Below are 57,671 nucleotides of genomic sequence, written 5' to 3' on the forward strand. Positions count from 1 at the left end.
AAACAAGACTCAGCTTCAGGTTGAAACACTAATGATACGACTGTTATGATGCTCATTTATACTCAACATAAAGGTAGCGTCATTTATATTGATTTTTATGAAATAAATTAACCCTCAGCTTGACTGGGGATCTTAAAAACAAATAGACCAATGCTTTAAAATTCCCACCTGCATGGGAATGACGAATTACTAAAGCTTTACATCAATGAAGGCTTTAGAATGTAAATCCATCTTATATCTGATCCCAGACTTATAACTTAAAACGTACAACTTATAACCTATTTCACAAAACCAGACTTATAACGTACAACTTATAACCTGTTTCACAAACCCAGACCTACAACTTAAAACGTACAACTTATAACCTACAACGTCCAACTTATAACCCTAATTCCTAAACCGTCTATTCAACAATTCATAAAACTGGTCAACCGTGGCTTGTTTACTTGCCCAATCATTTTTAACGGCATAATTACTTTGTAAAAAGCTATCCGCAGCCTCGAAATTATTCATTCTATTAACGATGTCGATTGCTTCTGAATAGGCCAGATTATAGCCTTTGAATAAGTCTTTGATGAATAAAAGTTTTTCATTTAAACTGATTCCCTGTTTGAGATCAGCAATTGGTGCTTTAATCTCTTCGTCGCTATTTGCATGCGTTTTCGCCAATAAATCATTTAAACTTGGCGTTTGCGTTGCTGCTACAGGCTGAACTGGTGGCCTAACCGGAACAGCTTCCGGAATGAACATTGGTTTTTCTTCTATTACAGGAGGAGAAATAATAGGCTCATCCATTTCTACATCCCTCAAAGCCTCGATAGGTTTAGCATGTTCAGCCTCAATTCTATCCTCAGTCGCAATCTTAACCTCATCCTCTTCATCCCTTAATTCCCCTTCATCTTCATGAGGAATTAAAAACGGCTCCGGACCAATTTCATCTTCTTCTGTTGCTACCATCCCTTCATCTACTCGGCTGGGCTGCTCCTCTTTCTCCTGAATCATTTTCTTTTGAGCAAGCACCTGCTCTTCATCTTTACTCAAAGGGCGATCAAAAATCTCTTGTACCGATTTTTCTTCGTAATCAAATTTATCATCAGTACTGTGGTTGCCTAAAACAAATTCAAAAGAATGATCGTCTTGATCAGGCTTAAAGAAATCCTTTTCTAAAATTTGTGCTGCCTTATCTTCCTGAATTTTTTCGTTATCCCGTACCTCTTGCTCTGGCTTTAAATCTATTCTTTCTTCCTCCTCTTCAGCAGTAGCTATTTCATCCAGCTCAGCGGTTTCAAAACGCTCATCCTCCACCTCTTCATGTTTATTCGTCCACATTTCATCGGCTAAAGTTTCAGGCTGCGCTACGAAAGGTATTTCTTGCTTGGGTGCTTCTTTTTGCTGGGGAGTAACGCTTAACTTTTGTACAATGCGAACATGATCAGCTAAAAAATCGGCATTGGCTAAAAACAGTTCTAATTCTAAATCATTTAACTGTTCAGGATTTTGAGCCAGGAATTGATATTGCTCATTTAATTCTGTTAAAATATGGCCTACTTTTTTGAAGATATCTAGTTGGTTCATCATGAAGGTATAACGATTTTTTGGTCGATTTATGTTGGTAACTATGTATTCAAAAATAACACTTAATTATGATATTTGTTCGGTTTAAAAATTAAAGAAAGTACATCAGCGGATAAAAAATAGGGCATGTTATTTAGCGAACAAAATTTTAGAAGAAGGGGCGAATTTTCGGGAAGTATTGAAGTAGTTTGTGGTTCAATGTTTTCGGGTAAAACGGAAGAACTGATCCGCAGACTAAAAAGAGCCCAAATTGCTAAGCTGAATGTAGAGATTTTTAAACCCCGTACCGATACGCGTTATCATGAAAGCGCTGTAGTTTCTCACGATTTAAATTCCATTAATTCTACCCCCGTTGATAGTGCCTCAGCCATTTTGCTTCTTGGAACCAATACCCAAGTAGTAGGTATAGATGAAGCACAGTTTTTCGATGATGAACTGCCCGATGTTTGCAATAAACTAGCGATGAAGGGTATCCGCGTTATTGTTGCCGGACTTGATATGGATTTTACCGGCAAACCATTTGGCCCCATGCCTGCTTTAATGGCCATTGCCGAACATGTTACCAAAGTGAATGCAGTTTGTGTTTGCTGTGGCAACCCGGCATTGTACAGCTACCGAACCGTTGCCGATGAGGCTACAGTTTTACTTGGCGAAAAAGAGAGTTACGAGCCTCGTTGCAGGGCATGTTATAACATTGGCAAAGGATAATTTTTTGTTTAGTCGGTTAATTGTTTAAACTGTTTAATTACTCAATTGTTAAATACAAGATGAAAACAATATCCATTTTAGGTTGTGGCTGGTTTGGTTTTGCCCTCGCAAAGAAGTTGATTGAAACAGGCTATGAAGTCAACGGATCGACCACCTCTCCTGAAAAATTAAGCTTATTGGCCGAAGAAAAAATAAATCCATTTTTAATCAATTTTACTGCTGATCAAATTATTGCAGACGATGAATTTTTTGAAGCTGATGTGCTTTTTATCTGCATCCCTCCAAAAAGAAATTCTCCCGAACTGCATCATTATCCAGCAAAGATTGAGGCAATTTTAGCGGCTGCAAAAGATAAAATTGCTCAGGTGGTAATGATTAGCTCAACAAGTGTTTACGGAGATGATGATACTACAGTAAACGAAAATAGTGAAACACATCCTGATACGGATTCAGGAAAAGTTGTTTTAGCCGCCGAAAATATTTTAAAATCAGTTCGACCAGAACATTTTACCATTATCCGCTTCGCGGGATTAATTGGTCCGGATAGAAACCCAGGCAGGTTTTTCGCAGGAAAAACAAATGTACCAAACGGATTGGCGCCAGTTAATTTAATTCATCAAACCGATGCTGTTGGCATTGCTTTAAACATTTTATCAAAACAAGCTTTTGGGCGGACTTACAATGCCTGTTCTCCAGAGCACCCTACAAAGATGGAGTTTTACACCGCAGCTGCACAATCTGCTAACTTAGTTGAACCAAATTTTATTGCAGAAAAGAAAGATTGGAAAATAGTAGAGAGCCTGAATGTGCCAACTTTTCTGGACTATGAATTTCAGGTGAAAATTTAGTTAATCAAATCAACTTGCGAAGTCTCAAAAGCCAGAAGCGCAGGAAGACTTCGACAGTTTAATCAAAAGACTGACGAAGATTCCCCACTACAAAGCCCTCCAAAACTTCGTAAGTCAGATCAACTGCAAAGTCTCAAAAGTCAGGAGCACAGGAAGACTTCGACAGTTTAATCGAAAGACTGACGAAGTTCATCCACGACAAAGCCCTCCAAAACTTCGTAAGTCAGATCAACTTGCGAAGTCTCAAAGCCAGGAGAGCAGGAAGACTTCGACAGTTTAATCGAAAGACTGACGAAGTTTCCCCACTACAAAGCCCTCCAAAACTTCATCAGTCAAACTTAACTTAACAGCCCCAACAATTCCTTTTTACTTAATCCCTTAAAAAAGCTCCCATCCGTTTGAATCAGATTTTTAACCAAATCCTTTTTGGTTGCCTGCAACTTCATTATTTTTTCTTCGATCGAATCCGGACAAATTAACCTGACAGCCATCACATTTTTGTGCTGACCAATGCGATAAGCCCGATCAATTGCCTGATTTTCAACTGCTGGATTCCACCAGGGATCAACGAGATAAACATAATCTGCCTGAGTTAAATTTAATCCGGTTCCGCCAGCCTTTAAACTGATTAGAAAGACTGGAATATCATCATTCTGCTGGAATGATTGAACCACTTCTTCTCTGTTTCTGGTTTGCCCGGTAAGGTATTCGAACTTAATTTTTCGCTTTTCAAGTTGCTTCTTAATTAAATCGAGCATGGTTACAAATTGAGAAAAAACCAAAATCTTGTGGTTTAATGCTTTGTTTTCGATTTGCTCCAAAAGCACATCAATTTTTGATGAAGCCTGTAAATAAGATTTTCCATCGGCCAGCAGCGCAGCAGAATTGCAAATTTGTCTTAATTGCGTAATGCTTTTTAAAACGTGCATCGAACTTTTGGGCAGTTCATCTTCAGATTTATTTAAAATATAATCCTGAATTTCCTTTTTATTTGCTTCGTAAACTTCACGCTGCTCCTCTCCCATTTCGCAATATAAAATGATTTCCGTTTTATCAGGCAGTTCTGTAGCCACCTGCTCTTTAGTTCTTCGAAGAATAAAAGGCCTTATTTTATGCTGAAGCTCTTCTGCCCTCCGCTTATCCTTAAACTGATCAATCGGGGTAGAATATAAATCGGCAAATTGCTGTTTGCTACCAAATAAACCCGGACAAGCGAAAGACAATTGTCCGTACAAATCGAATGTATTGTTTTCAATAGGTGTACCCGTCATCACCACCTTATTTCGCGATTGCAACATTCGAACTGTTTTATAACGCTGTGATTCAGGATTTTTGATGTTTTGCGATTCATCTAAAAAGACATAATTAAAGCGATAATCCTTTAAAAAACGAATATCAGAAAGTAGCGTTCCATAAGAAGTTAAAATAATTTCGAACTGATCAAAGCGGTCAGTAGTTTTGCTTCTTTCATTACCATAAATTGTTTTCACTTTTATGGATGGCGCAAATTTTACTACTTCAGCCTTCCAATTAAAAATTAATGAAGCTGGCACCACAACCAGATTCGTATTGTGCTTCACTTTGTTTCGTTGGGAAAGAATAAAAGCCAGAATCTGGATGGTTTTACCCAAACCCATATCATCGGCCAAACAAGATCCAAAATTAAAATCATCCAAAAAGTTGAGCCAGTTCAGTCCATCTTTTTGATAATGCCGTAATGTTGCTTTTAAAGTTTCTGGCACTTCAACCTCACGCACCGAATCGGTATTTTCAAATTTTTGCCGATACGAAGCCAATTCATTTTTAACATCGCCATCAAGTAAAGCATCTTCATAAAGCTCGTTAATGGTGGCAAATTTTATTTTTGGTGTTAAAATAGCGTCTTCAGTAATTTCGCCGGCACTAAAATAATCAGTAAACTTTTGTAACCAACTTTCAGGCAAAATACCATGCGTGCCATCATCAAGGGTTACAAATTTACTCTTGTTCCTTATCGATTTATGCAAATGTTTTAAAGCTACTTTTTGCTTTCCAAATTTAACTTCTACCTTAGTTTCAAACCAATCGGTACCGCTTAAAACCTCAATATTAATGTTTGCTTTGTGTTGATTAAGTTTATTGTTCTTGAGTGCATTGAATCCCAAAATGTGGATTCCTTTATTTCGCCAGGTTTCAAACGCATCTAAAAACCAAGCTTCTTCCATAAACCTTTTTCGATGAAGATAAAATGAATCATTGCTTTCCTGATCGTAGAAAAAAGGATGCTGCTTAAGCACATTTCCAATAAATTGTAATTCTGCTTTTTCATCGCGGTAAATGGTAAAAACATTACCCAATTTGTCTTGCGCCTGAATTTGCCTTTTGGAAAGTACTGGAATTTCCTGGTTGCCATAACGCATTACCGGTGTAATGAGAATAAAATCTTCCGATTCGGATAAATATATCAGTTGCTCGTTTTCCAAATCAAAACCCTTCTCTTCAATCTGGCTTTTTGTTGCAGGTTTTAGGTATGAATAATCTACGTGGATGCTTCCTTCCAACTGAACCAAAATTGATTTTTGAAATTCGGAGTATTTCGACTTATGAAGTATTAAACGGTTACTCTGCTTTTTAAAAAACCCAATTACCCGAAGCAAATCCATTCTTGTAATGAGATAAAGTTGATTTTTGAGTTGAATAAAATATTGGTGAATGAGCATCAATTGATCAAGCTCATAAGATTTTCCTTCTATGTTTAGCCTTCCGGTAATTTCGTAAAAATCATCCTTTTGGTTAACAGTTAAGTGTAAATCGACATCTAAAACTTTCACTTCAACAGCAGATATGGTAGCTGCCTGTATTGCTGAAGATTGCTTATTCGCTTGTAGGTAAAAGGGCAGGTTTAAGGGATTTTTAACTACAGCCTTTAATGCATTTATTTCAGCTTCACTTTGTTCGCTATTGTAATTTTGTTGAAAAGCAGCCACGCCACTATAAAACTTCAATACTTCGCTCTCTGTCGCATTAAATATTAGCTCGTTTGGGTTTATATTTGTTAAAGGATTTTTCACTTTCCCACTTTTAGTGGTTTGCGCTTCAAAAAGTTCTATTGTTAAATTGTTGTAGTATCGGTGTTGCCCCAATACCAAAATTAAATTGTCCCTTTCTACTTTAACTTTTTTACTTTGCTCTTTTGGCGATAACAATTGCTGCAAATTTTCTTTTGCTTCTGCATTAAATGGCTGTAATGCATCAATTTTTGGCTTAATTTCCAGCCCGCCATCATCTAAAATTAAGTTGAAGATCGAATCTAAATCTTCTTCTTTTTCAAGGCCATAATCCAGTGCCACTTTAGCCAATCGCTGTTTGCGGAGATTTTTATCAAAAAATATTAATAAATCTTGCCGCTGCAAAATGTTATACAAAACCTGCGCCTGATGCGCACACATCTTATGCTTTGGTGTATCGCATCTGCAGAAAAGTTTTACATTTTTATCGTCTTGCTGAATTTGAACAATAGGAAAAACAGTTGAAGAATCGTAATGGCTAAATGCGGCAAAATCAATTTCAATCTGCTCTGGAACAATGCTGTAAAAACCTTTTACATCGGTATATATTTGCTGATTTAAATGCTTCAGAATTACGATTGCACTCAGGTTTTTAAGATTAAAATCCTTTAAAATATAGTCGTAGGGATTTATTTCGGCCACCAGATCGTTTCGTTTTTCTTCACTCATGTAATTGCAACAATAATGGATAAAAATACATTTACCGCTGCATATAGGTATGATTAAAAATTAAGTTTTTACCAACAACCAAATCAAATGTTAATTTAATATAAACACATTGAAAGGTAATTAAACTAAATATAATTTTGAATCATCCGATTTTAAATTATGTTTGTCGCATATTTTTGTAAATTAAGCTCCAAACCAGATATTTTTCTATGAAAAACATTACAGATAGACACGAATTTATCCTCAAAAAACTAAAGGAGGACGGAAAAGTAAGCATCATAGAGCTTACAGATTTGATGGAAGTTTCTGGTGTTACCATTAGAAAAGATTTGAAACTTTTAGAAGATAAAAATCTGCTATTCAGAACCCGCGGCGGTGGATCAATTAATAATCCATACGCCAACGAGCGCACCATCAATGAAAAAGCATTCATCAATTCTGATGAGAAGCAAAAAATTGCAAAGGCAGCACTTTCTTTAATTGAAAAAAGCGATTCCATCAGCATTGGTTCGGGCACTACTGTATTCGAATTGGCCAGGTTTTTATACCCAAACCAACACTTAACGGTGATTACACCTGCGCTAAAAGTGGGCCTGGAGTTGAGTACACGGCCCAATGTGGAAGTTTTACAGCTTGGCGGTTTAATTCGTTCTAACTCTTCATCGGTTGCTGGTTCTTATGCCGAACGTGTTTTAAGTGAAATATCTTGTGGCGTACTATTTTTAGGTGTCGACGGCATTGACCTGGATTTCGGCTTTTCGATAACCAATTTAGCAGAAGCCACACTTAACCAAAAAATGATAGACACCGCTCAAACCGTTGTAATTATGGCTGATAGCAGCAAATTCGACAAGCGGGGCCTTGGTAAAGTTTGCGGTTTTGAGCAGGTTCATTATATCGTAACCGATAGTGGCGTATCCGAATTTGTAGTTAATCAAATCGAAGAAAAGGGCGTAAAAGTTATCATTGCAGAATAGTTAGGTGAGGCTGATGTCGGCACTTACAAAATAATGATCACTCGGATAAATACCGTTAATTTGATCTTTAATGATATTGGCTGATGACGTTTTGATCATTCCTTTGGTGAATATAAAATCTATTTTGCCGGTGTTTTTTGTTTTCGCATATTCAGGACCGATAAAATTGTGGGCTGTTAAGCCAGGTTCGGCATTGCCATGAATTGTTAAATAAGTTTCAGACCAGCCTCCACCAGTAATGATTTTGAAAACTGGATTTTTAGCATCTACATTAAAATCGCCAATGAGCAGCTGCGGAAAATCTGGCTGATATTGATTACTTTCTTTCACAATCATTGCTCCTTGCTTGTTTCTTGCCTCTTGCGATTTGTGATCCAAGTGGGTTGATATGACGCGAAACTCTTTACCTGATGATTTATCCTGCAACCGCACCCAATTTACATGCCTTGCCCGAGCAGTTCCCCAAGCCAAGCTTCCGCCAATTTCAGGGGTTTCTGATAGCCAGTAACAACCAGCAGAAACCATGGCATATCTTTTCTTTGAAAAAACAATCAAATTTTTGGCAATTCCGTTGTAGGTTTCTTTATTGATATCCATTTCTGGTCCATCGAAACCAAAAGCAAAATAATCAGGCATTGCCTTTTGGATATCTTCTGCCTGCACCCTCAACACTTCTTGCAAACCAATAATATCGGGCTTTTGTGCTTTAATTATTTTAATGCAAATATCTTTTCTGGCTTTCCAACCTCTGCCTAAGACATCGTCTTCTGGTAAAGCCACCCGGATATTACAACCTAAAATGCGGTGGCTATCTTTTAAGTTTTGAGCTGAAGAAAATCCTGCAATTGCTTGCGCATTGCTTCCAACTATTGATGCAGAAAATGCAAGTCCTAGACTTTTAACAAAATTTCTTCGGGAAAATTCAGACATATATTTAAGATTGAGCCAATTCCATCGAATTTAAATAAGCACCCTTTTCAACCAGTTCTTTACGCAATAAATCAACATCCAAATGAGATGGCAATACCTGGTGACGAACGGCCAATTTCGCTGCCCTACCCGCAGCCTCGCCCATGGCCATGCAAGGCGCCATTACCCGGATGGCCGACATGGCTTCGTGAGTGGTAGAAATACACCTTCCAGCCACAATTAGATTCTCTATTTCCGTTGGAATTAACGAGCGATATGGAATGTCGTAGCAATCGCCACACCATTCTAAAGTACAGCCGCCACCTTGCGGATGATGTAAATCCAAAGGATAACTCGCTACCGCAATGGCATCATCAAATCTTCCGCAACTTAAAACATCTTGTGCTGTCATCACATACTTTCCCACAATTCTTCTGGTTTCCCTGATGCCGATGAATGGTGCCATTTTTGTAAAATACGCGTTCTCAAAGCCTGGAACATAGTTAATCAGGTATTTCTGAATGTTGTGTATCTGCCTACGACCTTCTGCCTCTCCAAATGAGAGACTGGCAGGATCAGTTCCATCTACACCATTTACCCGGGTCATATTAACCCAAACTTCACCTTCTCTCAATCCTGTGATAACGATGGTTCGTTCCGTTGGTAATTTTAAGCCATCTTCCTGTGCCTTTTGTATTAAAGAACGCAGGCCTACCACAATAAACTGATTGTTTTGTCCGAAATATTCGTTGGGAATGAAATCGGTTAAATAGGTTCTTGGTTCCTCTGATATACTGAGTCGCAATTTTTCAGTATCTACGCCTCCTAGTGCAAACATTAGTGTTGGTGGTTGAACGCCGCCTTGCTCATTTCCCTGTTCGCATGCTACCCCAGCCCTAAAAGCTACATCTGCATCTCCGGTACAATCTATAATGGTTTTGGCCAAAATTACTTCACGACCTGATTTGCTTTCGATAATAATTCCCTTGAGGTGGTTTTCCTCTTTGATTACGTCAACACAGAAAGCGTAAAGTAAAACATCCACCCCACTTTCTAAGAGCATTTCCAAGCCCACATTTTTGACTGCTTCGGGCTCAACCAAAGTTAAACTCATGTGTAATGGGCACGGGCGATGCTCGCTCGAAGCATTTTTTTCTTTAAGCCTATCGATAAATTTCTGTGGAAGACCTTTAATAATTTGATTTCCCTTTTGACCCAAAAAACCTAAAATAGGCAAACCGATAGTCATGTTGCCACCAACAAAACTTCTGCTTTCAATGAGCATTACTTTCAAGCCATCGTCGGCGGCAGCTTGTGCCGCAATAAGCCCCGATGGGCCTCCACCTACCACCAAAACATCAACACTAGCTCTAACTGGAAGTTCTTTTGCTGGTTCTGTAACCGTTAAAATTTTATTATCCATATCAATAAATACTAAATCTTTTCTAAAATTAATTTCGGTTTTTCTGGCTTTATCATTGTCCAGAGGATGATTACGCCAATGGGATGTAGAAACGCCATGACTATAAATATTTGTTCAGCACCAATTTTACCCATGAGCTGGCCAACAAAATAATTGAACAGTACAGCACCACAGGCACCAAAACCACCTGCAATACCCAAAACACTGGCTACATTCCGAGTGGGAAAAGCCTCCGCAACAACCACACTAATGGTAAATAACCAGCTTAAACAAGCGATGGCCACTGTGCTGAATATCAATAATGTTGAAAATGCGCTGGGCAAATAGGGCGTTAGGATGCAGAATGGCGAAAGGGCTGCTACACAGCTTAACATAATTTTTCGTGCTTTTAACGGTTTCTTTCCTTTTCTAACCATGTAATCAGACCAGGCAGATGTTCCGATTGCACCTAAATCAGCCACTAAAAAAGGAATCCATCCGTATAAGCCCATTTCTTTCAGGCTTAATCCAGATTGTTCTTGAAGATATCCCGGCAACCAGAAGAGACAGAAATACCACACTGGATCAGTAACAAATCTTATCAAGAGAACGCCCCAAAGGCTTTTAGTGCCCCAAAGTTGTGTCCATTTAAAACCCGCATCCTCTGTTGCCGATATACTTCCTGTAGATTCTGCCAAAATATGAGCAGGTGGTTCGCGGTAAACAAAAAACCAGAGTGCGGCAATGATTAATCCCACCACACCAGCTACAATAAATACAGTATGCCAATTGTAGGTAATGGCTAGCCATGCAACTAAAGGTGGTGCAATGATGGCTCCGATAGAACTCCCTGCCACACATAAGCTATTGGCTGTTGCCCTGAGTTTACCAGGAAACCAAATGGTAACTACGCGTAACTGGGCTGGAAAATTGGTGGGTTCTGCCATTCCGAGCATACCTCTAAAAAATGTAAATTGACCAACTGTTCTGGAAATCCCACCACCTAAACAAGCTACAGACCATCCAATAATACCGAAAAACATGGTAAGTTTAGCACCAAAACGATCAACCAACCATCCGGTTACCGGATACATCAATGCGTAACAAATGGTAAAAATATTAAGAATAAAAGCATAACCATCATCAGCCAATCGAAATTCCTTTTTGATAACCGGCTTTAATATGGATACAATTTGCCTATCAAAATAGTTAAAAACAATGGCCAGAAATATCACTGAAATGATAAACCATCGTCTGCGTTCAGGTTTGGCTAATGCTTGAACCATGTGATCCTTACTCTATTTCTTTAGATTCAATTTGCCCATAAATTTTGCTTTTGGATTGTTTTTTGGAAGAAGCTTTTGAATGGCTTCAGCCACTTCGATAGGCAAATCCGACTCAAGAATATCTGCACCCTGCTCAAAAGTTTCTCTATAGTTTTTTGCTCTCTCTTCCATGGCTGTCAGTTTATCATAGGTTGGTGCAGCAGATATCATACACATTACGCCACGGGCATGCAGCATATCAAAAAGTTCCTTATTTTCAGGCTTATTTGTCGGACCAATATAAGCGATCATGCTTCTCCAGGGAATACCAGCAGCTTCATATTCAAGAAGTGCCTTTTTGGTTTTTACAAAAGCTGAAAACATGCGATTAGGATTTTGATCATAATAAAACTTAGCATGTTTGGCATCGTGAACAGTAATCATGATTACCTTATTTGGATTCTCCTTTAAAATGCGTTCTTGCATTTCTAAAGGCACATCTTTACGATCCAAATTCACAACAGTTTTACCAGCGCTCCAATCAATCACTTCCTTTAAGGTTGGAATTTTATAGTCAGTTACATTTCCTTCCGGATCTTTCAACCTAAATTTTTGAAGCGCTGCAAATGTATAGTCAGCAACTTTTCCAGTGCCATTCGTTGTACGATCAAGTGTTACATCATGCATTAAAACCAGTACGCTATCTTTGGTTAGCCGTGGGTCGATCTCAAAAAAGGCAGGGGTAAATTTTAGGGTATTTTCAAAAGTGGCGATGCAATTTTCGGGAAAACCCTTAACCGTTCCACCCCTGTGACCACTAATAATGGGTGTGTTTTTTCCTGTGTACTTAAAAAATTCACGCAGCTCATTCACATTTTTGATCTTTAAAGTATTGATGCTATTTTGAGCAAATACGCCTACAGAACAAGCAAAAAGAAGCTTGGTGAACACAATAGCTTTTAAGGTAGTTTTCATTTTTGGATTATATTTTACTGTTTAAAAGTTTAAGCGTCATTACACCATCTTCATCAAACTCTATTTCGGTTATTGATGAATTTTGCTGTGCCAGCTGGCGATAATTTTTTAAAGGCATGCCAAGTTTGCTTGCCATAAATAGCCGGTTGATGCCATTGTGCCCAACCACCATTATGGTTTTATTTTGATGTTTGGCAATCATTTCATCAAAAAAAGCAGTTACGCGTTCTACTATTTCTGTAGCCGACTCTCCAGTGCCACCCGCCTTGTTCGATTCGGGAGCATCCATCCAATCGGTCCACAATGAGGCGTTTTCTGCAATAAATTCTTCTTTCGTTTTACCTTCCCAATCACCAAAATCAACCTCAATTAATCGCTCATCTATAAAAACATCTCTTTCGCCCGAGGCGATTTCGGCAGTGCGCTTTGCCCTAAGTAGTGGAGAAGAATAAACTGCATCAATTTTAATATCGCTCAATTGATCGAACACAAATTTCGCCTGCCTTAATCCCTTAGTGGTTAATTCTATATCAGTTCTTCCGCAATAACGGTTTCCATCAGCATTGTAGGCGGTTTCTCCGTGCCTTAATAAATATACTTTAAGCATAAATTTCTTCTTGTTTAATAAAATCTCTCTTCACCAATTCCGCCGTAAATTCTCGGTAATAAACATCGTATTGATCTGCCAGTGCCAATTCTGGAAAAAACTCCTTATCAATAACCGTAAGCTTTTTTGCAGCATCCATAATTCCATCAAAATATACTGCCGAAGCCGCTAAAATAGCTGCACCAACCGCTCCTGAAACATATTTCATTTTAACAATTGGGCAACGCATTACATTGGCTCTAATTTTTAGCCAAACATCACTTTTACTTCCACCACCTGCGGTGTAAATGGTTTTAATTTCCTCTCCTGAAAGATGGCTGATTAATTCGAAAGCATATCTTTCCAGGTAAGCAACTCCCTCCATATTGGCGGTAAATTTCTCGTCTTCTGACAAATTTTCATCCTCAAAACCATAAGCCTGTGGCGCCATGATGGGAAAACGTTCTCCCTTTTGGATCAATGGATAAGAAATTTTACCTGTCGGGATAAGTTTTGCAGCTGCTTCATTCAGTGATTTTAAATCATTTCCAAATTTGGCCGAAACCCAGTCAGCCCCCGTATTACTGGCACCACCCGGCATCCAATACCCTGCGGGATGGCGATGGCTGTAAATTCTTCCCTGCTGATCGGTAATCTCGTTTTTGGTTACGCCTTTAATGACCATCGTTGTACCAATCGTAGTGTTCCAATCTCCTGGCTCCATTGCACCCGAGGCAATTTGCGATGCACAACCATCCGTAATACCTGCGGTAACTGCAACATTTTGAGATAATCCCCATTCGGAAGCCAATTGTGGAATTAATTTTCCAATGATGGTACCTGATGAAACAACTTGTGGTAACCACTCTTTTTTTATTCCCAATTCGTCCGAAACATAATTTGGCCAATAATAATCACCAACATCATATCCCGATTTGAAAGCATTTGTATAATCTGTTATACCAAATTCGTTACTTAATTTTCCTGTAATGTAATCGGCTGCGTGAACCCATTTTGCAATTTGATTTGCTTTTTCTGGATAATTTTGAATAAACCAAAGCATTTTAGCTAAACCACTCGATGAATTAAAGGAAGTGAAACCTTTATTGTGAAATTTTAGCGCTGCCGCGGTGCAAATTTCACCCTGCAAGGCCGATCGTTTATCGCTATACATGATCGCATCATGCAACGGTTCATTGTTAACATCCAAAGGAATAACCGTACCGGATGTGGAGGTTACTGAAATGGCCAAAATCTTTAATTTATCTACCTTTACTTGCGCCAGAAGCTTTTGCAAAGAAGTTCGGCAAGAAATCCACCAGGCTTTAGGTGATTGTTCCGCCCTCGAAGATTCGCTGATTGGAAACACCTCTTCCACTTCTCCTAATAGCTCTCCCAAATGAGAGAGCAAAACAACTCTTGCACCTTGTGTACCGACATCAACGCCTAAAAAGTATGCTTCCATTATTGGCTCAATAAATCTCTAAACGAAGTGCGTGTTTTTTTCCATTCGGCGAAATTCTTTTCGTCGGCAGCTGATTTTTCTGGATAGATAGTCTCCATAATTTTTCTTTGCGGTTGTGGTTTTCCCAAAGCATCATTACATATAAAAACCCCACCAACAACTGATGATTGACGATAACTATCGCAAATGATGATTTTTTTCCCTAATAAATTGGCAATAAATTGTCTCAGGGTTTTGCTTTGCACACCGCCACCACAAGCCCAAATATAATCTTGTTGATGTTCACTTACTTCACAAAGGCTATCGTAATTTCCTTTAATGCTACAGGCAATATCCCAAAGGGTTGCCCATACAAAGCTACCTCTACTTAACTGGTGGGATACAGGCGCATCGAATAAAAATCCGCCACGGGTTAGCGGCGTTTTTTCATCAGCTAAAAGCGAACCTAATGATGCCACGCACTGATAACAATCCAAAGCATTTAGCTCCTCTTCAATCACATCATAATCTTCATTTGGATAAAAAACTTCTTTTAACCGCTGATAATTTAACCCTGTAACACCGGCATTGGCTTCCAGCATAAAGCTATTTTCATCGATATGCCTACCAGTCCAGGTGCGTTCCTGTTCATCCAATTGGTATTCGTTCGTAACTTTGATAATTGGCGTAGTTGTTCCTGAAACAATTACCACGTCATCAGCAGCAGGTTGCGTACTTTGTACAGCCAATTGGGTATCTGCACCACCAACTACCACTACTGCCGTATTCGAGATATTAAAAAAATCTGCAACCTCTGTTTTAACCTTTCCCAGCACTGTTCCAGAATCGGTTAACGGTGGCAGGGTTTCTGTTTTCAAATCAAAAATTCGACATAATTCTGGCGACCAATTTTTTGCCGCTACATCATAAAGTAACGTTTCAGAAGCTTGAGAATGTTCGTAATGCAATACACCAGAGAACATAAATTCTACCCAATCGCTAATGCTCATAAAGGTATTGTAGGCATTCCAAATTTCGGGTCTTTTATTCCTAATTCCCACCACTTTTAGTGCCGAGAATAATGATGTAGGATATCGACCAGTTAACTTATAAACTGCAGATTTATCTGCAATTAAATTTTCCCATTCGCGTCCCCGGTGATCGATATTTGGAAGACCAATCAATGCTTTTCCTGCTTGATCAACCAATACAATTCCTTCGCGTTGACTGGTTGCCGTTACCGCTATTACTTGATAAGTTACGGCATGCAACAAAACTTTTTGGGCCAAACGATGAACCTGCTGCCATAAAATGTGTGGCTCAAAATATAAGGCTTCCGGATATTGATTATCCTTATGGTAGATTAAATTTTCCCTTTCAATATCGATTATTTCTCCGGAAATTTTGGCTAAGGCAACGCGAACGTTGCCCGTGCCGATATCAACAACCAAGTAAACTTCTTCTTTTCTAGCCATTTGTTTTAACTTTTAACCTTATTATCTGCCAAATTATGCTCCTTTAACCAGTTCAATAGTTTCGCATTAAGGATATTTACATGATGGTCTTCAACCTCATGTGTAGCCCCAGCAGTATGAGGAGTAGCCAAAACTTTTGGAGAATGAATCAATTGATAATCTTTTTCATCAGGCGGTTCATGATCGAAAACATCAAGAACAGCACCTCTTATTTTATCATTTTTTATCGCATGTAGCAACGCATCTCTATCTACCACACTCGCTCGGGCAGTATTTACAAAAATAGCGTCTGGTTTCATTCTGGATATTAAGTTACTGTTAATCATTCCAACGGTATGGCTATTAACAGGTAAATGTATTGATACAATGTCGCTGGTTTCAAAAATATCCTCCAAAGATGTTTTGCGATAATCTGAATTAAATTCTTCCAAAAAAGGATCGTAAAATTGAATGTTGCAGGGAAAGCATTTCAAGATTTCAGCAATACGTTGTCCCACTGCACCAAAGCCTACCATACCAATGGTTTTATTTGCCAGTTCATTCCCCTTAAACTGAAGGTATGAAGTATGAGCGCCCTCTTCCCAATTTTCTCCAGTAAGCCATTGCCAGCTTGGAATGGTCATCCGTAAAATATTTATCACATTGGCCACAAACATTTCGGCAACTGCCTGCGCATTTCTTGCTGGGGTATGAAACACCGGAATACCAAATTTTTCTGCTGCCTCTACCGCAACATTTGATGGCGTACCTCTACAAACGCCAATAAACCGCAGGTGAGGAAATTTATTGATCACCCTTTCAGTTACATGATCGTGTTCGGTAATTAACGCGTTAGCATGGGTTTCAGTTAATAAACTGATGAGTTCCTCTTCATTAAACGATCTACCTTGATCTTTCCATGTTCTATAAATAACTTCTCCAAAATTTTTCTCCAATAAGGCTCGTCCTTGATCATTATATGGAGCGGTAACTAAAATCCTCATCTATAATTACGTATTATTTTACAATTAATTTGCAGGTATAGCCTGCATTTCTGGCTCACTTAGATGTGCAATTTTAGCATTATCAGGCAAGGTGATAAACCTGGTTAAAACCGCACTTAAAAAGTATAATCCTGCCAAAATCCATACAACACCCTCATTGCCAATGGAACCAATAAATAGCCAAACAATGAGTGGACCAACAAAAACGGCCAAACCTGCCCCTAAATTTAATATGGCCATTGCAGCACCTTTATCTTTTTTAACCAATGATGGCACCAATGCCGAAAGTGGAACATAACCCGCTAACATTGCGCCCCACAGTACGCCACAAAGCAGGATGGCCCAAAAATTACTGCCAAAAATTTGCGGTGAATAGAAGAACAACAAAGTGGTTATTGCACAGCCGATACCTCCAAACCACATGATGGTATTGCGCCAACCCAATTTATCGCCCACGAAACCAAAAATTAGGTTAAAAGCTATATTGGCGATGAAAATGGTGCCCCAAATTTGAACCCATTCGGTTGTGCTAAAACCGTGAGTGGCCATGTACGTGGGTAAAAATACCGGAAAAGCAAATTGGGCTGTAGTATTGATGATTCGAACGATGCCACCTATGAGCACCTTTGGCTCTTCAACAACAACTGTTAATCCTTTCTTCAACTCTTCCGATTTATTCACCTTTACCGTTGTATCTGATTTGAATTTATCTTTTATGAGCACCAATGCAAAAAATGCACCGATCAACACCCAGAATATTGAACTCCAAAGGGTATTTAAATATCCTAAATTTTGAATCGCCCAGCTCGAATAATAGGCTCCAAAAACATTTAATCCTCCAGTAAAAACAAACCAAAACCAGCCAACTGCGGTGCCTAATTTTTTCTGTGGACTTCGGTATGTAATCCAAACCAAAAATGAATAGGCAAAAAACGGATATCCAAAACCTCTGATGGCGTAGGTAAGCAACATGATTACATAATCTAACTTCGGAACGCCGTAACCTACAAAACCGGCCGTACCTAAAATATAAAGTATTAAACCCATCAACATGGTTTTCTTTGGTCCGTAACTTTCTACCAAAACTCCTGAAAACCACGATGAAATGGCAATGGTAACCCCGTAAGCAGTAAATAATGATGCGGATTGTTGAATACTCATTCCTCTTTCAATTAAATAAGGACTTAGCCAACTTCCCTCAAGGCCATCGCCCATCATAAAAATTAAAATGCCTAGATAACCCCAGGCCAGGTTTTTTGGTATCCCTACCCGATCGAGCAGTGAATTTTGCGGATGAATTTGCGTACTCATAATTTGGTTAAGTAAGGTTCATTTGTTCCATAGCCCGATGTTTGGTTAGCCACAACGAGTATTTGATCACTTTAAAAGATTTAAAAATCTTTTATCAAATTAAGTAAATTAAACTTTATAAAACAAAATAAAACTTAAACAGAAATGTTATGAAACAAAAATATTATAAAAAGGCCAGCCCATAGCTTCCGCTTTACTTCTAATTAAATCTGTAAATATTAAAGTGAGTTACGCAGGTTTAGATAGAAAGGGACTTCTATTTTTTCGGTTTTACCGCTTAAAATAAATTCTGCTGCCTGTGTGCCGAGTTGATGAAAATCAGTAGAGATAGTGGTTAAACCATCAAGTATGAACCTTTTGAGTGGTGTTTCGTTGTAAGAAATTATGCCAACATCCTGGCCAATTTTAAGTTTCAAAACAATTAATCGTTCCATTAAAGTTACTAAATCATCCTCCATCAGGTTGATGTAAACCTCACCAGAATTTATTTCTTCTTCTTTAATGTTATGAATTACCTTGTGGTTAAAGGCATATTGTTGACAAAATCGATAAAAACCCGTTAAAATTTCTTGTGGGAAGTAGCTGTTTTTTGGAAAGATCATTTTGATGGTATTGTACCTGGAAAGCCGATCTAAAGCCTGCTCTAACGCGGCATAAATATCCTGCGCAAAATTTTCATAAGCTGCAGCAAAATCTCCGGTGATACCAGGAAGAAGTTTATCCAAAATAATTAATTTTTCCTTCGGTATGGTGTTGATGATTTCGTGAGCATTTTCGCCACCTTCTAAAAAATGTGGAATGATTACGAAGTGAGTATAATCCTCTATTTTTGATGTAATCATCTTTTTGAAAAAAGCGAAATCGTTATTGTAGATATAAAAATCTATTGCGGCTTTTTCCCCTATGGCTTTTGTAAATGAATCATAAATGATTTTTTTATGCGTACTAAGCTTGTTGAACAATAAACAAACCTTTAATTTCCTGGAAAAATCGGTGTTGGTGATGAAATAACCTTTACCCGGAACAGAATCTACAACACCCAGTTTACGCAAATTCCGATAACCTTTTTCGGCGGTATCTCTCGACATTTCCAGACTGAAGCTAAGCTCATTTATGGATGGCAACAAACTTCCCTTTTTTAGTTTACCGGATTCGATACCGCTCAAAATAGCATTTGTAAGCTGTTTATACTTTGGTGTTGATGAATATTCATCAATAGTAATATGAGAAATGATGTCGTCTGATTTCAAAATGATTTACTTCGAAAGTCGAAGATAGGAAAAACTATGTTTTACTGGAAGTAAAAATCTGATGGAAAAACAAAGTCACGGATTTTTTTACCTTGAATGAGATTGCCACAACCGATAAAAAATCGGCTGTGCAATGACGGCTAATCAGAAAACCTATATTGTTCTTTGAATGGCAGAGTAATATTTAAGCTGAATCATATCCGTTGGTGCAGGGTTTTCATTCCATGCATCGTTAATGGCCAAAGCCGTTCCAATTGCTGTAGCCTGCGAAACCGAAGAAGCATAAACTTCTACATCGGGAATTGATGTGGCCAGCAAATGCATGTAAATGGCATTTTTACCGAAACCACCATCTACAAACACCCTTCGAACGCCTTGGTTCAACACCAATTTCAATGAATAAATCTGCTGTTTGATCAAATCAAAAATTAATTGATGGTAAGCTTCTTCAGCGGTTTGAAAAAGGTTTAAATCTCGGTTTCCAAAAGCAGAAACCGAAGAAAACTGTGTTTGTTCCTGCTGGTTCTCTGGAATTTTATTTGCTAATTTTAAAATCAAACCCGGGTTAAACTTCAAGTGCTTAAACAGATAAGCAGCACGATCAAAATGCGTTGCAATACGCTTTAACTGAACTTCATGCTCGTAACCTGCGAAAATCCGGGAGGCTTTAATGGGTTTGCCCTGGTAATGCATATAGCAAAGGCAATCCTGTTTTAATTCTTCTTTGGTTAAGGGTTCCTGATTAAATGGATTTAAGCTGATGCACCACGTTCCGGTGGATATTAAAACAAATGGAGTGGTGAAGTTGGCGAGGTAGGGAATTAGTGCCGCCGAACTATCGTGAAGACCAACACCTACCTGAAAAGTTGCCCCGTTATAATTGGTTTTTAAACTCGAATCTGCAGGTGTAAATTCGCCAAACTTCTCATCAATTTTTTCAAGATTTACCCATTGATGATACTCATTTTTGTTAAAATCCCATAGTTGAGTATGGCAGCCAATACTGGTAATATCGGTGATCGCCTTGCCTGTAATTAAATAACTTAAATATTGCGGTAAATGTAAAGCCCATTTAACCTGATCGAATATGGCTGGCTTTTCATGCTTTAACCTATAGAGTTGCATACCAGAATTTAAACTTCCTAAAATTGGGGAAGCAGTTTCAAGAGAAATTTTTTCTTCCCCGCCGTATTTTGCGTAAAAATCTGCTTTTAAAGTTTCCGGATATTCTTTGAGGTAATTATAAAGTGGTGTTAATGGCTCGCCTTTTTCATCAAGATAAACAAAACTGGCACCATAGGTAGAGAAATTTACCGCTTTAATGTCAAACTCATTCATTTGCAGAACCTGCTGCAGAGAATCGTAAACCGAGGATTTCAGGCTCTCCAGATTTTCACATGGTTCACCATCTTCATCAACAGTTTCTACAAAACGAGCAGAGCGTTCGTAAACGATCTGATAGTTTTCATCAATCAAAAAAAGTTTTTTGTTCGTTTTCCCAACGTCAAATATTGCAATAACCGGTTTTGGCATTTCTCTCGCTCCTATTTATAATCCTGTTGCTACGGTATTTCCTCTATGGTTAACCAAATTATTTCTTACTGCTAAATCGCGATATAATCCTATCGGAGATAAGGCCGCTTTTGCTCTTAATCTGGCCTCGGCCACCAAAGCTCTTAAATCGCTACGGAAAGTGTTTTGTAAAATTTCTTGTGCTTTTGCAACATCATTATTATCCTGTGCAGCGTTTAATGCTTTACGATCGACCAATAAAGCCTGTGCATAAGCGATCATAATTGCCTCAACAGATTGCAATAAATCTTCCAATGGATCTTTCACATTGTGAGAAGCATCAATCATCCAGCCTAAATCTTTTGCATGATTCATTCCTTTTGCGTCCATACCTTCTACCAATTCATTAAAGATTAAGAACAATTGATAAGGTTTGATACTTCCTGCTGTCAAATCATCATCGCCATATTTAGAATCGTTGAAGTGGAAACCACCCAATTTACCTTCCATTAAAAGCAAGGCAACAATTTGTTCAATGTTTGCATTCGGTAAATGATGACCCAAATCAACCAAAGTATAAGCTTGTTTACCTAATTTGCTTGCATATAATAACGACTGACCCCAATCGCCAACGGTTGTAGAATAGAAATTCGGCTCAAAAGCTTTGTATTCCACAAACATTTTCCAATCTGAAGGTAAAGCGGCATAAATTTCCTCCAAACTTTCTAATGTATTTTCAAAAGCTTTACGAAAATTCAATTGACCCGGGAAACAAGAACCATCGGCTAACCAAACTGTTAAAGCATCAGAACCTAATGCAACACCATGTTTTATTACTTCGATATTGTGCTCAATAGCCTGTTTGCGAATGGCTTTATTTACATTTTGTAACGAGCCAAATTTGTAACTGTGTGCCGAACCAGCCTGATCTTGAAAAGTATTCGAATTCATGGCATCGAATTTTAAGCCGTAACTTGAAGCAAGACTTTTCAAACTTTCAGCATTTTGTGGTATATCCCATGGAATGTGAAGGGAAATTGCGCCACTTGCACCATTTAAAGCATGTAACAAACCAACATCTTCGATTTTTTCTTCAATCGTTCTAGGTTCACCACCTGTAATGGCAAAACGACCGAAACGGGTTCCGCCTGTTCCTAAAGCCCAGGATGGAATTGCAATTTGAAAATCGACCAATTTTTGGATTACGCTTTCTAAATCAACGTGCGACCAATCTTCTTTCAAAAAGTTAAGCTTGCGCTGATGTGAGGTTAAAAGGGAATCGTTGTGTTTTTCAATTTGGTTCTGCTCGATATTCATGAGAATATTTGGTTTTGTTAGGTTAATAATTGAGCGATAAAATCGCTTGGTTATGTCATCATCGCTATAAACGACGATTACTATTTAAAGTCATTTCCAGTCTGTGGCGAACCACAGACCGAGAGAACAACTTACTAAAACTAAATTTAAATATTATCAATTAGCTGCTTTCACAGGTGATTGATAACTTCGGTTTATGCGCTCACAAACCGGGGAAACAATTTATGGTCATTGCTGAATCCAGCTACCTCAAATTAAAAGAGATTGCTTCGTACTTCGCAATGAGGGATATAAAAATATTATCTTGCAAATGCCATGGCTACACCGCCATCAACATTTAGCATATTTCCTGTTGATTTGTTTAGCAAGCCACCAACGAAGGCGAAACAAGCGTTAGCAATATCATCTGGTAAAATAATCTGATTTAATAATGTACGTTTTGCATAATAAGCAGGCAGTTCGGCAACGGTAACTCCATAAGCTTTCGCTCTGCCTTCAGCCCATCCGCCAGCCCAAATGTTGCTATCGCTAATTACAGCATCCGGGTTAACTACGTTTACCCGGATATTATCTGCGCCCAATTCAGCAGCGTTTAATCTGCTTAAATGTAATTGTGCGGCTTTTGCGCTTCCATAACCTGCATTGTTTGGTCCGCTTACCAACGAATTCTTGCTTACAATATTAATGATATCGCCACCAATATCTTGCTTTTGCATCGTTTTTGTTGCAGCCTGAGTGATAAAAAACTGTCCTTTCACCAATACGTCGTACAACAAATCCCAATCCTTTTCTGTGTGATCGCCAATGGTTTTTGAGATGGATAAACCAGCATTGTTTACCACAATATCAATTCCCCCAAAAGCCAGGGCTGCCGCAGCAAAAGCGCCATCAATATCTTCCTGACTGGTTACGTTTAAAACAGCAGTGCTGTAAGAATCTTTACCGAATTGTTTTTCGAATTCTGCTCCGGCTTCTGCCAAACGATCGGTATTCATATCATTTAGAATCACCACGCCGCCTTCTGCAACAAACTTTTTAGCAATAGCTTTTCCAATTCCGCCAGCACTACCTGTAATCAAGGCAATTTTACCTGTTAATGGTTTTGGTTTTGGCATGCGTTGTAATTTAGCTTCTTCCAATAACCAATATTCAATATTAAATGCTTCCTGATGTGGTAATGAAGTATATTCGGAAATTGCTTCAGCACCTTTCATTACATTAATGGCATTGATATAAAATTCTGCTGCTACTCTCGCTGTTTGCTTATCTTTAGAGAAAGTAAACATTCCAATACCTGGATATAAAATTACAACCGGATTGGTATCGCGAATTGCCGGGCTATTTTCATGTTTACAGGATTCATAATAATCTGTATACATCGCTCTGTAAGCTTCAAAAGCTGGCAATAAAGCTTCTTTAATCGCTTTGGTATCAGAAAGATCAGCATCAGTTTGTAAATCCAAAACCAATGGACTAATCTTTGTTCTCAAAAAGTGATCAGGACAACTCGTTCCCATTGGGGCCAAGCGAGCAAGATCGTTTGAGTTGGTAAATTCCAGAACACGTACATCATCAGTAAAATGACCAATCATGTGTTGTTTTGAAGAACACAAACCACGCAAAATTGGTGCTAAAGTAGCTGCCTGTTTTTTACGGCTTTCCGCATCAGCACTTTCAATCTTTTGTCCGCCAAAAACAGGGCCTTTTTTACCGTAATTTTGGGCTAAGTATTCGGAACAGATTTCGATTACATCAAGCGTGTTTAAATAACTTTCGTAAGCGGTATCTCCCCAGGTAAATAAACCATGAGAACCTAACATAATTCCACGGATGCCAGGATTTTCATCCAAACATTTTTTTAATGTCAAGCCCAGTTCAAAGCCTGGTTTTTTCCACTCTACCCATCCAATTGTTCCACCAAAAAGCTCTTCGGTAATTTTCTTTCCATCTTTTGCCGCAGCGATTGCGATTGCTGCATCAGGGTGCAAGTGATCGATATGTGCGAAAGGCAAAAAGCCATGTAATGGCGTATCGATTGATGGCGCTTTCGAACTTAAATCGAAAATGCAGTGATTGAACAATTCAACCATTTCATCTTCATGTTCTACACCACGGTAAATATTTTTTAAACTTCTTAATCTATCCACATAAAGTGCCGCCAAGCCGCTTTTTTTCAATGTTCCTAAATCGCCGCCAGATCCTTTAACCCACATCACTTCAGTTTCTGATCCAGTTAATGGATCTATTTCCAATAATTTACATGATGTATTTCCGCCACCGTAATTGGTTAGGCGCAAATCGGCACCCAATAAATTTGAACGGTAAATAAGTAAAGCTACTTCATCACCAGCAAGTTTTGCGGCTTCCTCTTCATTCCACAAATAGCTTACGTGTTTATAATTTTTTGTTTCGATCGACATTATCGTATTTTTTATTTTTTGTGATTTATCATTTAAGTGAGTTACCGTAACCTACAATAAGTACAGAGGCGATGATGGTTAAAATACCCACCAATACGGTTATAAGTGTTTTTCGAGATACACCTTTCCATTCTTTTAAAATTAACCCCCAAACGTTGGCAATTAAAATGATGAAAGCCATGTGCAAGATCCATGAACTTGCGCCGTTACCCATTTTGCTCTCTCCCATTCCATAGAAAAAGAACTGAAGAAACCAGCTGGTACCTGCAAGTGCTGAAAAAATATAGTTTTTTAAAAGTGGTGTTTTAGCGTTCGTGTAATCGCCAAATGTTTTGTTTCTGGCATTTAAAATCATGCACCAAATAAAGTTGGTTGTTAAACCGCCCCAAAGCACAATAATATAGGTAACGTTATTTGAGAATAGAAAATTTCCGGTTTCTGATGGATTTGCAGCTTTCCAAATGGCATTTGCAGCATCAGCCATTGGCTTACCTGCTTCGATACCGAAATTAAAACATGCGCTTAATACACCCGAAACAATACCAACAAATAAACCCAATCCAAATTTGAATTCCGTTTTTACTTCCAATCCATGAGGATCAGTTACTCCGGTATTGATTTCTTTTTCTTTCATCATACCGGCTTTACCGCAAATCACGATTCCAAGCACACAGACCAACAAACCGAGCATCACCATTCGGCCCCAATCGGTTTGTAAAAACATAGTGAAAGTATCTTTTCCTTCCTGCGGAAAAACATCGAAATAAATGGATGGCAAAATGGAACCTAGCACCATACATAGCCCCAGAATGATACTGCTACCTAAAGAAACGCCAAGATACCGAACACCTAAGCCATAGGTTAAACCACCAATGCCCCACAATACACCGAAAAAATAAGCTAATGCTAAAGTTTTCCCTTCAGTTGTAGCAATGATATCGGTAAAATTTGGAATGGTTAAATAGGCTGCTAAAGGCGGAACAATTAACCAAGAAAAGATGCCCCCAACTATCCAGTAGCTTTCCCAAGCCCAACCTTTTACCTTTTTATATGGTATGTAAAAACTCCCCGATGCGAATCCGCCGATGAAGTGAAAAATAACGCCTAAAAATGCCTGCATGCTCTAATTTTAAATATTTGGTTGGTCTAAAATAGAGAATACAGCCACGTCTACTGTTATGCACTGTCATGTTAATCGCTCAGAATTTGAACCGGTCCGATTAAACCTGAAGGCAATAACGCATCGGTTTTTTTGAACACAATATTGGTATTTGTCAATCGCTTTTCTTTGGGCAGCGCTGCATCGCCAATAAGCCTGTTTGGCCATTGATTAATCACTTCGATTTCCAGATTGTTTTCACCAGGTTTTAGGGCTTGAGAAATATTTACCCTCCAGGGACTTGTCCATATTGTACCTAAATTTTTACCATTCAATTTTACAGAGGCAATGTTTTTAACCACACCCAAATCTAAAAAAATAGTTTTCCCTTCTGTTGATAAATTATTTACAAAAGTTTTATGGTAGGTGGCTTTTCCAGAATAGAATTTAATTCCCTCATCATCACTTTTGCTCCAATCGCTAAGCGCATCAAATTTGACTTTTTTTGGTCCAGCCCATTTTGGATCGAAGTTCACTTCCCAATCGCTTTTAAGCTCCTGGTTAACTAATAAATTTGGAAATGGGTTTTTCTTTTTCTCCAATTGATTGGATTGAACCTTGGGAAAGATGACAAAATAAGATTGAAACTTCGCGAACTTCAAATCTATTGATATGCGGTTTCCATTCTTTATATAAGGAAAAGATTTGATCATCTCCCCGTTCACAGGATCCCAAAGCTGAGGTATTTTATTAACCCTGAATGTACAAGTGGAAACTGCTTCTTTATCTAAGCGGTTGGTAATAAAATAGATATCTTCATTATCGGTTCTCCTATGGATAAAATCAATGAAATTATCAGCGCCATCATATTCAAAATCAGGCAAAATGCCATCTTTCGAAAGTACATTCCGAGGTGTTTCTCCATAAAAAACCCTTCCATTGCCAAAATGATTCAGTTTGACCGATTTACCATTAATTTTCCCCCAAAGTTGATTTGCCTTTGCTTTAACCAAATGATCGCTTTGTGGGTAATCACTTAAGCTTGGTGATTTTGTTGGCTTTAATCCGATTATTGTCGCTCCCGCTTTTACCAATTCTTCAAGCTTGTTAAGCACCTTTTCGGGCATGCGTGTATCATCTGGCAGAACTAAAATACGGTACCGCATTCCATCGGGTAACACAATAAATTTATTTTTAACTGATAATCTTGTAAGCAAAACTTCTTCGTTGCAAACATCATAATCGTAACCTTTACCCAAACCCGGTGGGATATGTTTTGGCAACACGATATTTGGAGCGGCATCGCCATTGTAGAAAAGCACATCAGCAACAAACTTTCCAGCCCTAAGTAAAAATTGGCACCGAGAAACATAGGTTAAAAACGCACCCGATTTTTCCCACCAGGTAACATTGCGGTTAAAATGTGTACCCGCACCATACTCATATCCCGGTAAACCGTCTTCTGGTCGCGAGGCGGTGGTTGTATGTACCACTATTCGGTTAATACCTTCGCAAAAAGCACGATCGAGTGCTTGTTTTAAATGTTCTGGTGCATCCTTCCAATGTCTAAATGAGGTAAAAGCTTCTGCTGACGCAGTTGCTCTGCCATAAATATGAGCGGCAGAAGCCACCATTTTAGTTACTTTATTTTGGCCGTATTCTAATCTCGAAACGCCGTATGGCTGATCATCATCCAGACCTCCTGGCTCATCATGTTTAGCCCCAAGCCAAAATTCTCCCATTGGATTATCGCTTCTTCCAAGGTTTTTCAATGTGTCCATACACATGGTTCCCGATCGGCTTGGCCCTGCAGATTCATTTTGAACTTTTAAACCATTTTCATGGCACAATTCTGCGAAGCGTTTGTAATGACCATTTGCCATGCAATCGGCAACCGTTTTACGGTAGTCATGCAAAAAGCGATCAGAAATTTCGGCGCTTTCGATTATATAGCCCGCCAATACCGGAAGATATGGCTCTGGATTGTAGCCACAAAAAGCTTTGAATTTTTCTAAAATTTTGGGTGTCCAATTGGGAAAACCATCTTCAAAACTGTCATCACAAAAATATTTTAATGCTTTAGATTGTGCCTTTCTGGTTTCTTCGAGTAATACATTTCCCAAATTTTCAAACTGAATTTCAACCCCTCGGTGATCTAACCAATCGATAGATAATCCATCTGCTTCGGGCTGTGCGATCATCAGTTTCGAGCCTGTCATCCGGTGACCTGTTCTCACAATGGTCCACTCTCCTGGCGGAACATCCCAATTTAGTGAGCCATCAGTCTGAATTTTATCTGTAAGATTGACTACATTTTTTATTGCGATGGGTTTATCGGTTACCGCATTTTCCCATGGATATAATGTTGGGCCCATTACATCATTGGCTTTGGCAAAATTACTGGCATCTTTTCGATTTGTTTTCGCCGAAAAAACAGCCTGTCTTGCCCCGGTAATTTTTGATGCTTCACCATTTGGGTTCAGAATAGCTACAATTGATGTATCCTGATAATCCAGCTGATCCAATGGCAAATCGATATATTCCTTAAAGCCCGGAGGATTAAAAACATTTTTATACCCATCTCTTCCACCTGGCAAAGGCAATTTCTGTGAGAAGGCTTGCGGTCCTTTTACGTTTAAGGTTGATTGCAAAAACCATCGTCCCGAATTTTCTGGTTTAATCCAGGGGCCTCCCATACACCAGCCCGAACTCAAATTTACGCCAACTTCTATTCCTAATCTATCGGCCTCCTGCAAGGCATGGCGATAAAGCGCTTTCCATTCTGGCGACAAAAATTTTTCTCCTTTTGGGTAAGGAACTCCGCCCAAACCTCCAGCCGAATTAACCAAAAGCATATTGCCAATGCCTTTATCCTTAAATTCTTCAAGATCTTTGGTGATGCCTTTTTTATCAATTAATCCATTAAACCACCACCAATAACCGCCGGCACGAGTTTCATCTGGCGGATTTAGAAATGCCTTCTCCAACAAATTAAGACTATCAGTGGGGTTATTAATATCAAGCAAATGAGCGGCACCACTAGCACTTATAACGGCAATATTTGCAGCAGTTAAGCTACTGATCTGAATAAATTTACGTCGGTTAATGGCGCTCATTTTGGGATGTGATCTAATTATAAATTATTTTGTAAAGGTATATTCGAAGTGGTATTTACCAGATCCAACTTCGAAAACTTTATTCTTTGAGTCTTGATTACGCTTTTTAAGGTAAACCAATTTCTCTACCTCTTTTCCGCTTTCAGTAATTTTGGCGTTTGCCGAGAAAGGTAAAATGATATTTGCTGTAGTATTGGTTGGTATTTCAATATCGAGAATAAACTGATCTCCTTCAATCTTCCAACTGGATTCAATTAGCCCATATAAACTTTCGAATTTGGCCGAGGCGTTGGTAAAATTTCCACCAGGCTGGGGCGCAATATTGATTTTTTTGTAACCAGGTTGATTCGCATCACTGTTTATGCCAGCAACTGTTTTATACATCCAATCGCCAATTGCACCATAAGCATAATGGTTAAACGAATTCATGGAAGTAGCCTGAAAACTTCCATCGGGTTTAATTCCATCCCAACGTTCCCAAATGGTTGTTGCCCCTTTTTTTACAGGATATAACCAAGATGGATAAGTTTCTTGCAGCAACAGTTTGTAGGCTACATCATTATAGCCAAAACGCGTTAATACATGGCAGAGATATGGCGTACCTAAAAAACCTGTGGTTAAGTGATTTTTATAGCTGGCTACATTTTCAGCTAGCCTTGCTGCAGCCTGCAATCGCAAATCTTCGGGAAGCATATCAAAATTAAGTGCCAAAACATACGCGGTTTGCGAACTCGAAACCAATCGACCAGATACAGTAACATATTCCCGCATAAATGCAGCTTTAATATCCTTCAAAAGCGATTCGTATTGCTTAACATCATCATTTTTTCCTAAAATTTTTGCAGCATCTATTACATTTTGGGTAGATGCGGCATAAAAAATCTGTGCAATCAGAAATTTATCGGTTAAGGCGGCTTTACCGTCACGGTCATCAGCCATGGTGTAAAAAAGCCAGTCGCCATAATGCGGACCACTATTCCATAAATTATCTTTACTGATGCTTTTAACATAACCTACCCAAGCTTTCATGCTATTGTATTGCCTTGATAACAAATCCTTATCGCCATATGCCTGATAATAATTGTAAGGAATAATCGTAGCTACATCGCCCCAACCAGCAGAACCTGCGTTAGCCTTACTCCTCACATCTGGAATAACCACTGGAACATTTCCATTCTCATGCTGATCTACTGATAAGTCGGCTAACCATTTAGAAAAAAATGCCGATACATCCATATTAAATGCTGCAGTATTAAAAAATACTTGCGCATCGCCTGTCCAGCCCAAACGTTCATCTCTTTGCGGACAATCAGTGGGCACATCTAAAAAATTCCCCTTTTGTCCCCATTGAATATTGCTTTGTAACTGATTAACCAATGCATTTGATGAACTGAAATTCCCTGTTGGTTTCATATCAGAATAAATTGCAATTGCTGATAGGTTACTTTCAGTCAACGGTAATTTATAGCCAGAAATTTTCACATACCTGAAACCTTGAAAGGTAAAATGAGGCTCCAGAATATCTTCTTTAGCTCCTGATAAAATGTACTTATTCTCTTGTTTTGCTGCCCGGAGATTATCGGTGTAAAAATTACCTTGTTGATCCAGCACTTCAGCATGATTAACCGTAATCGTGTCGCCTTTTGTGCCTTTCAAATTTAACTTTACCCATCCCACCAGGTTCTGGCCAAAGTCGACTACGGTTTCACCTTTTGGAGTTTTAAATATTTTTACTGCTTTAATGTTTTCATGTTTAGTAACTGCCGGACCAATTGGTGCTACCAAATTATCTTTGTTAAGATCCAAAACCTTTACTGCTTTCCATGCAGATGATTTCAGATTCACAGCAGTTCTGATCAACTGCGCATCGAAAGTTTCGCCATTATAGATGTCTGATTTTCTGATTGGCCCCTCGAATGAAACTTTCCAGGTACCGTCAGAATTGAATTTTATGACAGAGCCATCGGTATAGGTTACTTCCAGTTGATAAAGGAGGCCAACCTCTTTTCCATAAATATTTCTTTTGCTTTTGAACTCCAGATTACCACGGTACCAACCATCGCCAACGGTTACAAAGGTTTCGTTTTTTCCTGTATTTAGAAGCGCTGTTACATCATAGGTTTGATACTGTAAACGTTTCTGATAGCTTGTCCAACCAGGTGTAAAGTACTGGTCACCAACTCTTTTTCCGTTTATAGATGCTTCATATAATCCATGGGAAGTAATGTATAATCTTGCTGACTTTACAGATTTAGTTAATTCAAATTGTTTGCCAAATATGGGTGCAGCGCCTACTTTACCATCAGTAACTTTTTCACTTTCAATCCAACTTGCTGACCAGTTAGAACCATTTAACATTCCCGTTTCAAAAAACTGAACTGCACTCCAAGCAGAACTATTTTTGTTTCGATCACTAATTTTTACCTGCCAATAATAACGTTGTCTCGACATTAACTGAGGACCGCGATAAACCACATGTACAGACTGATCGCTTTCTATCTTACCACTATTCCAAGTGAGGTTTTTATTATGGATTAAGTCGTTTTCATTTTGACCTACACGAATTTCGTAGGTTTTTTGAATCGTTTGCTTCACATCCGAAGTAATTTTCCAACCAAAACGAATGGCATTGGTATCAATTCCAATGGGGTTCGATTTATAGTTTAATGTTAAGCCTGATAAGGTTAGATTTTGGGCAAATGCAAAAACTGCAACAAATTGAAATAAGAAAATCAGGATGATTTTTTTCGGGCTCATAAAATTAATTAATCAAAAAAACTTTGTTCAGATATTATGGAAGCAACAATTATTACCAAATTAAAACATAAAAGAAAACCGCTTCGACATATTTGGCATATTAAAGATAGTATTCTGAAAACAAAAATCCGATAGGAAACCCATTGTATCTGAAATTTTATACAACATTATAAAACAAAATTAAACTAGATGTTAAATAAAATTAAAGTTTATAATTTTATTAACAAACCTGAATCATTTCGATTTGTAGTAAATGCGCCAATTTTTTCAGCTTTGCGCCAATGTGCCCAACACCAACAGCACAGTGGTGAGCTGGTCCGGCAGCATTCCAATTCTCAACAAATTTTCTGGCACCAATTGGGAAGCGATACCTGCTATTTGTATTGCCAATTTCGAGAATGGGACCTTCGACAGACTCTCCTTCTGCCACTAAGAAAAACACCTTTCCATTACTTTCAACCACTGACAGTAATGTAACAAGGCCATATTTCACAGACATTTCTACAGATAAACCACTACCAACCTTACCATGATAAACCTGCAGCGGTTTAACTTTTATCTTACCTTCAGCTATGGCTAAATGCCCGGGTCCATCATGCCCCATTAACACCACATCAGCTTCAAAATCCATGGCATAGTATTCGGTAAATGAGCCACCAACGCCGAAACCATCCATAATTTTCATGGCCTGAGCATTTTTAATTTCATATTCACCCGCAACAGGAACCCCATTTGCAGTGAGTATTGAATTACCCAAAATGATCGAACTCATCGTTTCTGCGTTGGCATTACCAGTACCTTTGTGGTAATATGCTAACGATCCTAAATGGTAACGCTCCACCAGCTTATCAAGAGCAACAGCAGTTTTTGCTGCTTTTTCCAATTCAATTTGTTCGCAGGAGGCATCAATATCAAATACCGATGTAAACTGATTGAGCTTCGTATTTATTTCTGTTCCTAAAACTTCTGCTCTTAAAGCAGTGAGTTCATCAGGCTCGATAATTTCTACATGATTTCCAAAAACTGCACACTGGAGGGTGATATCTGAATAAATATCGAGCATACCGTTATAGTAATTGCCTATTAAACCCAAAGTATTGTGGCTCATCAGGTGTGCAACTTTTGCCGCATCTACCCATTCTTTAATTTCCTGCCAAGTATTCTCATTATTTAGCACACCTGTTACCTGTTCAAACGGGACATTAGCTCTTTTAAAAACATTTGCAATTTCTGGAACCGGACAGGCAGCGCAGTAAGCAAGCCATTCGCCGGTCATTTTGGTTCGATCGTTTAATTGATTAAATGTTTTATAATAAATGCTATCTTCTGGAGATAAATTCAAAATGATTACGGGAACTTTTGCCCGCCGCACAACCGGAAGAACTGTTGACGACAGTGCATAAGTAGTTACATATAAAAAAATAAGATCAACATCACCCTTTCTAAAATCGTGCCCCGCCGTAAACGCTTTCGTTGGGTTATCGACCAAACCTAGGTTTAACACCTCGGTGCCAAAACTACGTAATCGATTAGCAGCTTCATTTAGATAACCAATCAATCGGTTTTCTAAGCCATTAAATTGTTGCCAATAAGTATCGAGCCCGATACCGAATAAACCGATCTTAAAAGGATGTTTAGTCATGATTTTATTTTTAGGGATGCTGAATTAAATCTTCGTGTTGAATAGATTTTCTTCAACGAAATTTATTGGTTAGATTTTTTAGAGATAAACTAAATTATGCAAAGCTTTCTGAAATCAAATGATTTGACCTGTTTTTTCGAAAATTTATTCTCTGCGTTATCTATGATATTTCGACTTAGGAAAACTAAAATCATCTTTTTACAGTATAGCTATTATGGATTTCAACAATAAAAACATTTTAGTAGTGGGCGGCAGCGCTGGCATTGGCTTGGCTTTAGTTAAAAACCTGTCAGAAAAGGGCGCAACAATTTATAATGCATCGAGAAATAGCAATGAAGAATGGCCTGCTGGAGTAAAGCACCTTAATTTAAATGTTTTGGAAGATACAGCTGCTCTAACCGAATTTCTCCCAGATGATTTGCATGGGCTGGTATATTCTGTTGGAAGCATAACACTAAAACCTTTTGGCAGAGTTTCGGAAGAAGATTTTTTGAACGATTACCGTTTAAATGTAATTGGTGCGGCTAAGGTAATTCAGCAAGCACTCAAAAACCTGAAAGCTGCTGGTTCATCATCGATCGTTTTAATTAGTTCGGTTGCAGCCAGTACAGGAATGGGCTTTCACAGTAGTATTTCGGCTGCCAAAGCCGGTGTTGAAGGATTGACCAAATCGCTTGCAGCAGAGTTTGCAGCCATAAATGTTAGGGTAAATGCAGTAGCTCCATCCCTTACCGATACGCGATTGGCTTCGAGTTTATTAAACACTGACGATAAGAAAATGGCGTCGGCGAAAAGACATCCTATCGGAAAATATGGTCAACCCGAAGATATCGCGACAGCAATTACCTTCTTACTTAGTGAAGAAAGCAATTGGATAACCGGGCAGGTAATTAATATTGATGGCGGAATGGGAAGTTTAAGAACCAACCTCTAGAATTTAGTTTCCTAAACCTTTTCTATATTTTTAATGATAAATGCAATCACTTCCGGAGATTTAATGATCTTATAATGGCCAATTTCGGTAAAGGCAACAGACTCTATTTCACGGTTGGCTGCCAGAAAATCCCGAAGAAAAGCAACTGGCGAAATTTGATCTTCTGGATCGAAAGCCAATAAATGTTTGACAGATTTATCCAGGTGATACAGATTTAGCAGATTGAAATAATCGGCAGATACATTTACTTCACTTTCAAAATTCTGAAAGAAAATTTCCTGATCAGACTTGCTTACCAATACGCCATCTAAACTTTGTTCAAAATTTTCCTTCAGTTTAATTAATGGCGCAATACTGATTAACAGTTTTGTCTGAAGCGCCACATCCTGCAGTGCAAGAATATTGGCCATAGCACCCAAAGAATGACCAATTACAAAATCAATGGTTTTATATTTTTCAATAATTGCCTTAACCGAATCGCGATATAAAATGAGGTTTGAGAGTTCGGAAATTGAACTTCCATTGCCGGGTGCGTCAAATGAAATAATCTGTACATCATCTAACTTCCGCAGCTCTACAATGAGCTCATAAAAATCAAGTGCTTTTGATGCCCAACCGTGGCTAAGCAAAATTTTTCTTTTACCCGAACCCCAGCTAAAACAGTTGATGAGAATATCGCTCTGCGTAAAATATTGATCGTAAACAGTCAGCCTAAACTGTTCCGCCTCGGCAATAAGTTGCTCGTGATGTAAACGCAAGGGCATTTTTGGTGAATAGAGTACAAACTTACGGATGAGCGCATTTCTACTTTCGCCAGGCTCATCTGCCGAAGCCTTGATATCGGTTACAATCTGTTTGAGTATTTTCAACCTTAAAGCTAAACTAAATGAGATTTTAAATCTGCGGGAGAATAGTTAATCGACTTCAAAGTCTTGTCGTCTGCTTTTCTAAAAACCAAAAACAAGCCATCAACCTCTTTATAATAAGATTCAGTTTGGTCTTTGTCGAAATAATGTTTAATAGTTTTTTCAGCTTCTTCTACAGTTTTGCAAGCTTTACTCATGTTGGAGCGGTGAACTTCATCAAACAGCGTTTTGAATTTTCCACCTAAACCAAATTCATGAATGGCTCCGGCCAAAACATATTGCAAATCGCAAAGGGCATCTGCAACCTCTACTAAATCATCATTTTCAATGGCTTCCTGTAATTCTTTTAATTCTTCCGCCAAAAGCGCAACACGAAGGTTTGCTCTTTGCTTAGCAGGAATTATCGGTGTTTCTAAAATGGGATGTTTGAAAGTTGTGTGAAATTCGGCAACTTGGTTAAGTGAATTGGTTTCTTGCATTATCTGTTCGATTTATGATTGGCAAACTTAATAAATATTGTTCGATTGATAAATTGCTTCAGTGGTAGATTTGTACACACAAGGTTATATTCAAACTGGATAGATTTTAATTTTACCTTCAAACAACTGAGCACCAAACTTGCCTTACTTCCTATCTTTTACCACCTTAAAAAATTCTTCTTTGTAAGTTTCGCCAATTGGAATCGATTGATCATTGATATAAATCGTGTTGCCATCAATCATTTTAATTTTTTCCAAAGAAATGATATAAGATTTATGAACCCGGTAGAATGGTGGCTTTGGTAAATCAGCTTCCAATTCTCTAAGTGCCTGATAGGTAATAATTCTCTGCGTAGAAGTATAAACCGAAACGTAATTTTTCAATCCTTCAATGTATAAAATATCATCGTAATTAACTTTGATGAATTTATTTTTTGTATCGCCTTTTATAAAAATGAAATCATTTCCACTGGTTGGAGCTGGCGTATTTACAATTTCCTGTTGCAATGGAGAAATGATTTGCTGGGCTTTTATTGCCGCTTTATAAAACCGATCGTAAGAAATTGGTTTCAGCAAATAATCCACTACATCTAAATCAAAGCCATCCAAGGCATATTCAGGATAGGCGGTTGTTAAAATGACTTTACACTTACCTCCACAAATTTTCAGGAACTGAATTCCAGTTAACTCAGGCATTTGAATATCAAGAAAAACAAGATCAACCTTACCCTCCTGTACCAGAGCCAATGCTTCAAAGGGATTTGTAGTAGCACCTACCAATTCCAGAAATGGTGTTTTTCCAATGAAAGTGGCAATAATATCTGATGCGTAAGATTCATCATCAACAGCTAAACAGCGGATCATAATAATATATAATTTTTAAAATTGTCGACCTAATTTGGGGATAAAACTCTCCAGATTCATTCTTTTACTTGGATAGTTACCCATCCTTATTATGATTACATTATTTTTTGGGTTAACATATACATACTGTCCCAAAATACCTGTTGCTGTATAATCAATTGCCTTAAGCTTGAAGTAATACCCATTGTATTTAGTTTTTTTTATATCGGCACTTAAATTTAATTTATTAAGAGCAGCTTTTGCACTTTCTTCATCCTTAAAATAACGATAATCATAGCAGGCCCACCACTGATTTTTGTATCCAAGTTCTTCAAGTGTATCAGGATTTGTTGTCTCTTCAACCCACTTTCTAGAAAGAATTTGCTTACCATCCCAATTTCCTTTGTTGAGATAAAGCCTCCCCAATTTAGCAAAATCTAATGCGGTTGCATTTAAGCAACAAAATGCTTTGGCAGTATTTTGATTATCTAAACTCCAAATTGCATCTGATTCAGCACCTAGCGGTTGCCATAAATATTCTGCTAGTAAATCTTGTATTTTTCTGTTTGTTGCTTTCTCTAAAATTGCAGCTAAAATTTGAGTGTTTATACTTTGATATTCAAATTTTAACCCGGGCTCCCCTTTCATTCTTAATTTGGAAACTTGATTTTTTAGTGAGGCACCATAATATAATCTGGTAATGGAAGAAAACGGTGTTTCTTTATTTTCATCAAAATCAATGGAAGAGCGCATATCTAATACATGCTGAATGGTTAACCGCTTAAAACGTTCATCATTCTTTGCGAGTTGTGGTAAGTATTTAATAACAAAATCTTTTGTAGATGAAACAATTTTCTTATCGATTGCAATGCTCATTATAGTAGCCACAAAAGATTTAGCAACAGAAAAGCTTGGATGCAAGGTATTTTGATTTACACCATCAGCAAAACGCTCATATACAATGCTGTCATTTTTAATAACAATAAAAGCATTGGTATTTGTTCGATTAAGAAAAGTATCTAAATAAGTTTTTAACTCAATATATTTTGAAGGATTATTTCCGTTTACGAATCGGAAAGGTGATTTAGATGGCAATAACCTAGTGTTGTTAAATTTGCTGCTATCATTTAAATCTGGTGACCACCATCTTACTGCTCTTATTGGAGCACAAGATGAGTACAACATCAAGGTGAATAAACCTATTAAAATGCTGGATTGCCTTTTCAATAAATGTATCATCATATATTTAAGATCAATGTAGTTTTGTAGGTATTTCCATTGTTCGACACCAACAACTCATGCTGATCAGGATAAATTAGATCCAATCGCCTTTGAATATTTACCAATCCAACGCCACTTGAATGATCTTTTTGTCCCCGGTTAATTTTATTGCTTACCTCAAAACTTAGTCGCTTTCCGTTTATTTTAAGTTTAATTCTGATCGGATGCTTTTCATCGTTGAGCACACCATGTTTAAAAGCGTTTTCTACAAATGGAATCAACATTAAGGCTGCTACTTTTTGGTGTTCAATACCTTCAGCAGAGAAATCGACAAAAAATTTGGGCTCAAAACGCATTTTAAAAAGTTCGATATAACTTTCCAAGTATTCTACCTCTTTGCTTAAGGTAACTTTTCCATCAGGGCTTTCGTTTAGTGTATAGCGCATCAGATCGGAAAGGCGAAGAATCGCATTTGCAATCTTATCCGAAACTGGAATGGCCAAAGAATACACGTAGTTAAGGGTATTGTAAAGAAAATGAGGATTAATTTGCGATTTTAAGAAAGCCAGCTCCGACTTAACTACTTCGGCTTTTAACTTTCTATTGGCAATTTCGGTTTTGAAATTTTGTTGAATACTGTAAACCGCAGCGGGCACAACCAAAAAAGCAAGACTATAATAAATATTATCGGTGATGTATTTGGACAACGTTGTATCGTCAGAATAATTTGTCATACCAAACCAATGGTCGTACAAAACCTGCTCAATTAAATATCTTAAAGCAATAAAAACAGCTATGGTTAAAATTAATCCTGCAATAAGGTGAGGGATTTTACCTCGTTTTAAATAGTTTGGATACACCCACAAATAGCAAATATAAAATTCGATTATCTGAATAAAATTCATCGAAATGCTAAATGCCGATTCCCTTAATGTTACACCTTTTATTAATTCTTCGCCATAAAGGTAAGCTAACACAGTAAGCCAGCAAGCGATATGCACAATTACGACTTTGGTTCTTTTCATGAAATAAATGTAATTTAACCTTTATCGTTTATAAATTTTGTTATGCCAATCGGTTGAAAAATTATCCCAACTGCTTAATTTTGGTGATGAACCATTAAAGCACCAATAACATCCAAACATTGCAGGCAAAGTGACCAGAATTTCCTAATGGTGCAGATAGATTTTTAAAACCAGTTTTCTTATACATTGAAATGGCTGTTGTTAAATCGGGGAATGATTCTAAATAAACCTCATTGTAACCAAAATGCTGTGCCGATTCAATACTTTTTTGCATTAATATTTTACCTATACCTTTTCCTCTTGCAGCGGCTGAGGTGTAAAGTTTTACCAATTCTACGCATCCATCGGGCAAACCATCTGTTGGATATATTCCACAGCCACCAATAATTTCTCCGTCTTCTTCTGCAACCCAATAAACAGACTGTGCCGTTTTAAAAACTTCAGATAAATGATCAGTTGTTGGATCGGTATACACCGTTCCGGGTTTATCTATCTTAAATTCCTCAAAAACCGTTCTAATTAAAGCTGCAAGTGCTTTATTATCGCGTTCTTCTATTTCCCGATATATTATAGCCATGGATTTTTTTTATCAAAGTTAAAAATAGCAAGCACATGCATTAAAGAAAGTTGAAACAAAATTGCGCTTCAATTCATTTAATAAAGAAAAGATTATACCATGGAAAACGAAAAAGATAAAACTACAGAAGAAAGTACAAACGCACAACCGAAGCCTACAGATGATGTTCAACTGGATATAGAAACCGTTGTTCCTTCGGCACATAAAGAGGAGGAAGATCCTTCTAAACCTGTAGAAACATCAGGAAATGAGGAAGAGTCTCGAGATGGGGAGAAAATAACCTCGGAGGAGGAAGAGCCAAAAGCCGAAGCTGGTGCAGAAAGCAAAACGCCGCTTAGTGAGGGAACTCCAGTAACTGAAGGCGAAGATGGTGAAGTGAATAACGAAACGGAAGAGAAAGCCGATGACAATGAAACTCAAGCAGATAGCACTTCTGAATATGATCATAATAACAACACCCCTAAAGATAAGGGTGATGATATTGAAACAGTGACCCCATAATTTTAATTAAGAAAGGTTGCTCTTGAAATAGTTTCACTAAATTGGCGTTATGATTAACATGAAAAATACACTATTGCTTTGCCTTTTTACCATTACCCTTTTCAGTTGTGGTATAAACAGGCAAGCACAACAAATAAAAGCGCTAGAAGATTGCACTTACAAAATTACATCCGTTCAGCAGATTACCATTGCCGGGACAGATGTAAAAAAGTTAATGGATGAACAAAGTTTTAGTTTAACAAGTTTGCCAGGTGTTGCCTTAGGTTTATTGAGAAAAGATATCCCGTTAAGGGCGAATTTGAATCTCGAAATTACCAATCCATCTGCAAATTTGGCCGCTATAAACCAGTTCGAATACAAAATCTTGGTAAATAATACCGATTTAGCAGAAGGAATTGTGAATCAGAATGTGAGTATAGCTCAAGGACAAACTGTTACTGTTCCTGTTCAGTTAATCAGCAATATTTATGGATTGGTATCCAATGGAAATGTTTTTAACGATATCGTAAAAGCTGCTAAAAAAGGATCTTCATCGAAAGATGAAAAGCTGGGTTTATTAACAATTAAAATTAAACCAACGTTTATGCTCGGCAATACACCGGTAAAATATCCAGGATATATCACAATCAATAAGGATATCAGCAGTAAAATATTGTTGTAAAACAAAAAACTCCCTTCATTTCTGGAGGGCACTGAAAAACTACCAGTTGAAAAAGGGCTTATGAATTTTTTATTCCATAAGCCCTTTTCTTTGTGATATTCGCAGTCGCTTGAGTTTTATTTTGCAATTAGACGATTCTAAGAGTCCTTATCTGCCGTTTTTTCTCGATATTTAATAAGACATTTTAGACAAGGACTTTTTCAGTGCCCTCTATTTCTGTTGGGAGTTTTTTGTATTTAAAATTTCTTTTCTGGAAGCATAATCATTCCTTTAATACCTATCTGGTCTAGGCTTTCTGTTACTGCTTTAATTTCTGTTGATGACAGACGATCGGGCATGGTAGTAGATGTTGCCGATAGACTTGCGGTTTTCGCCGCTGTAGTTACAAAACTTCCGGTTCGAGAATAAAGTAGCGCATAACCTAATAAAGTTTCTGTTTCATCGCCCCAAGCCTTGGTTAAATCTTCATTGGCTTGCTTATCAACGGTTAATCCAGCATAATATCCACCAACACCTAACTGATTTTTAGTTTCAAATTCAGGAACATACAAATCTAGCTTATCAATTCTAATTGGAAAAAATCCAACAGGTTTCCCGTAGGTGGTTTCTCCAATCATTTTAATATCAATTACAGGCTTTAAACTGTTTATTGTTAATTCGCTAGCAGAAGCCGTTGATCCACTTACTATAAAATAGATTCTACTTAAATTTAATGAACCAAGCTTCGCAAATTTTTCGATGTTATCTGCCGCAGTAGCAGAAAAATTTAAGTCGGCATAAGTGGCATATTTCCCATTTGTGCCCGTAGTAAAGTTTTGAATATTTCCGCCAGCATCCAATAACGGCTGGTGTGATAATACCGAAGCTTTTCTTTGGGCACTTGTTATATTTTGTAAATAGCTATTATAATAACTGGTGTACATAGTATTTCCATTCTGGGCAACAGGTGCGGCCAAATTGATAATATCAGTAGCTGTTGAAACATAACCACCTCCATTATAGCGAAGATCAACAATTAACTCTGTAATTCCTTGAGTTGTGAAATTTGCAAAAACACTTCTTAAAGCTGCTGAAACATTATTTGTAAAACTATTAAAAACCAAATAGCCAACTTTTTTAGTTCCTACAGTGTACACATTTGTAAATAGTATTGGGTTTACATTATAAGTAGAACTTGTTACCACCACACTTTTGGTAGCTCCTGTTAAATCGATAAAAGTTAAACTTACTGATGCTTTTGTACCAAAAATGGCATCATTTAAAAAGCTAACCATACTGCTACTGTAAGTTAACGCTGTTCTCCCGTTTATACTGGTAATTCTACAACCCCTGGTTAAGCCCTGTGTACTGGCCGGCGAATTGGGGTAAACGTATTTAACCCTCAAATCGTTTGTGGTATTATACATCACCGAAAAACCGTAATCATTCGCAGTGCCGTTCACATCAGCCTTTAAATTTACTACTGATACTTTTCCGCTTGTAGATAAATAATCTATAAAAGAATATTTGGGTTCGTTGTAACCACTTAAATACTCATAAGCTTTTCCAGTTGAGGGATCAATTGAATACTGCGTTAATGCATAAAGTTCGCTTTCGTTAGTAGTGTAAGTTCGTGGTTTAAAAGCTTCATAAGTTGGCAATGAAGCATTCCAGTAATATAATTCCTTAGTATAAAGAAAAATGGAGTCTTTGGTTAATTCATCTCTGGTAGCGGTAGTTGTTGGTGTTATTGATGGTGTTCCATCTGGCTCCGCCGAATTTTTTTTGCATGAAGTTATCAGGCCAATACTGAAGAGCGTGGCCATTAATAGGCAGCAAAAATTTCTATTTTTCATATATGCAGGATGTGGGGATGTATTTCGATATACGTTATCTAATTGAATATAGTTGTTTAACATATCAATTTTCTGTATCAACAAACTAAATTTATTATAAAATATTGTGCTATCATTTTAATGTCTCGATAAAAGGTGAAAACTCATCGTTTAAATTACTTTTTGGTGAGATACTGATGTTGAAATAATTAATAGTAAATTTAAAAGATCAACTTACAATATACAATAAATATTCTTGCCTTATTCAAAATTAAACAGCTATTAAAATCAAAGCACACCCGAAAAATGTCGCTTTTGCACCGCAACTTTAAATTTTCATGTTACCATATTTGATATATAGAACTTAAAGACATGAACGATAAAATACAAACTTTTTTAAATATGCTCGATCATCCATTAAAACAGGAGATGATAGAAGTCGTTAATATTATATCAAATGCCAACTCAAAAATTGAAGGTGATATAAAATGGGGCGGACCGAGCTTTAGTTTTAAGGGCGATATGGCCACGATAAATCCTAAAATCAAAAACTATGTAATTGTTATTTTTCATAAGGCATCATTATTAAATAATGACTTTGGTTTTTTGGAGGAACAAACCAAAGGCAAGGCTTACGCTAAATTTTACACAATGGAAGATGTAAGAAAACATGCTGATAATTTAAAAAAAGCGGTTAATGCCTGGGTAACATTAATGGAAAATTTTTAATTCATATACTATGGAAAAGATTGAATTCAAAACGGAAATTAATGCCAATGCAGAAAAAGTATGGAATACACTTTTTGGCAAGGAAACCTATCCAAAATGGACTGCAGCCTTTGCAGAAAATTCTTCGGTAGAAACCACTTGGCTAAAAGGCAGTAAAGCAATATTCGGAGATGGCACAGGCAACGGAATGTTTGCTATAATTGAAGAAAACATTCCTAATAAATTTATGTCGATTAAACATTTAGGCGAAGTTAAGGATGGAAAAGAAGAACTTAAGGATTGGGGAGAACCTTTAGAAAATTATTCGCTTAACGAGAACAATGGAATAACTGAACTTAAAATAAACATGGATATAACCGAAGATTGGAAAGGTTATTTTGAAGAGGCCTGGCCTAAGGCGCTAACGAAAGTAAAGGCACTTGCTGAAGGAACAGAGAAAAACCATATATAAACCTGATAAAAAACGAAAGCCTTCAGATTTTGATCTGAAGGCTTTTGATGTGGTGCCACCTGGATTCGAACCAGGGACACAAGGATTTTCAGTCCTTTGCTCTACCGACTGAGCTATGGCACCATTCGTTTTGGAATGCAAATGTAGTATTCTTTTTATCAAATGCAACATCCGTTTTAAATTTATTTCCATTTTCAGAGAAACCTTTTCATTAAAAAAGCCTAACATTTCTGAAAGGCTTTTAGGAAGTGGTGCCACCTGGATTCGAACCAGGGACACAAGGATTTTCAGTCCTTTGCTCTACCGACTGAGCTATGGCACCTCCTTTTTACAGAATAATCCTTAAAAGGAATACCCCGTTTTGGAGGCACAAATGTAGTGTTCTTTTTTCAAAAGCAAAATTTTTTTACCATTATTTTAGTTGAACTCTGATTATCAATTAATTAAATTTTAATCGGCTCCCAAAGATTAAATTATACTGATTAGAATCAATACAAACTAGAAATTTTAGTGAATTTTTTATGCATGCATAGCAATTTATTTAGATTAATATCATAATTTAGCATAAACAATATAATATTGCATGGTGGCTCAGATCCTATTTCTAGTAATAACACTTGCAGCAATTGCGCTGTTTTCATTTAATTTCCGGAAAATTATCCGCAATATCCGTTTAGGTAAATCTGCTGATCGAAAAGACCAACCTCAAAAACGATTATTGACCATGCTTCGTGTGGCTTTCGGTCAATCTAAAATGGTGGTTCGTCCTATCCCGGCATTTCTACATTTTTTTGTTTATATCGGCTTTGTAATTATCAATATCGAGGTATTAGAAATTATGATCGATGGCCTTTTTGGTACACACAGGGTTTTCCATGGCATAGGTGGATTGTACAATTTCCTTATTGGATCATTTGAAATATTAGCATTAACCGTATGGATTTCGTGTGCTATTTTCCTTGTTCGAAGAAACATCTTAAAACTTAAAAGATTTAAGGGCGTCGAAATGACGAACTGGCCAAAATCTGATGCCAACTATATTCTTATTGTTGAAATTTTATTGATGAGCGTTTTTCTTTTGATGAATGCGGCAGATGCAAAATTGCAATTGTTAGGCTCAACGCATTATACGGTTGCAGGCGCTTTTCCGGTAAGCCAATATTTGATGAATATTTTGCCCTCATCAGAAAGTGCATTGGTAATGATTGAGCGGGGTTGTTGGTGGTTTCACATTATTGGAATTTTGGCTTTTCTAAACTATCTCCCCTATTCTAAGCATTTCCATATTTTATTCGCTTTTCCAAATACGTACTTTTCAAATTTAGAACCAAAAGGTGAATTTACCAACATGGCCTCTGTAACCAACGAAGTAAAGGCCATGCTCGATCCGTCATTTGTTCCTACTGAAACAGAGGCTGGAAAATTTGGTGCAAAAGATGCTACAGATCTTACTTGGGTAAATTTGATGAATGCTTACACCTGCACCGAATGTGGACGATGCACCGCCGTTTGCCCAGCAAATATCACCGGGAAACTTTTATCACCTCGGAAGATAATGATGGATACGCGTGATCGAATTACTGAAATCGGGAAAAATATCGATAAAAATGGCGCTGAGCATCAGGATGGTAAAGCTTTGTTAGATGATTATATTACTCGTGAGGAAATTTGGGCTTGCACCAGCTGCAATGCCTGTGTAGAAGCTTGTCCTGTAAATATTGATCCTTTACAAATCATAACTGAATTGCGCCGTTACGCTGTTATGGAAGAATCTCAAGCGCCTGCCAGCATAAATGCCATGCTGGGTAACATTGAGAACAATCAGGCGCCCTGGAAATATTCTCCAGCCGATCGTTTTAATTGGGCAAACGAAAATTAATTTGGCGTTAATAATTATTTTAAACATGTTTCATCCTCGAGTATAAAATCTTGATACTAAATACTAGCTACTAAGAAAATGGAATTTAAAGTACCTACAATGGCCGAATTAATGGCTGCTGGCGAAGAACCGGAAATATTATTTTGGGTGGGCTGTGCTGGAAGTTACGATGAACGGGCACAAAAGATTACCAGAGATATTTGCAAGATTTTACATCATGTAGGCATAAAATATGCTGTGTTAGGTACTGAAGAAGGATGTACTGGTGATCCTGCAAAAAGGGCTGGAAATGAATTTCTTTTCCAGATGCAGGCGATGACGAATATAGAAGTATTAAACGCCTACAATATCAAGAAGATAGTTACTGGCTGCCCACATTGTTTCAATACCATAAAAAATGAATATCCAGGTTTGGGTGGCACTTATGAAGTTATCCACCATACCCAACTCATTCAGGATTTAATAAACGAAGGAAAACTTAAAGCCGAAGGCGGAGAGAGCTTTAAGGGCAAAAAAATAACTTATCATGATCCTTGTTATTTGGGTCGCGGTAATGGTGTATATGAAGCCCCAAGGAAAGCATTAGAAGTTTTAGACGCACAGTTGGTTGAAATGAAACGTTGCAAAAGCAATGGTTTATGTTGTGGAGCTGGTGGTGCACAAATGTTTAAAGAGCCCGAAAAAGGTAAAAAAGACATTAATGTGGAACGCATTGATGAAGCATTGGAAACCAATCCACAAGTTATCGCTGCTGGATGCCCTTTTTGCATGACGATGTTAAGCGACGGGGTTAAACTGAAAGATAAAGAACAAGAAGTTAAGGTTTTGGATATTGCTGAAATTACGGTAAGAGCAAACGGACTTTAAGTTAAAACATTAAATAATTAGTGCCCAGCTTTATAATAAAACTGGGCATTTTTTCATTTAAGGAAGCTTAATAATTCTTTCGAGATTGTCCTTGATCAAATTTAAGTCTTCCGCTTCAATATTTTTAAGTGGAATCACCACTTGTTTAGCCATCGAATCCACGTCTCCGCCTCTGTCTTTATACGTTTGTACGATTACATCATCACCTTTAGTTTTTAAATATAATTTACCTGATGTTGCATTGCCCAGGTAATCCATATCCTTAAATTTGGCTAACTTAAAAGCAAAATATTCTGTCTTCCCGTTATTAAAATATCGTTTATAGCGGCAAAAACCATTGTTAGTAATGTTAAGTTCGTACCGCTTAATCTGGTTACTTTCCTGACTAAAATCATAATGATCGGACAGCGATTTCTGCAGATATCCCACGTATTGCGCCATTGATTCGGGATCGGAAAAAGCACAAAACACAATACACAATGCTGAAAGAAGCACTATTTTCAAGTTGATTGTAAACTTTTTCATGGGGATGGCGTTTTAAACACTCCAATGTAATTAAAATACTAAATTTGTATATGAGTTTTTCTCCACAATCAAGAGTTTGGGTCTACCAAAGCAATCGCAAATTTAGTCCTTCAGAAAAAATTGCAATATTAGATAAATTGTCATCCTTCACTTCTCAATGGAAGGCTCATGGAAATGAATTATTGGCTAGCGCCGAAATAAAATATGGTTTTTTTATCATATTAACGGTTGATGAAACCCAAGCCAACGTTACAGGCTGTTCTATAGACAGCTCAGTGAGATTAATGAAGGAAATTGAAGAAGAATATCAAGTTGATCTTTTCAATCGCTTTAATATGGCCTACAAAGTTGCTGATGAAGTTATCGTAAACAGCAAAGAAGATTTTGAAACTTTGGTTAATATCAAACAAATCAATTCTGATACTATCGTTTTTAACAATATGGTACAAACCCTGTCTGAATTGGAAACTAAATGGGAAGTACCATTTAAAAATAGTTGGCATTCTACTGTATTTGCTCACTTACTTTAAGACATAAATAAGCTGGATTAAACCCCTTAATAACCTACAACTTTTAGGCTTATTAATTTTGATTGGGTTAAAACAATTATGTGCTAAAAAACATTATATTGCTTCAATCAATAATGTTTATGAAACGCTGGCTCAAAATTTCTTTAGGTATCTTATCTGGTTTAATTCTGCTGATCGTAATTACCTGGCTTGCCGGTGCTTTTTATATCAGTAGAAATAAAAAAGAAATTTTAAGTTCAATACTGAGCCAGCTAAACAAAAATCTAAATGGCCAAATTACCGCCACAGGTATGGAGCCCACCTTGCTAAAAAGTTTTCCAGGCGTTTCTGTTTCCTTAAATGGCGTTTTACTGAGAGATAGCCTGTGGGCACAACATAAGCACGATTTAATTAAAGCAAAAGATATAAATGTATCGTTAAATGTGCTTTCATTAATAGTTGGAAATGTAAACATCAATCAAATTGCGATTAACAACGCTGCGATTTATGTTTATACCGATTCAAACGGATATAGCAATACCAGTATATTTAAGAGTAAGAAAAAAATAGAGGATAAAAAAACTGATTCGAGTACGCCAGACTTGGCTGTAAAAAGAATTGATTTTAATAAAGTAACACTTGTTATTGATAATAAAAAGCGACATAAACTCTTCAATTTTAATATCAACCAAATACAAGGAAGGATGCAATATCCAGATAGTGGTTGGACAGGAAAAATCAAATTAAAAACACAGGTTAATAGTTTTGCATTCAACACACGTAAGGGAAGTTTTTTAAAGGACAAATCTTTAGAAGGAACGCTCTCAGCACACTATAGCAAAGATTTAGATGCAGTTATTCTTAATCCGGAGGTTTTAAATATTGGTGATCACCCTTTTAAAATTGGGGCTAAAATAGATTTAAGCAAATCTGCTTTTGCTATTAGTATTGCTGTTGATGATATTTTATTTAAAGATGTAGCGATGTTGCTTTCGCCAAATATCTCATCAAAACTTTTAAAATTCGGCATTGAGAAACCAATTAATATTAGAGGAAATATTGTTGATGATGGATCGGGGAAGTATGGAGATCCATTGATTAAGGTCGGTATTACCGTTCGTGATAATGTACTTTCAATTCCTGCAGGCAAATTAACCGCTGCAAATTTTGATGGATCTTTTACCAACCAAGATACGGCAGGAGGAATTATTGGTGATGAAAATTCGGCTATAAAGTTTCACCGTCTTACCGCAAAGTATTTTAATGCGCCCCTTAAAATCGACACATTTACGGTAACTAATCTGGCAAGGCCAATAGCTACTGGTTTAGTTACTTCTCAATTCCCCTTATCAAACCTGAATAATTCTTTGGGTACGCAAGATTTTGAGTTTAAACAAGGTACCGCGGATTTAAGATTATACTGTAAGGCAGATATTGATAATTTTCGCTTTACAAAACCAGTTGTTTCAGGTAAAATCAAAATCGCCGATGCAGATATTCTCTATATACCAAGAAAATTACGATTAGTAAAAAGTGCATTGAACATTAATTTTGATCAGAATGATTTATCCATTCAAAACGGGCATTTTCAGATCGGTAAAAGTGAGCTTAATGTAAGTTGCAACATTGCAAATTTTGCGAATCTTTATTATACTGATCCCGATAAAATTTTGGTCAACCTCAAAATGCACAGTCCGCAGTTGTATTTAAGCGAATTTTTACCATTTCTTGGACCAAGAACCACAAAGAAAAAAACAAGCGGAGGAAGTTCGATTAAAACCGCATCAAAACAATTAAGCAACGTATTGGAAGTTTCTAAAATGAATATCAGCCTCACTGTGGGGAAAGCAATTTACGATAAGTTTTTGGCAAAAAACCTTGTGGCTGACATTTCGCTTCGTGGTGAAGGCATTTACTTTAACAAAATAAGTGTTGCCCATGCTGGCGGAACACTTTCTTTAAATGGAAGCGTAGTACAGGAGCCCAATTCTAACAGTTTCAAAATAAATTCGAAGGTTAACCATGTTAGCGTAAAAGATTTCTTTTATTCATTTGATGATTTTGGCCAAAAAACGATTACCAACAAAAATTTGAAAGGATTTTTATCTTCGACAGTTAACATTGCTGGCAGAATTTCTCATACCGGCAAAATTTTGCCCCGATCCATAAATGGAAAAGTAGTTTTCAATTTAAGTAATGCAGCTCTGGTTAATTTCGAGCCAATGGTAAAGGTTGGGAAATTTGCATTCGCCAATAGAAATTTATCAAACGTTGAGATAAAAAACCTGGATGGAACATTAACAATAAGAGGTGATAAGATAGACATCAGTCCGATGCAGATTAACTCTAGTGCGATGAACTTTAACGTTAAGGGAGTTTATGCTTTAGGTTCTGGTACCAATGTAGAGTTGGATATTCCCCTACGTAATCCAAAAGGCGATGAAAATTTAACCAGGCAAGAGAAACGTGAAGCTAGAATGAAAGGTATAGTATTACACCTAAAAGCCATTGATGATGAAAAGGGCGGAATAAAAATTAGGTGGAATAAGGATCATGATTAAGACATGTATAATGGAAGAAGTAAGATGGATAATGTAATTTTACATATTCTATTTTACCTCTTACCTTAAAAATCTAAAGGTCCTAACCTATTCATATTTCTTAAAATTAAGTATTGTCGGTGACGAATATATCGGGTAGGGTTTTTAGGTGTCCATCTTAGCGGATTTGGGAAACATGCAGCAATTAGCGCCGCTTGCGCTTTAGTAAGTTTGTGACAAGATTTACCGTAGTATGCTTGTGCTGCTGCTTCAGCCCCATAAATTCCATCACCCATTTCGATTACGTTGAGATAAACTTCTAAAATGCGTTCCTTGCTCCAAAGCATCTCAATCAAAAGCGTAAAATAAGCTTCAAAGCCTTTTCTTATCCACGAGCGGCCTGGCCACAAGAAAACATTTTTAGCTGTTTGTTGCGAAATGGTACTTCCACCTTTAACTTTTTTACTTTTTGCATTAGCAGCAAAGGCTTTTTCAATGGCTTTAACATCAAAACCAATATGTTTTAAAAAGAGTTGATCTTCGGCAGAAACAGCGGCTCTCTTCATATTGTCAGACATATCTTCAAAATCCACCCAGTCCTTTTCTATTTTAAAAGGTTTTCCGTCTGCCTTTCGCTCAATATTTCTTAATACCATTAATAGCGTTATCGGCGGATTAATGAATCTATAAGCCAAAACCCATAAAACCGAGACCATTAAAAAGTATAAAAAAACTTTTGTGGCAATGTTGGTGATTTTTTTTAGCAAAGGTTGTTTAGTTTTTGATTTTGTAGAACGCGATTTAGCCATGAGGCAAAGGTAATAAAATATGAAAAACATTTATTTCTCTGCTCTGATGAAACTGCTTTTCTAATCCTGAACCATTATCTTATAAAGTCCAAACTGAATTGGAACATCTTTGTTGTGTATTTACAAGATTAAAAAAATAAAATCATGAGTATAAAAGTTGCCCTAGTAACAGGAGGAAGTAAAGGTATTGGTTTCGGTATTGCCGAAGCGCTTCTAAAAAACGGATACAAAGTAGCTATAACTAGCAGAACTATAGATGCGGCAAATGATGCAGCATCGAAATTGGTAGAATTTGGCGATATATTGGCTATTGAAGCTGATGTAAAAAACTATGAATCGCAACAGGGAGCTGTTAATTTAGTTATCGAAAAATGGGGCCAGTTGGATGCATTAATAGCCAATGCTGGTGTTGGCAGTTTCGCTCCTATTGATGAATTAAGCGTTGAAGATTGGCACAATATAATTGACACGAACCTAACAGGTGTATTTTACAGCATTAAAGCCAGTGTAGAAGAAATCAAAAAGACGAAAGGAACTATTTTTACCATATCCAGTTTGGCCGGAACTAACTTTTTTGCAGGCGGATCTGCTTACAATGCCAGTAAATTTGGATTGACGGGTTTTACCCAATCTGTCATGTTGGATTTAAGAAAATACGGTGTAAAAGTAAGTACCATTATGCCAGGCTCTGTAGCCAGTCATTTTAATGAGCATAACCCGGATGCAGAAAATGATGCCTGGAAAATCCAGCCTGAAGATATGGGAAAATTGATTGTAGATTTATTGGCTATGCCGGCCAGAACATTACCTAGTAAAATCGAAATTAGACCAACAACGCCGAAAGGATAGGTTTGATGGACAATGTGAAATGTAAGATGGAATTCTGCACATCATCCATTTTACATCTTTACATTTTACAAAAAAAAAGTCCTTTCAGAAAACTGAAAGGACTTTTTTATGAATTTAAAGAAAAGCTTATTCAGCGATTACTTCAAAAGGAACTTGAACTTTAACTTCTTTGTGTAAGTTTAAGTTAGCAACATACTCGCCAACAAATTTAGGTTCAGTTTCGAAAGTAATACGACGACGATCTACATCAAAACCTTGTGCTTTTAATGCTTCAGCGATTTGGATCGTGTTAACCGCTCCAAAGATTTTTCCGCTTTCGCCAGCTTTAGCACCGATAGAAAGTTTAATAGCAGTTAAACGTTCAGCGATACCTTCTGCATCTTTCTTAATTTTATCTTGTTTAAAAGCAGCTTGCTTTAAGTTTTCAGCTAAAACTTTTTTAGCAGAAGAAGTAGCTAAAGCGCCAAAACCTTGAGGGATTAAGTAGTTACGGCCATAACCGTTTTTTACATTCACTACATCATCTTTCTCACCAAGGCCTTTAATATCTTGTTTTAAAATAATTTCCATATCTCTGAGCCTCCTATTTTAATTGATCTGCAACGAAAGGTAACAAACCGATGTGACGAGCACGTTTAACTGCTTGAGCCACTTTACGTTGGAATTTTAACGAAGTACCAGTAAGGCGTCTTGGTAATAATTTACCTTGATCGTTAATAAATTTCAACAAGAAGTTTGCATCCTTGTAATCGATATATTTAATTCCGTTTTTCTTAAAACGGCAATATTTTTTACGGTTATCCTCTACTTTAGGGGCTGTTACGTATTGTATTTGTTCTCTTGCCATTACGCTGCAACCTCCTTAGTTTTTTTGTTAAACGCACCACTACGTTTTTTCTCATTGTAAGCAACAGCGTGTTTGTCTAAACGGATTGTTAAGAAACGTAACACACGCTCATCGCGTTTTAATTGAAGCTCTAATTTTGCGATCAAATCTCCTGAAGATTTATATTCAGTTAAGTTGAAGAATCCGTTTGATTTTTTCTCAATTGGATACGCTAATTTTCTCAAACCCCAATTATCCTCTTGGATAATTTCGGCACCGTTATCAACAAGAATTGCTTTAAATTTAGCTAATGCCTCTTTTGCAGCTTCTTCAGATAACAATGGGGTTAGAACGATAACAGTTTCGTACTGATTCATTGTTATAAATTATGTTTTAAATTTTAATCCCGAGGTATATTACGGGGATGCAAAAGTAACAATATATTTCTTAAAATCAAATGATTGAGTAGAAAAAAGAACAATGATCGAAGCGCAAATAATTAAATTATTAATCAAAAAATAAAATTCAATGGCTAATAAAGCCCTTTTAGCAAATTAATAGCAATCTGTATTCGCCATCATTCTCCTTAGGTGCCCGATGAATGCATGGTAAAACCTGCTTATCAGGATGATCTACAGCCAACCGCCACATATGCCCTTTTCCTAAGCTTATTGGCTGCGCATCAGATTTTGGTTGATAATGCAAATCAAAATAATTTTCAATTAAAAAAGATTCAAATTCCTCAACAGGTCCATCATGCAGCTTTTTAAGTTTTCTGCGGATTTCCGAATTCATGATTTTCTGTTCAGCTTGATCATTAGCCAAAATTTCGCTCGAGGTGCCATGATAGGTACACAAAAATGTATCGATACCTATTGGCGAACGATCTACATGAAAAGAATATACATCTGTTGAAATGATTTCAAATTCCTCATCACGCTCATAATTTTTAATTAAATTGAGAGATGGCAATGCTCCAAAATCTGTCAACAACTGAAAATCACTCATGATCACTGCTCTTGCAGCACTCCCTTCATCAGATAATTGAAGTGCCATTAGGCTTTCCATCGAAATTTCTGATAAATTTTCTACTAAAGTAAGCTTAGACACAATTTCCGCAAAGTCTCCATTTAAATGCCTGTACCAACAAATTGCATTTTTTTCTCCCTGGAAGTCCTCATCCGTAAGCCTTGAAAACGCAGATACAATCTTCACATTTTTGAAGTCAGAAAATTCATTGTCCATATCTACGAATATGCCTATTGGTAATTTTTCATTCAGCAAAAATACAGAATTAGGTCTAGCTCCATGAAAAAAGTGTTTAAAAACAAAAAAGGAGACACTTTTTGAGCATCTCCATGATTAGTTTAGTTTGGTTTATTGTTTTAGTCTTAGCGAGTTTGTATGGTGTTGGTAAATGATTCATTATTGTGTTTCACCACAAATGTTAACGAATCTCCATCAGCTTTACCAATATTAAACTTTTTGATCAATTTCGATCTATCTTTAAATATTTGAGAATAAAGCTCATCATTTCTTTCATTAAATACAGCAACTTCAATTGGCATATTATCTTTTACCTGATAATCAAGTGTAATCAAGTCTTTAACCTTTGTAATTTTAGGCTTAATTATCTCGGTTACTTTAGTGTTCGAAATTTGAGCCTTATTGTTTGCAATTTTAACCGCATATTCAGCTATTGTATTTCCCGATTCAACTTTAACAGCGTACACGCCATCAGGAAGTGCGCTTAAATCGTAAGTTTTAGTTAATCCTGAAGTACCCATAAATTTTTGCTCAAAAAGTAAATCATTATTATCAGCAAAAACAGAAAAATTAAATTCTTTATTGTTTCTCATTAAAAAACTTACTGATTTCTGCTTCTCATTTTTAACTTTTAATGAAAATTCATTATCATTTGCTTGTGCAAAAGACACTGTGAATGATAAGGCAGCAATTAAACCGATTTTAAAGAACTTTTTCATAACTAAATCAATTAATATGTGTGTAAATATTTTATACTGCTAAATTACAACAAGAAAACACATAAGAATTACACTATATTTTCAGATATATATGTAAAATTACCTCTAGTATCATTAATTTTAAACCGAACCATCAATTAAGCACATTATTTAACCCTGAATTAACATTAAATTGTCATGAAAACCTTAAAACCAAGCTTTGAAGTTGTCGAACCATCGTTTGGTAGTTCATTTTATTATTCAAAATACATTGAAAACGAAAATAATAAGGCACATGTTTGGCATTATCATCCAGAAATTGAAATGGTTTTTGTAAATGGAGGTTCAGGAAAGCGACAAATTGGAAGTCACGTATCGTATTATACCGATGGTGATTTAATTTTAGTAGGCAGTAATTTGCCGCATTGCGGTTTCACTGATACCAATACAGGCAATAAAAACGAAACGGTTATCCAATTCAAAGCTGACTTTTTAGGCCGCGATTTTATCGAACTACAGGAAAATAAATTTGTTAAAGAATTATTTAATAAAGCAAAAGGCGGAATTGCTTTCGGTGAAAAAACTAAAAAGGCTATTGGCAGCCATATCGAAGCCATGGCAGATCAGCAACCATTTGAGAAATTGATTACCCTACTATCAGTATTAAAGGCATTAGATTCATCGAAAGATTTTACCATTTTGAATGCTTCTGGCTTCTCGATGGAAATGCAGATACAGGACAATGATCGGATTAATATGATTTTTAACTACGTTAAAGATCACTATCAGGAATCTATTAGCTTAGATGAGATAGCTGAAATGTCGGCAATGACCGTACCTTCATTTTGTAGATATTTTAAAAAAATAACCAAGAAAACCTTTACCAGGTTTGTTAACGAATATCGCGTAGTACATGCCTCCAAGCTTTTGGCAGAAAAACATGTCAGTATTACAGCCATTTCGCTCGAGAGTGGTTTTAATAACTTTAGCCACTTCAATAAAATTTTTCACGAGTTTACCGGAAAAAGCGCATCCGAATATAGAAATGAGCTGAAATCAATAATTAAATAATCAAATAAAAAATATTTCTATTTGCTTATATTACCGCAAATATCCTGAAATGTTAAAATCATCTATATTACTCCTATTTTTAATGCCGTTTGTTGCGTTATCGCAAGAAAAAGATGATTACATCAAAAGACTCAAAGCTGTAAACAATAGATCAGTAACCTATTATAATGTAGATGGGATTGATTTTACCAGCCAAACCTTTACCAATTCTTTTACGGATAAAGATTTAAAATTTGTGTATCGAAAATATTCGATCACAAACGAAGATCAAAAACTGAAAGATAGTGGCTTAGCTTACAATAACATACATATTACTAAAAGCAAAAAAATAACGGATAGTTTAGATGCTATATCCTCCTATTATTTTATTGAAGATAAACAAAAAATGATCACGGTGATTTGCTTTAGCTACTTTGATAATCCAAGCCGGGATTTTGAGCATGAACTTATCTCCCTCATTTTAGAGGATAAAATTCCGATGAATGTTTTTGAAGATAACCGAATCGACAGCATTGATTTTGTAGGACGAAAAATTCAGTTAAGCAATACTTGTTACTGGACTAATGTAAATACAGTTCAGTGCCCCTATTTAGGTGAAATGAATTGGTCGTTACATAAAAACTTAGCAAGTGCAAACAAAACCATACAAACTCAATTGGCGGTAACCGGATTAAAAAAAGGACTTATAATTATTTCTAAAGAGGAAGTGAAGGTGCTTTTTGAAAATACACCCACAACTGCCATAAAAGTCGTTTATGGTTTTACCGGACTTACCAATCTTGCGGTGAAAACCTCTGGAGGCAAAAGCCTAATTGCGTATTATCTTGCAGATAAAGTAAGAGAAAATTATGTGAGTTGCGTTATGAGTTTTTGGGATAATGATAAAATACTAGATAATGGATTGCCTCCTTTGCTTGATAAAGTGATGCAATTGAGCAAATAGTCAACTTTTCAACATTCCCATTTTTCAACAACACAACATCTAAATTTTTCCTATTTTCGTGCCGATGGAAAATTTTATCGTTTCTGCCCGTAAGTATCGTCCAGCCACGTTTGAAACCGTAGTTGGACAACAGCATATTACAGGCACGTTAAAAAATGCCATCAAAAACAATCAGCTAGCCCAAGCATTTTTATTCTGCGGTCCTCGGGGTGTTGGTAAAACCACTTGTGCCCGTATTTTGGCTAAAACCATTAACTGTACTAATCCTACAGCCGATATGGAAGCTTGCGGAACTTGCGACAACTGCCTTTCTTTTCAAAATGGACACTCTTTTAATGTCCACGAATTGGATGCTGCCTCGAACAACTCTGTTGATGATATTCGTAGCTTAATTGAGCAGGTACGCATACCGCCACAAGCAGGAAAATACAAAATTTATATTATCGATGAGGTTCACATGTTATCTCAAAGTGCATTTAATGCCTTTTTGAAAACCCTGGAAGAACCACCATCTTACGCTATTTTTATTTTAGCGACTACTGAAAAACATAAAATTTTGCCAACGATTTTATCTCGTTGTCAAATTTTTGATTTCAACCGCATTCAGGTTGAAGATATATCGAGTCACTTGGCTGCTATCGCTCAACGTGAAAATATTGCTTTTGAGAGTGATGGTTTACATATCATCGCTCAAAAAGCAGATGGCGGTTTGCGTGATGCGCTTTCTATGTTCGATCAGATTGCCAGTTATGCAAACAAAAACATTACTTACAAAGCAGTAATAGATAATTTAAATATTCTAGATTACGATTATTTCTTTAAACTTACCTCACATTTAACTGCTGCAGAAGTAAGTCAGACTTTGTTGTTGTTTGATGAAATTTTGAATAATGGTTTTGATGGAAACAACTTTATTAATGGTTTAGCTACCCACTTCCGCAATTTATTGGTTGGAAAAGATGCGGCAACTATTAAGCTATTAGAGGTTAGTGAAAACATCAAACAAAAATACTTAGATCAATGCCGACAAACAGAACTTTCGTTTTTGTTAACTGCATTGAACCTGGCCAATACCTGCGATTTAAATTACAAAAATTCTAAAAACCAGCGTTTGCAGGTAGAATTGGCACTCATAAAAATGTGCCATATCCGATCGGTGGTACATTTAGCACAGCAACCTTTAAACACGAGTAACACAGCAACTGACGGAGATCAGGATAAAAAAAAAACTAATGTCGTAGCTGAAAAAGCTCATGAAGTTGAAAATTCAAAGTTAAACGTTGAAAAAGAAAACCCTGCGCCGATTGCCTCAAATAAACCTCAAGGTGAGTTAGCAACTAACATTTCCGCAGAAGAAATACCTAAAGAATCTCCAAAGCCCAGCATTCCATCTGTTACATCCATCAGCATTAATATTCCTAAAAAAAATGTTGGCACATTAATTCCATCGCTGAATGATTTAGAACGATTAGCAAGCGGAGAAGACGACGGAAAACCAAAA

General features: G+C 37.1%; 49 protein-coding genes and 2 tRNA genes (1 of these 51 running past the window's edge). 16 read left to right on the forward strand and 35 right to left on the reverse strand.

Annotated elements, in window-relative coordinates:
- Positions 1-387 precede the first annotated feature (387 nt).
- Positions 388-1,578: a hypothetical protein gene (locus tag LUA91_RS11420; protein WP_231426180.1), complete on the reverse strand. Its 1,191-nt coding sequence runs from the start codon at positions 1,576-1,578 to the stop codon at positions 388-390.
- Positions 1,579-1,701: 123 nt separating this feature from the next.
- On the opposite strand from LUA91_RS11420, the gene LUA91_RS11425 reads away from it, so the two are divergent.
- Both LUA91_RS11425 and LUA91_RS11430 read left to right on the forward strand, forming a co-directional pair.
- Positions 1,702-2,283: a thymidine kinase gene (locus LUA91_RS11425; RefSeq protein WP_231426181.1), complete on the forward strand. Its 582-nt coding sequence runs from the start codon at positions 1,702-1,704 to the stop codon at positions 2,281-2,283.
- A 59-nt stretch (positions 2,284-2,342) separates the two neighbouring features.
- Positions 2,343-3,131: an SDR family oxidoreductase gene (locus tag LUA91_RS11430; protein WP_231426182.1), complete on the forward strand. Its 789-nt coding sequence runs from the start codon at positions 2,343-2,345 to the stop codon at positions 3,129-3,131.
- A gap of 338 nt (positions 3,132-3,469) precedes the next feature.
- On the opposite strand, the gene LUA91_RS11435 is transcribed toward LUA91_RS11430, so the two are convergent.
- A complete protein-coding gene (locus LUA91_RS11435; protein WP_231426183.1) occupies positions 3,470-6,847 on the reverse strand; it encodes a DEAD/DEAH box helicase in 3,378 nt (1,125 codons plus the stop codon).
- Between the two features lie 209 nt (positions 6,848-7,056).
- Here LUA91_RS11435 and LUA91_RS11440 point away from each other — a divergent pair, with 209 nt between their 5' ends.
- Positions 7,057-7,824, forward strand: coding sequence for a DeoR/GlpR family DNA-binding transcription regulator (locus LUA91_RS11440; RefSeq protein ID WP_231426184.1), 768 nt, complete (start codon positions 7,057-7,059; stop codon positions 7,822-7,824).
- On the opposite strand, the gene LUA91_RS11445 is transcribed toward LUA91_RS11440, so the two are convergent.
- The 17 genes from LUA91_RS11445 to LUA91_RS11525 form a co-directional block, all read right to left on the reverse strand.
- A complete protein-coding gene (locus tag LUA91_RS11445; RefSeq protein WP_231426185.1) occupies positions 7,825-8,754 on the reverse strand; it encodes an endonuclease/exonuclease/phosphatase family protein in 930 nt (309 codons plus the stop codon).
- A gap of 4 nt (positions 8,755-8,758) precedes the next feature.
- A complete protein-coding gene (locus LUA91_RS11450; protein WP_231426186.1) occupies positions 8,759-10,156 on the reverse strand; it encodes an FAD-dependent oxidoreductase in 1,398 nt (465 codons plus the stop codon).
- Between the two features lie 11 nt (positions 10,157-10,167).
- Positions 10,168-11,421: an MFS transporter gene (locus LUA91_RS11455; RefSeq protein WP_231426187.1), complete on the reverse strand. Its 1,254-nt coding sequence runs from the start codon at positions 11,419-11,421 to the stop codon at positions 10,168-10,170.
- A gap of 12 nt (positions 11,422-11,433) precedes the next feature.
- Positions 11,434-12,375 (reverse strand): glycerophosphodiester phosphodiesterase family protein, encoded by a 942-nt coding sequence (locus LUA91_RS11460; RefSeq protein WP_231426188.1) that lies wholly within the window; start codon positions 12,373-12,375, stop codon positions 11,434-11,436.
- Positions 12,376-12,382: 7 nt separating this feature from the next.
- Positions 12,383-12,982, reverse strand: coding sequence for a histidine phosphatase family protein (locus tag LUA91_RS11465; RefSeq protein ID WP_231426189.1), 600 nt, complete (start codon positions 12,980-12,982; stop codon positions 12,383-12,385).
- On the reverse strand, positions 12,975-14,426 hold the full coding sequence (locus tag LUA91_RS11470) for an FGGY-family carbohydrate kinase (RefSeq protein WP_231426190.1): 1,452 nt from the start codon (positions 14,424-14,426) through the stop codon (positions 12,975-12,977). The genes LUA91_RS11465 and LUA91_RS11470 overlap by 8 nt, the downstream gene beginning before the upstream one ends.
- A complete protein-coding gene (locus LUA91_RS11475) occupies positions 14,426-15,880 on the reverse strand; it encodes an FGGY-family carbohydrate kinase (protein ID WP_231426191.1) in 1,455 nt (484 codons plus the stop codon). Before LUA91_RS11475 ends, LUA91_RS11470 begins: the two co-directional genes overlap by 1 nt.
- Before the next feature lie 5 nt (positions 15,881-15,885).
- Positions 15,886-16,863, reverse strand: coding sequence for an NAD(P)-dependent oxidoreductase (locus LUA91_RS11480; protein WP_231426192.1), 978 nt, complete (start codon positions 16,861-16,863; stop codon positions 15,886-15,888).
- 24 nt (positions 16,864-16,887) lie between these two features.
- Complete coding sequence (locus LUA91_RS11485) at positions 16,888-18,174, reverse strand: MFS transporter (RefSeq protein WP_231426193.1); 1,287 nt, start codon at positions 18,172-18,174, stop codon at positions 16,888-16,890.
- A 218-nt stretch (positions 18,175-18,392) separates the two neighbouring features.
- On the reverse strand, positions 18,393-19,424 hold the full coding sequence (locus LUA91_RS11490; protein WP_231426194.1) for a GntR family transcriptional regulator: 1,032 nt from the start codon (positions 19,422-19,424) through the stop codon (positions 18,393-18,395).
- A 153-nt stretch (positions 19,425-19,577) separates the two neighbouring features.
- On the reverse strand, positions 19,578-20,957 hold the full coding sequence (locus LUA91_RS11495) for an FGGY-family carbohydrate kinase (RefSeq protein WP_231426195.1): 1,380 nt from the start codon (positions 20,955-20,957) through the stop codon (positions 19,578-19,580).
- A gap of 15 nt (positions 20,958-20,972) precedes the next feature.
- Positions 20,973-22,253, reverse strand: a complete 1,281-nt coding sequence (locus LUA91_RS11500) for a TIM barrel protein (protein ID WP_231426196.1) — start codon at positions 22,251-22,253, stop codon at positions 20,973-20,975.
- 299 nt (positions 22,254-22,552) lie between these two features.
- Positions 22,553-24,673 carry a bifunctional aldolase/short-chain dehydrogenase gene (locus LUA91_RS11505; protein ID WP_231426197.1) on the reverse strand — a complete coding sequence of 707 codons (2,121 nt, stop codon included), beginning with the start codon at positions 24,671-24,673 and terminating at the stop codon, positions 22,553-22,555.
- Positions 24,674-24,701: 28 nt separating this feature from the next.
- Positions 24,702-25,793, reverse strand: a complete 1,092-nt coding sequence (gene rhaT / locus LUA91_RS11510) for an L-rhamnose/proton symporter RhaT (RefSeq protein ID WP_231426198.1) — start codon at positions 25,791-25,793, stop codon at positions 24,702-24,704.
- Positions 25,794-25,864: 71 nt separating this feature from the next.
- Entirely contained in the window at positions 25,865-28,888 is a 3,024-nt protein-coding gene (locus tag LUA91_RS11515; RefSeq protein WP_231426199.1) for a glycosyl hydrolase, read from the reverse strand.
- A 24-nt stretch (positions 28,889-28,912) separates the two neighbouring features.
- Positions 28,913-31,645 (reverse strand): glycoside hydrolase family 78 protein, encoded by a 2,733-nt coding sequence (locus LUA91_RS11520; RefSeq protein WP_231426200.1) that lies wholly within the window; start codon positions 31,643-31,645, stop codon positions 28,913-28,915.
- Between the two features lie 220 nt (positions 31,646-31,865).
- Positions 31,866-33,287, reverse strand: coding sequence for an arabinose isomerase (locus LUA91_RS11525; protein ID WP_231426201.1), 1,422 nt, complete (start codon positions 33,285-33,287; stop codon positions 31,866-31,868).
- A 214-nt stretch (positions 33,288-33,501) separates the two neighbouring features.
- On the opposite strand from LUA91_RS11525, the gene LUA91_RS11530 reads away from it, so the two are divergent.
- Positions 33,502-34,221, forward strand: coding sequence for an SDR family NAD(P)-dependent oxidoreductase (locus LUA91_RS11530; protein WP_231426202.1), 720 nt, complete (start codon positions 33,502-33,504; stop codon positions 34,219-34,221).
- A gap of 11 nt (positions 34,222-34,232) precedes the next feature.
- Here LUA91_RS11530 and LUA91_RS11535 read toward each other — a convergent pair whose 3' ends face one another.
- The 6 genes from LUA91_RS11535 to LUA91_RS11560 all read right to left on the reverse strand — a co-directional run bounded on the left by LUA91_RS11535 (position 34,233) and on the right by LUA91_RS11560 (position 39,232).
- On the reverse strand, positions 34,233-35,090 hold the full coding sequence (locus tag LUA91_RS11535; RefSeq protein ID WP_231426203.1) for an alpha/beta fold hydrolase: 858 nt from the start codon (positions 35,088-35,090) through the stop codon (positions 34,233-34,235).
- 8 nt (positions 35,091-35,098) lie between these two features.
- Positions 35,099-35,566, reverse strand: a complete 468-nt coding sequence (locus LUA91_RS11540; RefSeq protein WP_231426204.1) for a nucleoside triphosphate pyrophosphohydrolase family protein — start codon at positions 35,564-35,566, stop codon at positions 35,099-35,101.
- A 144-nt stretch (positions 35,567-35,710) separates the two neighbouring features.
- Entirely contained in the window at positions 35,711-36,430 is a 720-nt protein-coding gene (locus LUA91_RS11545) for a LytTR family DNA-binding domain-containing protein (RefSeq protein WP_231426205.1), read from the reverse strand.
- Positions 36,431-36,445: 15 nt separating this feature from the next.
- Positions 36,446-37,651 carry a serine hydrolase gene (locus LUA91_RS11550; RefSeq protein ID WP_231426206.1) on the reverse strand — a complete coding sequence of 402 codons (1,206 nt, stop codon included), beginning with the start codon at positions 37,649-37,651 and terminating at the stop codon, positions 36,446-36,448.
- The gene (locus LUA91_RS11555; RefSeq protein ID WP_231426207.1) at positions 37,648-38,655 is read right to left on the reverse strand and encodes a sensor histidine kinase; all 1,008 of its coding nucleotides are present in this window, start codon (positions 38,653-38,655) and stop codon (positions 37,648-37,650) included. Before LUA91_RS11555 ends, LUA91_RS11550 begins: the two co-directional genes overlap by 4 nt.
- A gap of 94 nt (positions 38,656-38,749) precedes the next feature.
- A complete protein-coding gene (locus tag LUA91_RS11560; protein WP_231426208.1) occupies positions 38,750-39,232 on the reverse strand; it encodes a GNAT family N-acetyltransferase in 483 nt (160 codons plus the stop codon).
- A 99-nt stretch (positions 39,233-39,331) separates the two neighbouring features.
- Between LUA91_RS11560 and LUA91_RS11565 the strand changes: the two genes are divergently transcribed.
- On the forward strand, positions 39,332-39,733 hold the full coding sequence (locus tag LUA91_RS11565) for a hypothetical protein (RefSeq protein ID WP_231426209.1): 402 nt from the start codon (positions 39,332-39,334) through the stop codon (positions 39,731-39,733).
- A gap of 58 nt (positions 39,734-39,791) precedes the next feature.
- Positions 39,792-40,394: a hypothetical protein gene (locus LUA91_RS11570; protein WP_231426210.1), complete on the forward strand. Its 603-nt coding sequence runs from the start codon at positions 39,792-39,794 to the stop codon at positions 40,392-40,394.
- Positions 40,395-40,630: 236 nt separating this feature from the next.
- On the opposite strand, the gene LUA91_RS11575 is transcribed toward LUA91_RS11570, so the two are convergent.
- Complete coding sequence (locus LUA91_RS11575; protein ID WP_231426211.1) at positions 40,631-42,229, reverse strand: S41 family peptidase; 1,599 nt, start codon at positions 42,227-42,229, stop codon at positions 40,631-40,633.
- Positions 42,230-42,580: 351 nt separating this feature from the next.
- On the opposite strand from LUA91_RS11575, the gene LUA91_RS11580 reads away from it, so the two are divergent.
- Both LUA91_RS11580 and LUA91_RS11585 read left to right on the forward strand, forming a co-directional pair.
- Complete coding sequence (locus LUA91_RS11580) at positions 42,581-42,937, forward strand: DUF1801 domain-containing protein (protein ID WP_231426212.1); 357 nt, start codon at positions 42,581-42,583, stop codon at positions 42,935-42,937.
- A gap of 10 nt (positions 42,938-42,947) precedes the next feature.
- Entirely contained in the window at positions 42,948-43,388 is a 441-nt protein-coding gene (locus LUA91_RS11585) for an SRPBCC domain-containing protein (RefSeq protein WP_231426213.1), read from the forward strand.
- Positions 43,389-43,438: 50 nt separating this feature from the next.
- On the opposite strand, the gene LUA91_RS11590 is transcribed toward LUA91_RS11585, so the two are convergent.
- Positions 43,439-43,511: transfer RNA gene (locus LUA91_RS11590), tRNA-Phe, on the reverse strand.
- 126 nt (positions 43,512-43,637) lie between these two features.
- A tRNA-Phe gene (locus tag LUA91_RS11595) sits at positions 43,638-43,710 on the reverse strand.
- 261 nt (positions 43,711-43,971) lie between these two features.
- Between LUA91_RS11595 and LUA91_RS11600 the strand changes: the two genes are divergently transcribed.
- Together LUA91_RS11600 and LUA91_RS11605 are read left to right on the forward strand one after the other, a co-directional pair.
- The gene (locus tag LUA91_RS11600) at positions 43,972-45,267 is read left to right on the forward strand and encodes a (Fe-S)-binding protein (protein ID WP_231426214.1); all 1,296 of its coding nucleotides are present in this window, start codon (positions 43,972-43,974) and stop codon (positions 45,265-45,267) included.
- Between the two features lie 78 nt (positions 45,268-45,345).
- Entirely contained in the window at positions 45,346-46,134 is a 789-nt protein-coding gene (locus LUA91_RS11605; protein ID WP_231426215.1) for a (Fe-S)-binding protein, read from the forward strand.
- 57 nt (positions 46,135-46,191) lie between these two features.
- Here the strand turns inward: LUA91_RS11605 and LUA91_RS11610 are convergent, their stop codons facing one another.
- A complete protein-coding gene (locus LUA91_RS11610) occupies positions 46,192-46,659 on the reverse strand; it encodes a hypothetical protein (protein ID WP_231426216.1) in 468 nt (155 codons plus the stop codon).
- Between the two features lie 50 nt (positions 46,660-46,709).
- Between LUA91_RS11610 and LUA91_RS11615 the strand changes: the two genes are divergently transcribed.
- Both LUA91_RS11615 and LUA91_RS11620 read left to right on the forward strand, forming a co-directional pair.
- Positions 46,710-47,189 carry an ABC transporter ATPase gene (locus LUA91_RS11615; RefSeq protein WP_231426217.1) on the forward strand — a complete coding sequence of 160 codons (480 nt, stop codon included), beginning with the start codon at positions 46,710-46,712 and terminating at the stop codon, positions 47,187-47,189.
- Between the two features lie 119 nt (positions 47,190-47,308).
- Positions 47,309-49,729 (forward strand): AsmA-like C-terminal region-containing protein, encoded by a 2,421-nt coding sequence (locus LUA91_RS11620; RefSeq protein WP_231426218.1) that lies wholly within the window; start codon positions 47,309-47,311, stop codon positions 49,727-49,729.
- A gap of 65 nt (positions 49,730-49,794) precedes the next feature.
- Here the strand turns inward: LUA91_RS11620 and mtgA are convergent, their stop codons facing one another.
- On the reverse strand, positions 49,795-50,517 hold the full coding sequence (gene mtgA / locus LUA91_RS11625) for a monofunctional biosynthetic peptidoglycan transglycosylase (protein ID WP_231426219.1): 723 nt from the start codon (positions 50,515-50,517) through the stop codon (positions 49,795-49,797).
- A gap of 144 nt (positions 50,518-50,661) precedes the next feature.
- Between mtgA and LUA91_RS11630 the strand changes: the two genes are divergently transcribed.
- Complete coding sequence (locus LUA91_RS11630; RefSeq protein ID WP_231426220.1) at positions 50,662-51,366, forward strand: SDR family oxidoreductase; 705 nt, start codon at positions 50,662-50,664, stop codon at positions 51,364-51,366.
- Positions 51,367-51,492: 126 nt separating this feature from the next.
- On the opposite strand, the gene rplI is transcribed toward LUA91_RS11630, so the two are convergent.
- From rplI to LUA91_RS11655, 5 genes are all read right to left on the reverse strand, one after another.
- A complete protein-coding gene (rplI, locus tag LUA91_RS11635) occupies positions 51,493-51,936 on the reverse strand; it encodes a 50S ribosomal protein L9 (RefSeq protein WP_231426221.1) in 444 nt (147 codons plus the stop codon).
- Between the two features lie 13 nt (positions 51,937-51,949).
- On the reverse strand, positions 51,950-52,213 hold the full coding sequence (gene rpsR / locus LUA91_RS11640; protein WP_010599582.1) for a 30S ribosomal protein S18: 264 nt from the start codon (positions 52,211-52,213) through the stop codon (positions 51,950-51,952).
- Positions 52,213-52,569 (reverse strand): 30S ribosomal protein S6, encoded by a 357-nt coding sequence (rpsF, locus tag LUA91_RS11645; RefSeq protein ID WP_231426222.1) that lies wholly within the window; start codon positions 52,567-52,569, stop codon positions 52,213-52,215. Before rpsF ends, rpsR begins: the two co-directional genes overlap by 1 nt.
- 169 nt (positions 52,570-52,738) lie before the next feature.
- A complete protein-coding gene (locus LUA91_RS11650) occupies positions 52,739-53,437 on the reverse strand; it encodes a DUF1826 domain-containing protein (protein WP_231426223.1) in 699 nt (232 codons plus the stop codon).
- 146 nt (positions 53,438-53,583) lie between these two features.
- The gene (locus LUA91_RS11655; RefSeq protein WP_231426224.1) at positions 53,584-54,177 is read right to left on the reverse strand and encodes a hypothetical protein; all 594 of its coding nucleotides are present in this window, start codon (positions 54,175-54,177) and stop codon (positions 53,584-53,586) included.
- Positions 54,178-54,354: 177 nt separating this feature from the next.
- On the opposite strand from LUA91_RS11655, the gene LUA91_RS11660 reads away from it, so the two are divergent.
- The 3 genes from LUA91_RS11660 to LUA91_RS11670 form a co-directional block, all read left to right on the forward strand.
- Entirely contained in the window at positions 54,355-55,227 is an 873-nt protein-coding gene (locus tag LUA91_RS11660) for an AraC family transcriptional regulator (protein WP_231426225.1), read from the forward strand.
- A 49-nt stretch (positions 55,228-55,276) separates the two neighbouring features.
- Entirely contained in the window at positions 55,277-56,170 is an 894-nt protein-coding gene (locus tag LUA91_RS11665) for a hypothetical protein (protein WP_231426226.1), read from the forward strand.
- A 64-nt stretch (positions 56,171-56,234) separates the two neighbouring features.
- On the forward strand, positions 56,235-57,671 hold the 5' portion of the coding sequence (locus LUA91_RS11670) for a DNA polymerase III subunit gamma/tau (RefSeq protein WP_231426227.1). It continues 390 nt past the right edge of the window; only the first 1,437 of its 1,827 coding nucleotides appear in the window; its start codon is at positions 56,235-56,237; its stop codon lies off the right edge, out of view.

It is taken from the genome of Pedobacter sp. Leaf250 (assembly GCF_920984735.1).
Taxonomy (GTDB): domain Bacteria; phylum Bacteroidota; class Bacteroidia; order Sphingobacteriales; family Sphingobacteriaceae; genus Pedobacter.

Bases quoted from the DNA above. Each gene is read 5' to 3' on its own strand.
- LUA91_RS11600 (WP_231426214.1), top strand. From the start codon at position 43,972: ATGGTGGCTCAGATCCTATTTCTAGTAATAACACTTGCAGCAATTGCG.
- LUA91_RS11655 (WP_231426224.1), bottom strand. From the start codon at position 54,177: ATGAAAAAGTTCTTTAAAATCGGTTTAATTGCTGCCTTATCATTCACA.
- LUA91_RS11455 (WP_231426187.1), bottom strand. From the start codon at position 11,421: ATGGTTCAAGCATTAGCCAAACCTGAACGCAGACGATGGTTTATCATT.
- LUA91_RS11475 (WP_231426191.1), bottom strand. From the start codon at position 15,880: ATGGCTAGAAAAGAAGAAGTTTACTTGGTTGTTGATATCGGCACGGGC.
- rplI (WP_231426221.1), bottom strand. From the start codon at position 51,936: ATGGAAATTATTTTAAAACAAGATATTAAAGGCCTTGGTGAGAAAGAT.
- LUA91_RS11565 (WP_231426209.1), top strand. From the start codon at position 39,332: ATGGAAAACGAAAAAGATAAAACTACAGAAGAAAGTACAAACGCACAA.
- LUA91_RS11540 (WP_231426204.1), bottom strand. From the start codon at position 35,566: ATGCAAGAAACCAATTCACTTAACCAAGTTGCCGAATTTCACACAACT.
- LUA91_RS11665 (WP_231426226.1), top strand. From the start codon at position 55,277: ATGTTAAAATCATCTATATTACTCCTATTTTTAATGCCGTTTGTTGCG.
- LUA91_RS11620 (WP_231426218.1), top strand. From the start codon at position 47,309: ATGAAACGCTGGCTCAAAATTTCTTTAGGTATCTTATCTGGTTTAATT.
- LUA91_RS11575 (WP_231426211.1), bottom strand. From the start codon at position 42,229: ATGAAAAATAGAAATTTTTGCTGCCTATTAATGGCCACGCTCTTCAGT.
- LUA91_RS11660 (WP_231426225.1), top strand. From the start codon at position 54,355: ATGAAAACCTTAAAACCAAGCTTTGAAGTTGTCGAACCATCGTTTGGT.
- LUA91_RS11440 (WP_231426184.1), top strand. From the start codon at position 7,057: ATGAAAAACATTACAGATAGACACGAATTTATCCTCAAAAAACTAAAG.
- LUA91_RS11650 (WP_231426223.1), bottom strand. From the start codon at position 53,437: ATGGACAATGAATTTTCTGACTTCAAAAATGTGAAGATTGTATCTGCG.
- LUA91_RS11500 (WP_231426196.1), bottom strand. From the start codon at position 22,253: ATGAATATCGAGCAGAACCAAATTGAAAAACACAACGATTCCCTTTTA.
- LUA91_RS11555 (WP_231426207.1), bottom strand. From the start codon at position 38,655: ATGAAAAGAACCAAAGTCGTAATTGTGCATATCGCTTGCTGGCTTACT.
- LUA91_RS11435 (WP_231426183.1), bottom strand. From the start codon at position 6,847: ATGAGTGAAGAAAAACGAAACGATCTGGTGGCCGAAATAAATCCCTAC.
- rpsR (WP_010599582.1), bottom strand. From the start codon at position 52,213: ATGGCAAGAGAACAAATACAATACGTAACAGCCCCTAAAGTAGAGGAT.
- LUA91_RS11525 (WP_231426201.1), bottom strand. From the start codon at position 33,287: ATGACTAAACATCCTTTTAAGATCGGTTTATTCGGTATCGGGCTCGAT.
- LUA91_RS11465 (WP_231426189.1), bottom strand. From the start codon at position 12,982: ATGCTTAAAGTATATTTATTAAGGCACGGAGAAACCGCCTACAATGCT.
- LUA91_RS11615 (WP_231426217.1), top strand. From the start codon at position 46,710: ATGAGTTTTTCTCCACAATCAAGAGTTTGGGTCTACCAAAGCAATCGC.
- LUA91_RS11480 (WP_231426192.1), bottom strand. From the start codon at position 16,863: ATGAGGATTTTAGTTACCGCTCCATATAATGATCAAGGACGAGCCTTA.
- LUA91_RS11495 (WP_231426195.1), bottom strand. From the start codon at position 20,957: ATGCCAAAACCGGTTATTGCAATATTTGACGTTGGGAAAACGAACAAA.
- LUA91_RS11560 (WP_231426208.1), bottom strand. From the start codon at position 39,232: ATGGCTATAATATATCGGGAAATAGAAGAACGCGATAATAAAGCACTT.
- LUA91_RS11605 (WP_231426215.1), top strand. From the start codon at position 45,346: ATGGAATTTAAAGTACCTACAATGGCCGAATTAATGGCTGCTGGCGAA.
- LUA91_RS11420 (WP_231426180.1), bottom strand. From the start codon at position 1,578: ATGATGAACCAACTAGATATCTTCAAAAAAGTAGGCCATATTTTAACA.
- LUA91_RS11505 (WP_231426197.1), bottom strand. From the start codon at position 24,673: ATGTCGATCGAAACAAAAAATTATAAACACGTAAGCTATTTGTGGAAT.
- LUA91_RS11610 (WP_231426216.1), bottom strand. From the start codon at position 46,659: ATGAAAAAGTTTACAATCAACTTGAAAATAGTGCTTCTTTCAGCATTG.
- LUA91_RS11580 (WP_231426212.1), top strand. From the start codon at position 42,581: ATGAACGATAAAATACAAACTTTTTTAAATATGCTCGATCATCCATTA.
- LUA91_RS11545 (WP_231426205.1), bottom strand. From the start codon at position 36,430: ATGATCCGCTGTTTAGCTGTTGATGATGAATCTTACGCATCAGATATT.
- LUA91_RS11470 (WP_231426190.1), bottom strand. From the start codon at position 14,426: ATGGAAGCATACTTTTTAGGCGTTGATGTCGGTACACAAGGTGCAAGA.
- LUA91_RS11585 (WP_231426213.1), top strand. From the start codon at position 42,948: ATGGAAAAGATTGAATTCAAAACGGAAATTAATGCCAATGCAGAAAAA.
- LUA91_RS11445 (WP_231426185.1), bottom strand. From the start codon at position 8,754: ATGTCTGAATTTTCCCGAAGAAATTTTGTTAAAAGTCTAGGACTTGCA.
- LUA91_RS11425 (WP_231426181.1), top strand. From the start codon at position 1,702: ATGTTATTTAGCGAACAAAATTTTAGAAGAAGGGGCGAATTTTCGGGA.
- LUA91_RS11485 (WP_231426193.1), bottom strand. From the start codon at position 18,174: ATGAGTACGCAAATTCATCCGCAAAATTCACTGCTCGATCGGGTAGGG.
- LUA91_RS11550 (WP_231426206.1), bottom strand. From the start codon at position 37,651: ATGATGATACATTTATTGAAAAGGCAATCCAGCATTTTAATAGGTTTA.
- rpsF (WP_231426222.1), bottom strand. From the start codon at position 52,569: ATGAATCAGTACGAAACTGTTATCGTTCTAACCCCATTGTTATCTGAA.
- LUA91_RS11520 (WP_231426200.1), bottom strand. From the start codon at position 31,645: ATGAGCCCGAAAAAAATCATCCTGATTTTCTTATTTCAATTTGTTGCA.
- LUA91_RS11570 (WP_231426210.1), top strand. From the start codon at position 39,792: ATGAAAAATACACTATTGCTTTGCCTTTTTACCATTACCCTTTTCAGT.
- LUA91_RS11460 (WP_231426188.1), bottom strand. From the start codon at position 12,375: ATGAAAACTACCTTAAAAGCTATTGTGTTCACCAAGCTTCTTTTTGCT.
- LUA91_RS11630 (WP_231426220.1), top strand. From the start codon at position 50,662: ATGAGTATAAAAGTTGCCCTAGTAACAGGAGGAAGTAAAGGTATTGGT.
- LUA91_RS11430 (WP_231426182.1), top strand. From the start codon at position 2,343: ATGAAAACAATATCCATTTTAGGTTGTGGCTGGTTTGGTTTTGCCCTC.
- LUA91_RS11515 (WP_231426199.1), bottom strand. From the start codon at position 28,888: ATGAGCGCCATTAACCGACGTAAATTTATTCAGATCAGTAGCTTAACT.
- LUA91_RS11450 (WP_231426186.1), bottom strand. From the start codon at position 10,156: ATGGATAATAAAATTTTAACGGTTACAGAACCAGCAAAAGAACTTCCA.
- rhaT (WP_231426198.1), bottom strand. From the start codon at position 25,793: ATGCAGGCATTTTTAGGCGTTATTTTTCACTTCATCGGCGGATTCGCA.
- LUA91_RS11530 (WP_231426202.1), top strand. From the start codon at position 33,502: ATGGATTTCAACAATAAAAACATTTTAGTAGTGGGCGGCAGCGCTGGC.
- mtgA (WP_231426219.1), bottom strand. From the start codon at position 50,517: ATGGCTAAATCGCGTTCTACAAAATCAAAAACTAAACAACCTTTGCTA.